The sequence below is a fragment of the Corallococcus sp. AS-1-6 genome, assembly GCF_020037015.1.
In the GTDB taxonomy this organism is placed as follows: domain Bacteria; phylum Myxococcota; class Myxococcia; order Myxococcales; family Myxococcaceae; genus Corallococcus.
Map to the genome: position 1 here is coordinate 1 of NZ_JAIQDE010000020.1, position 56598 is coordinate 56598.

Annotated in this window: 47 protein-coding genes and 1 tRNA gene (1 of these 48 only partly in view); 24 read left to right on the top strand and 24 right to left on the bottom strand. The window is 71.7% G+C overall.

Annotated features, from left to right (window positions below):
• Positions 1-765 precede the first annotated feature (765 nt).
• Positions 766-1434 carry an IS630 family transposase gene (locus K8612_RS24995; protein ID WP_223764140.1) on the bottom strand — a complete coding sequence of 223 codons (669 nt, stop codon included), beginning with the start codon at positions 1432-1434 and terminating at the stop codon, positions 766-768.
• 112 nt (positions 1435-1546) lie between these two features.
• Here K8612_RS24995 and K8612_RS25000 point away from each other — a divergent pair.
• A protein-coding gene (locus K8612_RS25000) for a transposase (protein ID WP_223764232.1) occupies positions 1547-3114 on the top strand; the annotation gives its coding sequence in 2 pieces (ribosomal slippage) (positions 1547-2504 and positions 2504-3114; 1569 coding nt in all).
• On the opposite strand, the gene K8612_RS39635 is transcribed toward K8612_RS25000, so the two are convergent.
• Both K8612_RS39635 and K8612_RS25010 read right to left on the bottom strand, forming a co-directional pair.
• The gene (locus K8612_RS39635; protein ID WP_373692135.1) at positions 3032-3625 is read right to left on the bottom strand and encodes a helix-turn-helix domain-containing protein; all 594 of its coding nucleotides are present in this window, start codon (positions 3623-3625) and stop codon (positions 3032-3034) included. The two genes, K8612_RS25000 and K8612_RS39635, sit on opposite strands and share 83 nt — an antisense overlap.
• Positions 3626-3767: 142 nt before the next feature.
• Positions 3768-3844 (bottom strand) — tRNA-Pro (locus K8612_RS25010).
• A gap of 253 nt (positions 3845-4097) precedes the next feature.
• Between K8612_RS25010 and K8612_RS25015 the strand changes: the two genes are divergently transcribed.
• The gene (locus K8612_RS25015) at positions 4098-4496 is read left to right on the top strand and encodes a two-component system response regulator (protein WP_223764142.1); all 399 of its coding nucleotides are present in this window, start codon (positions 4098-4100) and stop codon (positions 4494-4496) included.
• 1 nt (position 4497) lies between these two features.
• Here the strand turns inward: K8612_RS25015 and rpe are convergent, their stop codons facing one another.
• Positions 4498-5157, bottom strand: coding sequence for a ribulose-phosphate 3-epimerase (gene rpe, locus K8612_RS25020; RefSeq protein ID WP_223738911.1), 660 nt, complete (start codon positions 5155-5157; stop codon positions 4498-4500).
• Positions 5158-5331: 174 nt separating this feature from the next.
• On the opposite strand from rpe, the gene K8612_RS25025 reads away from it, so the two are divergent.
• Positions 5332-6840: an HD family phosphohydrolase gene (locus tag K8612_RS25025; RefSeq protein ID WP_223738910.1), complete on the top strand. Its 1509-nt coding sequence runs from the start codon at positions 5332-5334 to the stop codon at positions 6838-6840.
• Between the two features lie 9 nt (positions 6841-6849).
• Here the strand turns inward: K8612_RS25025 and pyk are convergent, their stop codons facing one another.
• The 4 genes from pyk to K8612_RS25045 all read right to left on the bottom strand — a co-directional run bounded on the left by pyk (position 6850) and on the right by K8612_RS25045 (position 11136).
• The gene (gene pyk, locus K8612_RS25030) at positions 6850-8280 is read right to left on the bottom strand and encodes a pyruvate kinase (protein ID WP_223738909.1); all 1431 of its coding nucleotides are present in this window, start codon (positions 8278-8280) and stop codon (positions 6850-6852) included.
• Positions 8281-8379: 99 nt separating this feature from the next.
• Positions 8380-9195, bottom strand: a complete 816-nt coding sequence (locus K8612_RS25035) for a hypothetical protein (protein ID WP_223764233.1) — start codon at positions 9193-9195, stop codon at positions 8380-8382.
• 152 nt (positions 9196-9347) lie between these two features.
• Positions 9348-10808: an NFACT RNA binding domain-containing protein gene (locus K8612_RS25040; RefSeq protein WP_223764143.1), complete on the bottom strand. Its 1461-nt coding sequence runs from the start codon at positions 10806-10808 to the stop codon at positions 9348-9350.
• A gap of 124 nt (positions 10809-10932) precedes the next feature.
• The gene (locus K8612_RS25045; RefSeq protein ID WP_014399699.1) at positions 10933-11136 is read right to left on the bottom strand and encodes a hypothetical protein; all 204 of its coding nucleotides are present in this window, start codon (positions 11134-11136) and stop codon (positions 10933-10935) included.
• Positions 11137-11483: 347 nt separating this feature from the next.
• Here K8612_RS25045 and K8612_RS25050 point away from each other — a divergent pair, with 347 nt between their 5' ends.
• Complete coding sequence (locus K8612_RS25050; RefSeq protein ID WP_223738907.1) at positions 11484-12800, top strand: glycoside hydrolase family 1 protein; 1317 nt, start codon at positions 11484-11486, stop codon at positions 12798-12800.
• Here the strand turns inward: K8612_RS25050 and dusB are convergent.
• Positions 12779-13792, bottom strand: a complete 1014-nt coding sequence (dusB, locus tag K8612_RS25055; RefSeq protein WP_223738906.1) for a tRNA dihydrouridine synthase DusB — start codon at positions 13790-13792, stop codon at positions 12779-12781. The two genes, K8612_RS25050 and dusB, sit on opposite strands and share 22 nt — an antisense overlap.
• 97 nt (positions 13793-13889) lie before the next feature.
• Between dusB and K8612_RS25060 the strand changes: the two genes are divergently transcribed.
• From K8612_RS25060 to K8612_RS25070, 3 genes are all read left to right on the top strand, one after another.
• Positions 13890-15317 carry a site-2 protease family protein gene (locus K8612_RS25060; RefSeq protein WP_223738905.1) on the top strand — a complete coding sequence of 476 codons (1428 nt, stop codon included), beginning with the start codon at positions 13890-13892 and terminating at the stop codon, positions 15315-15317.
• A gap of 116 nt (positions 15318-15433) precedes the next feature.
• On the top strand, positions 15434-16018 hold the full coding sequence (locus K8612_RS25065; RefSeq protein WP_223738904.1) for an RNA polymerase sigma factor: 585 nt from the start codon (positions 15434-15436) through the stop codon (positions 16016-16018).
• A complete protein-coding gene (locus K8612_RS25070; RefSeq protein WP_223764144.1) occupies positions 16015-16797 on the top strand; it encodes a DUF1109 domain-containing protein in 783 nt (260 codons plus the stop codon). Before K8612_RS25065 ends, K8612_RS25070 begins: the two co-directional genes overlap by 4 nt.
• An 11-nt stretch (positions 16798-16808) precedes the next feature.
• On the opposite strand, the gene K8612_RS25075 is transcribed toward K8612_RS25070, so the two are convergent.
• Positions 16809-17249: a peroxiredoxin gene (locus K8612_RS25075; protein ID WP_223738902.1), complete on the bottom strand. Its 441-nt coding sequence runs from the start codon at positions 17247-17249 to the stop codon at positions 16809-16811.
• Between the two features lie 177 nt (positions 17250-17426).
• On the opposite strand from K8612_RS25075, the gene K8612_RS25080 reads away from it, so the two are divergent.
• Both K8612_RS25080 and K8612_RS25085 read left to right on the top strand, forming a co-directional pair.
• A complete protein-coding gene (locus tag K8612_RS25080; RefSeq protein WP_370639887.1) occupies positions 17427-19538 on the top strand; it encodes a chloride channel protein in 2112 nt (703 codons plus the stop codon).
• Positions 19539-19617: 79 nt separating this feature from the next.
• Positions 19618-23178: a hypothetical protein gene (locus K8612_RS25085; RefSeq protein WP_223764145.1), complete on the top strand. Its 3561-nt coding sequence runs from the start codon at positions 19618-19620 to the stop codon at positions 23176-23178.
• Between the two features lie 131 nt (positions 23179-23309).
• Here the strand turns inward: K8612_RS25085 and K8612_RS25090 are convergent, their stop codons facing one another.
• The 3 genes from K8612_RS25090 to K8612_RS25100 form a co-directional block, all read right to left on the bottom strand.
• Positions 23310-24362, bottom strand: coding sequence for a glycosyltransferase (locus K8612_RS25090; protein ID WP_223764146.1), 1053 nt, complete (start codon positions 24360-24362; stop codon positions 23310-23312).
• Positions 24363-24573: 211 nt separating this feature from the next.
• On the bottom strand, positions 24574-25134 hold the full coding sequence (locus K8612_RS25095; RefSeq protein ID WP_223738899.1) for a peroxiredoxin: 561 nt from the start codon (positions 25132-25134) through the stop codon (positions 24574-24576).
• 56 nt (positions 25135-25190) lie between these two features.
• Positions 25191-26471 carry an amidohydrolase family protein gene (locus K8612_RS25100; protein ID WP_223739275.1) on the bottom strand — a complete coding sequence of 427 codons (1281 nt, stop codon included), beginning with the start codon at positions 26469-26471 and terminating at the stop codon, positions 25191-25193.
• Positions 26472-26796: 325 nt separating this feature from the next.
• Here K8612_RS25100 and K8612_RS25105 point away from each other — a divergent pair, with 325 nt between their 5' ends.
• From K8612_RS25105 to K8612_RS25115, 3 genes are read left to right on the top strand one after another with little or no spacing between them, the layout of a single operon-like run.
• Entirely contained in the window at positions 26797-28956 is a 2160-nt protein-coding gene (locus tag K8612_RS25105; protein ID WP_373692137.1) for a protein kinase, read from the top strand.
• An 11-nt stretch (positions 28957-28967) separates the two neighbouring features.
• Positions 28968-29984, top strand: coding sequence for a PHB depolymerase family esterase (locus K8612_RS25110; protein ID WP_223738898.1), 1017 nt, complete (start codon positions 28968-28970; stop codon positions 29982-29984).
• Positions 29914-30759 (top strand): carbohydrate deacetylase, encoded by an 846-nt coding sequence (locus K8612_RS25115; protein ID WP_223764147.1) that lies wholly within the window; start codon positions 29914-29916, stop codon positions 30757-30759. The genes K8612_RS25110 and K8612_RS25115 overlap by 71 nt, the downstream gene beginning before the upstream one ends.
• Here the strand turns inward: K8612_RS25115 and K8612_RS25120 are convergent.
• The gene (locus K8612_RS25120) at positions 30746-32650 is read right to left on the bottom strand and encodes an ATP-binding protein (RefSeq protein ID WP_223738896.1); all 1905 of its coding nucleotides are present in this window, start codon (positions 32648-32650) and stop codon (positions 30746-30748) included. The genes K8612_RS25115 and K8612_RS25120 overlap by 14 nt on opposite strands.
• Before the next feature lie 193 nt (positions 32651-32843).
• On the opposite strand from K8612_RS25120, the gene queF reads away from it, so the two are divergent.
• Entirely contained in the window at positions 32844-33209 is a 366-nt protein-coding gene (queF, locus tag K8612_RS25125) for a preQ(1) synthase (RefSeq protein WP_223764148.1), read from the top strand.
• Between the two features lie 13 nt (positions 33210-33222).
• On the opposite strand, the gene K8612_RS25130 is transcribed toward queF, so the two are convergent.
• Positions 33223-34236 carry a serine/threonine-protein kinase gene (locus K8612_RS25130; protein ID WP_370639892.1) on the bottom strand — a complete coding sequence of 338 codons (1014 nt, stop codon included), beginning with the start codon at positions 34234-34236 and terminating at the stop codon, positions 33223-33225.
• Between the two features lie 363 nt (positions 34237-34599).
• Here K8612_RS25130 and K8612_RS25135 point away from each other — a divergent pair, with 363 nt between their 5' ends.
• The 6 genes from K8612_RS25135 (at position 34600) to K8612_RS25160 (ending at position 40771) form a co-directional block, all read left to right on the top strand.
• Positions 34600-35187, top strand: coding sequence for a hypothetical protein (locus K8612_RS25135; RefSeq protein WP_223738892.1), 588 nt, complete (start codon positions 34600-34602; stop codon positions 35185-35187).
• A gap of 117 nt (positions 35188-35304) precedes the next feature.
• Positions 35305-36825 carry a Ppx/GppA phosphatase family protein gene (locus K8612_RS25140; RefSeq protein WP_223764149.1) on the top strand — a complete coding sequence of 507 codons (1521 nt, stop codon included), beginning with the start codon at positions 35305-35307 and terminating at the stop codon, positions 36823-36825.
• A gap of 162 nt (positions 36826-36987) precedes the next feature.
• Positions 36988-38211, top strand: a complete 1224-nt coding sequence (locus tag K8612_RS25145) for a zinc-dependent alcohol dehydrogenase (RefSeq protein WP_223738890.1) — start codon at positions 36988-36990, stop codon at positions 38209-38211.
• Positions 38212-38299: 88 nt separating this feature from the next.
• Positions 38300-38857 carry a helix-turn-helix domain-containing protein gene (locus K8612_RS25150; protein WP_223764150.1) on the top strand — a complete coding sequence of 186 codons (558 nt, stop codon included), beginning with the start codon at positions 38300-38302 and terminating at the stop codon, positions 38855-38857.
• A gap of 67 nt (positions 38858-38924) precedes the next feature.
• Entirely contained in the window at positions 38925-40418 is a 1494-nt protein-coding gene (locus K8612_RS25155) for a hypothetical protein (protein WP_223764151.1), read from the top strand.
• On the top strand, positions 40412-40771 hold the full coding sequence (locus K8612_RS25160) for a DUF2019 domain-containing protein (protein ID WP_223764152.1): 360 nt from the start codon (positions 40412-40414) through the stop codon (positions 40769-40771). The genes K8612_RS25155 and K8612_RS25160 overlap by 7 nt, the downstream gene beginning before the upstream one ends.
• Positions 40772-40786: 15 nt before the next feature.
• Here the strand turns inward: K8612_RS25160 and K8612_RS25165 are convergent, their stop codons facing one another.
• Positions 40787-41533, bottom strand: a complete 747-nt coding sequence (locus K8612_RS25165; RefSeq protein ID WP_223764153.1) for a hypothetical protein — start codon at positions 41531-41533, stop codon at positions 40787-40789.
• A 174-nt stretch (positions 41534-41707) separates the two neighbouring features.
• On the opposite strand from K8612_RS25165, the gene K8612_RS25170 reads away from it, so the two are divergent.
• The gene (locus tag K8612_RS25170; protein ID WP_223764154.1) at positions 41708-43198 is read left to right on the top strand and encodes a hypothetical protein; all 1491 of its coding nucleotides are present in this window, start codon (positions 41708-41710) and stop codon (positions 43196-43198) included.
• Positions 43199-43273: 75 nt separating this feature from the next.
• Here K8612_RS25170 and K8612_RS25175 read toward each other — a convergent pair whose 3' ends face one another.
• Positions 43274-43978 (bottom strand): hypothetical protein, encoded by a 705-nt coding sequence (locus K8612_RS25175; protein WP_223764155.1) that lies wholly within the window; start codon positions 43976-43978, stop codon positions 43274-43276.
• A gap of 251 nt (positions 43979-44229) precedes the next feature.
• Between K8612_RS25175 and K8612_RS25180 the strand changes: the two genes are divergently transcribed.
• Positions 44230-44760 carry a hypothetical protein gene (locus tag K8612_RS25180; RefSeq protein ID WP_223764156.1) on the top strand — a complete coding sequence of 177 codons (531 nt, stop codon included), beginning with the start codon at positions 44230-44232 and terminating at the stop codon, positions 44758-44760.
• A gap of 23 nt (positions 44761-44783) precedes the next feature.
• Here K8612_RS25180 and K8612_RS25185 read toward each other — a convergent pair whose 3' ends face one another.
• Complete coding sequence (locus tag K8612_RS25185; protein WP_223764157.1) at positions 44784-45386, bottom strand: 2OG-Fe(II) oxygenase; 603 nt, start codon at positions 45384-45386, stop codon at positions 44784-44786.
• A gap of 95 nt (positions 45387-45481) precedes the next feature.
• Here K8612_RS25185 and K8612_RS25190 point away from each other — a divergent pair, with 95 nt between their 5' ends.
• Complete coding sequence (locus tag K8612_RS25190; RefSeq protein ID WP_223764158.1) at positions 45482-46099, top strand: DUF4230 domain-containing protein; 618 nt, start codon at positions 45482-45484, stop codon at positions 46097-46099.
• A gap of 30 nt (positions 46100-46129) precedes the next feature.
• Here the strand turns inward: K8612_RS25190 and K8612_RS25195 are convergent, their stop codons facing one another.
• Together K8612_RS25195 and K8612_RS25200 are read right to left on the bottom strand one after the other, a co-directional pair.
• A complete protein-coding gene (locus K8612_RS25195; RefSeq protein WP_223764159.1) occupies positions 46130-47386 on the bottom strand; it encodes a tetratricopeptide repeat protein in 1257 nt (418 codons plus the stop codon).
• A 35-nt stretch (positions 47387-47421) separates the two neighbouring features.
• Positions 47422-49467: a response regulator gene (locus tag K8612_RS25200; RefSeq protein WP_223764160.1), complete on the bottom strand. Its 2046-nt coding sequence runs from the start codon at positions 49465-49467 to the stop codon at positions 47422-47424.
• 175 nt (positions 49468-49642) lie between these two features.
• On the opposite strand from K8612_RS25200, the gene K8612_RS25205 reads away from it, so the two are divergent.
• Positions 49643-50428 carry a DUF2270 domain-containing protein gene (locus tag K8612_RS25205; protein ID WP_223738877.1) on the top strand — a complete coding sequence of 262 codons (786 nt, stop codon included), beginning with the start codon at positions 49643-49645 and terminating at the stop codon, positions 50426-50428.
• Between the two features lies 1 nt (position 50429).
• Here K8612_RS25205 and K8612_RS25210 read toward each other — a convergent pair whose 3' ends face one another.
• Both K8612_RS25210 and K8612_RS25215 read right to left on the bottom strand, forming a co-directional pair.
• The gene (locus K8612_RS25210) at positions 50430-52346 is read right to left on the bottom strand and encodes a HEAT repeat domain-containing protein (RefSeq protein WP_223764161.1); all 1917 of its coding nucleotides are present in this window, start codon (positions 52344-52346) and stop codon (positions 50430-50432) included.
• 88 nt (positions 52347-52434) lie between these two features.
• Positions 52435-54618, bottom strand: coding sequence for a hypothetical protein (locus K8612_RS25215; protein WP_223738875.1), 2184 nt, complete (start codon positions 54616-54618; stop codon positions 52435-52437).
• Positions 54619-55007: 389 nt separating this feature from the next.
• Here K8612_RS25215 and K8612_RS25220 point away from each other — a divergent pair, with 389 nt between their 5' ends.
• Positions 55008-56015, top strand: a complete 1008-nt coding sequence (locus tag K8612_RS25220) for an isocitrate/isopropylmalate dehydrogenase family protein (RefSeq protein WP_223764162.1) — start codon at positions 55008-55010, stop codon at positions 56013-56015.
• 78 nt (positions 56016-56093) lie between these two features.
• Here the strand turns inward: K8612_RS25220 and K8612_RS25225 are convergent, their stop codons facing one another.
• Positions 56094-56471 (bottom strand): translation initiation factor, encoded by a 378-nt coding sequence (locus tag K8612_RS25225; protein ID WP_223738874.1) that lies wholly within the window; start codon positions 56469-56471, stop codon positions 56094-56096.
• A gap of 27 nt (positions 56472-56498) precedes the next feature.
• Positions 56499-56598, bottom strand: partial view of a vitamin K epoxide reductase family protein gene (locus K8612_RS25230; RefSeq protein WP_223764163.1) — the 3' portion only. Its footprint extends 1304 nt past the window's final position; the window shows 100 of its 1404 coding nt (coding positions 1305-1404); its start codon lies off the right edge, out of view; the stop codon is at positions 56499-56501.

The window sequence follows — 56598 nt, forward strand, 5'->3', positions numbered from 1 at the left end:
GCCTGCCTGCTCGGCTGCACCTATGTCTTTGATTCTGCTTTGCTTTTCGCCGCCGCGTTAAACGGACGCGGATGGGGGTGCCCCTGGTGGTTCAGGGAGTCCAAAGGGGGGTGATTGTCGCAGCCATCCCGCGAGCCTTCTTGGACGCGCCTGGCTCCTTTCTGCTCACGGTTTCCTTCGGTCCCGATGCGGTGGATCAAGATGCGTTCGACCTGTCGATTGGTTCAGAAGGTCCGCAGGGGCCCAAGGGCGACACGGGTCTGACGGGAGCGCAGGGAGCGCAGGGACCCAAGGGCGACACGGGCCTGACGGGAGCGCAGGGACCCAAGGGCGACACGGGCCTGACGGGAGCGCAGGGACCCAAGGGCGACACGGGCCTGACGGGAGCGCAGGGACCCGCTGGACTTACCAGTCTGGGAAGTTCCTTCGTGGGTCTGTGTCAAACGATATTATTCGCACCCTGCGTTTGCAAAGATAAATTCCCGAACGCTGGGGCGCGGTACATGGTTCTCCTATCAATGTCTGTTCCAGCGGCAACTCCGAATGGTGGGCCCGGCGGGAGCTGCGGTGTTATCGCCGATACGATCGGGACCTTGGATGTCGCAGCCCGTTGTTCTTCAAGCGGCTCAGGCCTCAGCCAAGCCAGCGCCGTTTTCGCATGTCTTAGATAGATTGAACCGATGTCACATCATTGCTCGCTCGACGCCGCGGGGCGCACCGCCCTGCTGTCCAGGGCGGCGACCATGAATGACAAGTGCCGGAGTCCTAATCCTTTGGCCGGGTGAAGTCTGTGGGCTGGTAATGGAACTTCGCTCGGGCCTTCGGTACGGTGAATTGCCAGCGAATCTGGAGCCGGTGGCGGTTGGCCCACTCCTGCCATGCCTGCGTTTCACAACGGAGCTTGTCGAGCGTGGGGATGCGCCGACGCCCCAAACACTGACGGGAGAGCAGAGAAATCTCCACCTCCGCCTGATTGAGCCAACTGCCGTGGACAGGCGTGTAGTGTGGAGTGAATCGACGCCAGAGCCGACGCCCTGCACGTACCCCGTACCGCACCTCCAACGCATGGCGGCTGTGGGTACTGAGATTGTCCAGCACCAGGTGAATGGTGTTCGCCTCCGGGTGTCTCTCGGCGATGTCCTGGAGGGCTTCGGCAAACGCCGGACTCTTTCTATTGGGCGTGGCCTTCACGAAATGCCACCCCACCTTGGGCTCCACCGCACAGAAGAGATTGGCCGTGCCACAGCGGAAGTAGGCGTAGTCCCGACGTGCCTCACGCCCAGGGCAGGCGGGTGATGCTGGGCGCACCCACTCCAGCAACTGCACGGGCCGCTCATCGAAGCAAACAACGGGTTCAGTGGGGCACAAGGGCCTCTGGTACAACTCCAGTACGTCTTCCATTCGCTCGGCGTACTGGGCGTCCAGCTTTGGCACGCACCACATTTTTTTCTACGCCGGCAAATATGGCCTGAGCCCCAGGTGTTGCCCCTCTGAGAGGAGGAGCACCATGGCGCGGACGACAGCTCGCCCGGTGGCCACCCGTGAGGTGAGAGTCGACAGCGCGCGGCGGCGCTGTGAGGCGTGTGGCACGCGGACGCGAGCGGATTGGCGCTCGCGCCGCTGTGTGACGACGCTGGCGGGTTGCGTGGGGCTCTCGGTGCAGGTGCGAGTGTGCCACCGGGAGGAGTGCCTGCTGAAGGGCGTGCCACTCAGGGCCGAGGGTGAGGGCCGCTGGGTGCTGCCCGAGCATGAGTTCGGCTTGGACGTCTTGGCCTTCATCGGAGCCCAGCGCTACCGGGAGCACCGCAGCGTGCCGGAGATTCACGCGCTGCTGCGCCAGAAGGGCGTCGCCGTCTCCGAGCGCACCTGCACCAACCTGCTCGACCGGTACGATGAACTCGTCAGCCTCCAGTTGCTGGATGCGGGGCGGCTGCATGCGACGCTCAAGCGCCAGGGCCGGGTGGTGCTTGCCATTGACGGCCTCGCTCCGGACATAGGGCATGAGGTGCTTTGGGTGGTGCGCGAATGCCTCTCGGGGCAGGTGTTGCTGGCGCGTCCCCTGCTGGCTGGCGGCGAGCAGGAACTCGTACCGCTGCTGGCGGAAGTGAAGCGTGCGCTGGGCCGGGTGCCCCTCGTCGGTGTGGTGTCGGATGGGCAGCGAAGCATTCGCAATGCCGTGGCGCATGCATTGCCTGGGGTGCCGCACCAACTCTGCCATTTCCATTACCTGCGGGAGGCGGCCCGGCCTCTGTACGAGGTGGACCGGCATGCGAAGAAGGAGCTGAAGAAGCGCGTGCGCGAGGTGCGCAAAGTCGAGCGGGCCGTGGAGGGCCGTGACGACGCGAGCGCTCGCGCCACGCGCGCCTACGCGGCCGCCGTCAGGAGCGCGCTCACCGACGACCACCGCCCTCCCCTCAAACCCTCCGGACTGCTGCTGCGCCGACGCCTGGGCGCCATTGAGAAGAGCCTGGAGCGGGTGGAAAAAGGGGGGCCTGCGTCCCGGAGTTGAGCCGCCTGCGGGCGGTGCTGCGCAAAGCACGCCGCGCCACCGCCTCCATGTGGCCCGCCCTCGCACGTGCCTACCGGTGGGTGGAGCGCACCGCGACCCTTCTCCAGAATGAGCCCGGATTGGATGCCGCGGGCGTGCGCCGCCGCCTGTCGGCCCTGCTGGCCGCCCTGGTGCGCTGGACGCGCCGCCGCCACCGGGGCCTGCTGCGCCAGGCCCTGGCCCATTTCCTCCTGGAAACGCGTCGCTACTGGAAGGGCCTTTTTCACTGCTACGACGTGTCATACCGGCCCCGCACCGATAATGCCTTGGAGCACCTCTTCGGCACCGGCCGCTACCATGAGCGGCGGACCTCGGGCCGCGTGCGTGGCAGCGCGAGCCTCGTCGTGCGCGGTGCAGTCCGGCTGCCGGCCATCGCCGCGGCCCAACTGCTGCCTGAGCTCGACGCCGCCCTCCTGGCGCCTGGGGACCTCGACGACTGGCGGCAGCTCCGCGCTCAACTCGAAGCCCGACGCGTCCCCCGCATCATGGGCCGACGCTTTCGCGACGACCCGGACGGCTACCTCCGAGGCGTCGAAGAGACGCTCGGGCCATATTTGCCGACGTAGTTTTTTTGAGCCTGAAGAGCGCTTGGCGCGCCGCCGAGACCGAGCGCGCGTCCTGCTTGTGCTCCAGCGTCAGCTGGGTGCGTCGCCAACCCGCGCCCATGCCGCTCAGGTAGCGGCGCACCTGCCTGGGGCCCAGGTGTACGCCATGCGCCTCAAGCGCTCGGGCCAATTGCGTGGCCGTCCATGCGCGCGGTAGCGCGAGGAGCGATTGGAGCGCGGCCTCGACAGACTGGCGATGCGGAACGTCCGGCTTTCTGCCCGGCAAGGCCGGAAAAAGCGCTTCGGGTCCCCTCTGCACGTAGGCGCGTAGCACCCGGCGCACCGTCGCAGCACTCCAGCCCAGGTGCACCCCAATGCGAGGGGCACTCCAACCTTCGGCGGCGAGCAGCACCATTTCCACCCGCTCGCGCTCCACCCAGCCCGCGTCAGCGGACCGCGCTATCTCGCGCAGCCGCCGACGCTCATCCTCGGACACCTGCAGCAACGGTCCCATGCCGCAGGCGTACAACATTCATGTCCGGGGGCTTAGCGCCCCATGCACCTGAGCCCGGTGGCCAGGCCGATGGCCATCCAACCGCTGGAGGGGCCGAAGCAAGAGGTGCTGAAATGAAAACGGGCTGGAAGCCTTTCGGCCTCCAGCCCGCTTCGTCGTTTGGTCGGGGAGACAGGATTTGAACCTGCGACCCCTTGGTCCCGAACCAAGTGCTCTACCAGGCTGAGCCACTCCCCGATATCCGGTGCTGCGCCAGGAACTGCCCTCGGGCCCGGCGAAGCGTGGGCGGATCTATCCGAGCCGCTTCCTTCAGTCAACGGACTCTTTTGCCTCCCCCTTCCCCCACCCCTCCCAACCCCCTCGCTCCCCCGATTGTTGTCCTACCTACCCTTCAGGACGGGACAATGTTCACCCTCTTCACAAGATCCGGGCCTTCCTGTACTTCCAAGATGTTGCACGGTGTTCCCCCCCTGTCCCCCCACAGAGGACCATGACTGCTCCCACTGTCCTCATCTCGGATGATGAGCCCCTGGTCGTGTCCGCGCTCGCCCGGGAGGCCAAGCGCTCCGGCCTCGTCTGCGTGTCCGATACCACCTCCGAACATGTGCTGGAGCTGGCCCGCAAACACCGGCCCGCGGTCATCATCCTGGACATCAACCAGAACCAGGACGGACGGGACCTGCTCGCGCAACTGAAGAAGGACCCCGTCACCCGCGACAGCAAGGTCATCATGCTCAGCGGCGTGGAGGATCAGTTCACCCGCCACGTGTGCTTCGAGCTGGGCGCCGACGACTACGAAGTGAAGCCGTGCGACCCCACCTTCATGACCCGCATCGCCCGCATGGCCGCCGCCGCCGTGCGCCCCCCCGCTTCCCCCGAAGCCGCCTGACTCACGACGGCCGCAGCGACCGGATGGCCTGCGCGTAGTCCTTCGCGCCAAACACGTAGCTGCCCGCCACCAGCACCGTCGCCCCCGCGGCCACCACGCGCTTCGCCGTCTCGGCGTTGATGCCGCCGTCCACCTCGATGTCCACGTCCTTCAGCCCCCGCGCGTCCAACATCGCGCGCAGCCGGCGGACCTTCTCCACCGAGGGCTCGATGAACGTCTGCCCCCCGAACCCCGGGTTCACGCTCATCAGGAGCACCATGTCCACGTCCCCCAGCACATCCTCGATCGCCGACAGCGGCGTGCCCGGGTTCAACACCACCGCCGGCTTCGCCCCCGCGTGACGGATGTGCTGCAACGTGCGGTGCAGGTGGGGGCTCGCCTCCTGGTGCACCGTCAGCACGTCCGCCCCCGCCTTCACGAACGCGTCCACGTACTTCTCCGGCTCCACGATCATCAGGTGCACGTCCAGCGGCTTCGTCGCCACCCGCTTGATGGCCTCCACGATGACCGGCCCCAACGTGATGTTGGGCACGAACCTGCCATCCATGACATCCACGTGAATCCAGTCCGCGCCGGCGGCCTCGATGGCGCGGACCTCCTCACCCAGGCGGCTGAAATCAGAGGAGAGCAGCGACGGAGCGATGCGGACAGGGCGGGTCATGGCGGCGCTTCATAACCGCTTCCGTCAGCCCCTGGAACCTTCGCCCGGCAGGACAGGGGGCTTGCGGACAGAGGTGGACCTGGCAGGTGGGGGGGCCCGGGCGGCCGGGACAGCCTGCGTGCTACAACCCGGTGCGCCCGCGGCCATCCGCCGCATCCCACGGAGCCCGCCCCGGTGCTTCCACAGTCCGTGCCCGCCTCCCCCAACCTGTCCCGCCGGCTCGCGAAGCTGACGTCCATCCTGGATGTCGCCAAGGCGATGAGCGCCGAGCGGGACCTGGACCTGCTGCTGCCCCTCATCCTCTATGAGGCCACCAAGGTCGTGGAGTCGGACCGCTGCTCGCTCTTCATCCTCGACCGCGAGCGCGAGGAGCTCTGGAGCAAGGTGGCCCAGGGGTCCAAGAATGAAATCCGGCTCCCCATGGGCAGCGGCATCGCCGGCCAGGTCGCCCACACCGGCGCCGTCATCAACATCCCCGACGCCTACGCCGACCCCCGCTTCAATAGCAGCTTCGACGTCTCCAGCGGCTACCGCACCCACACCATCCTCTGCGTCCCCATGCGCGACGCCAACGGAGAGGTGACGGGCGTCATCCAGGCCCTCAACAAGCGCGGCGGCCAGGTGTTCGACGAGGAGGACGAGGAGCTGCTGCTCGCCCTGGGCGCCCAGGCCGCCGGCGCCATCGAGAACGCCCTCCTCCACGAGGAGATCAACCGCCTCTTCGAGGGCTTCGTCTCCGCGTCCGTGGTCGCCATCGAGGCGCGCGACCCCACCACCGCCGGCCACTCCGGCCGCGTCGCGGACCTCACCGTGTCCCTGGCCCAGGCGCTGGAGCACCAGGCCACCGGCCCCTATGCCCAGACGCGCTTCACCGCCGTGGAGCTGCAGGAGCTGCGGTACGCGTCGCTCCTGCACGACTTCGGCAAGGTGGGCGTGCGCGAGAACGTGCTCGTCAAGGCGGAGAAGCTGTACCCGCATGAGCTGGAGGCGCTGCGCGCCCGCTTCCAACTGGCTCGCAAGGACCTGCAGTTGCAGAGCTCCCGGCGCAGGCTCGCCGCCGTGGAGGCCCGCGGACTGTCCGCCCTGCCCTCCATCCATCAGGAGGAGGACGCGCGGCTGGGCCAGGAGCTGGCCCAGTTGGACGAGGTGATGGGCTTTTTGCTCACCTGCAACAAGCCCACGGTGCTGGCGCAGGGCAACTTCGAGCGGCTGCTGGAGCTGGGCACGCTCACGTACACCGACGCGCACGACCACGGGCAGCCGCTGCTGCTGCCCCACGAAATCCAATCCCTCTCCATCACCCGCGGCACGCTCTCCCCGGAGGAGCGCCGCGAAATCGAGAGCCACGTCGAGCACACGTACCGCTTCCTGTCCCAGATTCCGTGGACCCGCGCGCTGCGCCGCGTGCCGGAGATTGCGTACGCGCACCACGAGAAGCTGGATGGCACGGGCTACCCTCGCGCCGTCCCGGAGATTCCAGTGCAGTCCCGGATGATGTCCATCTGCGACATCTACGACGCGCTCACCGCGAGCGACCGGCCCTACAAGAAGGCCGTGCCGCACGCGCTCGCGCTGGACATCCTCAAGAAGGAGGCGGGGTCCGGACAGCTCGACAGGGACCTCTTCACCATCTTCGTCGAGGCGGAGATTCCCCGCCGGGCCCTCAAGAAGAGCCCGGCGTAGGGCGCTGCATCAGGCGCTGATGGTGTGCAGCCGGAGGCTGTTGATCTTCCCCGGCTGGCCCACCGGCGCGCCGAACACCACCACGATGCGGTCGCCCCTGCGCGCCAGCCCGCGCGACACCAGCTCCTCCTCCACGCGGCGGAGCATGGTCTCCGTCTCCAGGATGGGCTCCAGCACGCGCGGCACCACGCCCCAGAGCAGCGACAGGCGGCGGCGCACCTCCTGGTTCGGGCTGAACGCGACGATGGGCACCGTGGGCCGGTAGTGCGCGAGCAGGCGCGCCGTCACGCCGGACAGCGTGAAGGCCGCGATGAGCGTGGCGCCGCTGGCCTTGGCCGCCTCGCACGCCACGCGCGCGATGACGTCCGGGAAGTGCAGCGGCAGGCCCAGCGGGGCCTCAATCACGCGCGGCTGGAGCTGCGCGCGGGCGGAGGACTCGGCCGCCAGGATGATGCGCTCCATCATCTGCACGGAGTCCAGGGGGAACTTGCCGCTCGCCGTCTCGCCGGAGAGCATCAGCGCGTCCGCGCCGTCGTACACGGCGTTGGCCACGTCGCTGGCCTCCGCGCGCGTGGGGCGCGGGTTGTCGATCATCGAGTTGAGCATCTGCGTGGCCACGATGACGGGCAGGCCGCGCAGGTTGGAGCGCCGGATGATGTCCTTCTGGACGGCGGGCACCTCCTCCGGGGGAATCTCCACGCCCAGGTCGCCGCGGGCCACCATCACGCCGTCCGTCTTGTCGAGGATGGCGTCCAGGCGCGCGATGGCCTCCGGCTTCTCCAGCTTGGAGATGATGGGCACCGTGCGGCCCACCTCCGCCATGGCCTGGCGCGCGGAGTCCAGGTCGGACGGCTGACGCACGAAGGACAGCGCGATGTAGTCCACGCCCGCCTTGAGGCCGAAGATGAGGTCCTCGCGGTCCTTGGGCGTGAGCGCGTCCGCGCGCACCGCCACGCCGGGCAGGTTGATGCCCTTGTTGTTCTTCAGCGTGCCGCCGTGGACGACTTCCGTCTTGATGAGCTGCTTCTTGTCCGTCTCCACGACGCGCAGCTCCAGCAGGCCGTCATCCAGCAGGATGCGGTCGCCGGGGTTCACGTCCGCCGCCAGGTGCGGGTACGTGGTGGACACGATTTCGTCCGTGCCCTTCACCGTCTCGTCGGTGGTGATGTGGAAGGTGCCGCCCGGCTTCAGCTCCGTGCTGCCGGTGACGAAGCGACCGGTGCGAATCTTGGGACCCTGCAGGTCGCCCAGGATGCCCACCGCCTTGCGCACCTTCAGCGAGGCCGCGCGCAGCATGTCGATGTTCGCCTGATGCTGCTCGTGGCTGCCGTGGGAGAAGTTGAGCCGGGCCACGTCCATGCCGGCCTCCAGCAGCGCTTCCAACATCTCCGGGGTCTGACTGGCGGGGCCGAGGGTGCAGACAATCTTTGCTCGTCGCATATGAGGCCGAACATCCGGCCCCACAGCGTTTCGGTCAAGACATCCCCGAATGAGACCGAGCAGGTAAACCAGTAAATGTCCAGGCCGCTCGGCGTGCGCTCAACCGCGCAGCAGCGTGCCCAGGTTCTCGCGCTCCCAACGCAGCGCGGCGGCGTAGTGCGGGTACGTGCGCTCGCGCTCGCGGAAGGCGCGCGGGTGGTGCACGCGGCGCCCGGTGCGATTGCTGCTGGGGAACAACTGGTGGAGCATCTCGTGGAAGACGATGAACTCCACGAAGAAGGCGGGCACGTCCGGCTTGTCCAGCGCGGGGTGGATCCGGATTTCGCGCGTCTGGTGGTCGTAGACGCCCAGGCGGATGGACTTGCGGCGGCGGCGCGGGGGCATGCGGCCCCAGCCGATGCGGGCCTGGATGGCGTTCTGGAAGTAGGCCTCGTTGACGCCGTTGTAGAGCGCGCGCAGGTCGAAGCAGCGGCCCAGCGGGTTCAACTCCGCGTCGGATTCCCGGCGGAGCTGACGGATGAGCGGCTGCTGGCCCCGGATGTACTCGTCCAGGAGGGCGCCCGCGGCGCGGTGCCCGCGGCCCGCGTAGTCCGCCACCGCGCGCACGACGACCTCCGGCGCGTCCAGGAACATGTGGTGCAGCCGCAGTTGGAGCACCTGCGAGCCGCGGCGGAAGGACACCATTGTGGAGCGGTTGTCCGTCACGGCCAGGCGCACCGGCATGCCCAGGTTCGCGCTCAGCCGCCACGCGAGCGACTCCGCGCGCGACCAGAGCTCCTCACGCGACGCGGTGAGGACGCGCGGCGCCTCCTCCGCGACGCGGTTGCGCGGCGGCAGGGGCGCGGGTCCCTCCGGCGCGCGCTGCGCGGGAGTGGCGGCGCGTTCCGCGGACGAGCCACGCGGGAACAGGGACATCTGGCGGAAGGCTTCGGGCGTCACGCGGGGGGCATCGTACCCGGCACTTCCCGAACCTCAAGGCCAGGGGCTGGATGCCCGTCCGCCGGTCGACCTGGCCCACACGCCCCGCGTGGCACCCCGGGTTGAATCCGTCCCACGGGCATCGCCCTTCAGGACAGGACGCCCGGGTCTCCGTGGCGCGACTTGAGCAGCCGCTCCAGCCGCTCCGGCTCCATGCGCACCACGAAGGTCTTCTCCCGGGCATAGGTCACCTGCCCGGGGGCCGCACCCTTCTGCTTGCGCACGAACTTCACCGGCATGTAGCTGACCTCGCCGCGCGGTTCGCCCTTGGCGCCCGAGTGGTGCAGCGCGAGGTGCGCCGCGTCCAGCAGCACCTCCTGCGCCACCTCCGCGTTCTTCTCCAGCGGCACCACCACGTGGCTGCCCGGCAGGCCGCGCGCGTGCAGCCACAGGTGCCACGGGCGGGCCACCTTGAAGGTGAGCTGGTCGTTGTCCTCCGAGCCGCGCCCCACCCAGATGCGCGCGCCGCCGTGGCCCACGTACTCCTTGAAGGGGAGGCCCCCCTTCGGGCCCTCCTCCCCCTGGGTCACCTGGAGCACCTCCGCCTGCGCGAGCAGCGCGGCGTCATCCATGGCCTCAATCTGCGTGAGCGCCGTCCGCGCGTGGGCGACCTCTCGCGCCAACTCCGCCTCGCGGTGGCGGGCCTGCTCCACGCCGCGCAGGAGCCGCCGGTACTGGTGGAAGTGCCAGTCCGCCTCCTCCTTCGGGGTGCGCTTCGGGTCCAGCTTCACCTGGACCTCCTCCACGCCCGTCTCCGTATAGGCGGTGAGCGTCACCTGGGACGCGCCGCGCTTGAGCCGGTGCAGGTTCTGCGCGAGCAGCTCGCCCACCTCGCGGTGCTTCTCCGCCTCCGGGCCGCGCTGGGCCTCCGCGCGCACCTTCTCCAGCGTGCGCGAGGAGCGCTTCAGCCGCGCCCGGTATGGCTGCGCGAGCCGGCGGCGGATGGCGTCCGCGCGGCTGGTGCGGTCCTTCTGTCCGAGCACCCGCTCGGCGGCCTGCAGCCTGGGCAGCGCGTCGCCTTCCCTCGGCTCCAGCCGCGAGGGCTGCGCGCGGCCCTTCGCCAGCGCCTCCGCGGAGACGGGCTCCGGGGGCGACCACTGCGCTCCGGGATAGAGGTTGCGCCTGGGGCCTAAGCCCTCACCGGAGAGCATCAGGACGCGGTGGTTGTCGCTGAGGAGCAGCAGGCCTCCGGGCGCGCCCACCTCCAGCACCAACCGGCGGCGCACGTCCTCGCGCTCGAACTCCAGGACGATGGCGCGGCTCTCCTCCAGATAGCGCGCGGCCTGAAGCTTGAAGCCGGTGAGCTCCTGGCGCAGCCAGCGCTGGAAGGGGGCGGGCTCGCCCGGCGTGGGGAAGCGCTCCTCCGCGACGGACAGGCGCGACAGCTCGCCTTCGGCGCAGAGACACAGCACGACCGATCTGCCGGGGACGCGCAGCTCCAGGTAGGCCAGGCGGGGCAGCGGGCACCACGCCTTCTGGGCCACCGCGCCCACCAGCCGGGCCGCGGCCTCCGCCACGACCTCCTCGAACTCCACCGGACGCAGCGACATGGCCCCTCCCGGGCGGACACGGAGGGGGACTTCAAACCCCTGGCCCGCAAAAGAAAAACGGCCCGGCGGGTTTCGCCGAGCCGTTCACCGGACGTCAACCGACGTCCGAAATGACGCCGTTACTTCAGGCTTCCGGGGTCGCCGGGGCCGCAGCGGCCTTGCTGGCGCTCTTGCGGGTCGTCTTGCGGGCGGACTTCTTCGCGGCGGCCTTCTTCGCCGGGGCCTTCTTGGCCGTACCGCGCTTGGCGGCAGGGGCCTTGCGGGCGGTCTTCTTCGTCGCGGTCTTCTTCGACGCGGCCTTCTTCGCGGTCTTCTTCTTCGCGGCCATCGGAATCCTCCGTTCAGTGTTGAGGCCCGCGAGGACGCGAGCCCTGCACCCACTTCGAACTGAACGTGAGTGCTTGAAATGAATGGTACGGGCGACATGCCAGTGTGTCAACGCATGGTGATGTATTGCAGTGCGCGGCGAGGCCGATTTTTGGCCTCCGGGCGCTTCGAACCGTTGGTGGCGGTCATTTCGGGGGTCCGGCGCGTCGCGTGCGGGGCCGAATTTCCGGCTCCGGACGCATTTCGAGGGTCCGCGCTACAGGTCTGGGTGTCCGCTGCCGTGCATCTGGCGCGCGCGCATCGCGTCGCTTCCCGTCGTGGAGGCGGCGGCCTACGGTGCCCGCCCGCATGAGCTCCGCCGCGCTGACCTTCCCCGCGTCCTTCACCTTTGGCGTCGCCACGTCCGCGTACCAGGTGGAGGGCGGCATCGAGAACGACTGGGCCCAGTGGGAGCGGCAGGGGAAGTTGAAGGAGCCCCACGCAAGGTGCGGCATCGCGGTGGACCACTGGCGGCGCTACGCGGAGGACTACGCCCTGGCGAAGGCGGTGGGGGCCACGGCGTTCCGGCTGTCGCTGGAGTGGGCGCGCATCGAGCCCGAGCGCGGCCGGTTCGATGGCGCGGCGCTGGAGGGCTACCGCGAGCGGCTGCTCCAGATGCGCGCGATGGGCCTGCGGCCCGTGGTGACGCTCCATCACTTCACCCACCCCACGTGGTTCCACGCGTCCACGCCCTGGCACCTTCCGGAGAGCCTGGAGGCCTTCCGCCAGTACGTGCGCCGGTGCGCGCCCCTGTTGGAGGGGCTGGACGCGCTCGTCATCTCCTTCAACGAACCGATGGTCCTCTTGTTGGGCGGCTACCTCCAGGGGCTGATGCCGCCGGGCATCGCGGACGGGGCGAAGACGATGGCCGCGCTCGGCAACATGGTGCGCGCGCACGTCATCGCGCGGGAGGAGCTGGGCCAGCGCCTGGGCCGGGTGGAGCTGGGCATCTCCCAGAACATGCTCGCGTTCGCGCCGGACCGCTGGTGGCATCCCCTGGACCGCTCGCTGGTGCGGCTGGCGGCGCCCGCCTACAACCACGCGTTCCACGAGGCGCTGTCCTCCGGCCACCTGCGCGTGTTCATGCCGGGCGTGGCGTCCACGGACGTGCGCATCGAGGGGGCGCGCGACTCCGTGGAGTTCGTGGGCGTCAACTACTACACGCGCGCGCACCTGCGCTTCATGCCGCGCCCACCCTTCATCGACTTCAAGTACCGCGACCCGGACGGGCGCGGGCTCACCGACATCGGGTGGGAGCAGCGGCCCGAGGGCTTCCTCCAGCTCCTCCAGGAGGTGAAGCGCTACGGCAAGCCGGTGTGGGTTACCGAGAACGGCATCGACGACCGCCAGGGCACGGTGCGGCCGGAGTACCTGCACGCGCACCTGCGTCAGGTGCTGGCCGCGCGCGAGGCGGGCGTGGACGTGCAGGGCTACCTTTATTGGAGCCTGCTGGACAACTTCGAGTGGCTGGAGGGTTGGGGCCCGCGCTTCGGCCTCTACCACGTGGACTTCGACACGCTGGAGCGCCGCCCCACCCCGGCCTGCGACTACTTCCGCGCGGTGGCCACCGGGCGCGTGCTGGTGCCGCCGGGCCCTGGCGCCGCTCAGCCCAGCGCCGCGCGGTAGTCCACCTCCGGCTCCTCCAGGGGGGCCGTGGGGTCCGTGTCCGCGCCCGCGAAGAAGCGGCGCACGCTGTCCTCCACCGCCTCCGGCGAGTCCAGCCCGTTCACCTCCGAGCGGAAGTGCGCCGCGCCCTTGAGGCCATGGGCGTACCAGGCCAGGTGGCGGCGGAAGGAGCGCACCGCCCCCAAGGCGTCCCCGACGAACTCCGCGTGGGCGCGGGCGTGCTCCAGCACCAGCTCGCAGCGCTCCTCCGGCGTGGCGGGCGGGCCGCCCTGGAGCTCACGGAAGAGCCACGGGTTGCCCAGGGCGCCCCGGCCAATCATCACGAAGTCGCAGCCGGTGCTGTCCAGCATGCGGTGGGCGTCCGCCACCGTCTTCACGTCCCCGTTGCCCATGATGGGCAGCTCCGGGAAGTGGCGCTTCAGGTCCGCGATGTGGGCCCAGTTCGCCTGCCCCGAGTAGCCCTGCTCGCGCGTGCGCGGGTGCAGCGCGAGCCCCGCGCACCCGGCCTCCTGCAGCGACTCCGCCACCTTCAGGTAGTTGAGCGTGCGCGCGTCCCAGCCCGAGCGGATTTTGCAGGTGACGGGCAGGCCGGTGGCCTCGCGGATGGCGCGGACGATGGCGGCGGCGCGGGGCACGTCGCACAAGAGGCCGCTGCCGGCGCCGTTGCGCACCACCTTCTTCACCGGGCAGCCCATGTTGATGTCGATGACCTGCGCGCCCGCGGCCTTGCCCACCTGCGCGGCCTGGGCCATGGCCTCCGGCTCGCCGCCGAAAATCTGGAGCGAGTAGGGTTTCTCCACGGCCGGGTCGTACCGCAGGTACTTGAGGGTGCGCTGGTTCTGGCGCATCAGCCCCTGGGCGCTGACCAGCTCCGTGGGGCAGAGGGCCGCGCCCAGGCGGAAGGCGATGACGCGGAAGGGACGCTCGCTCACGCCGGCCATGGGCGCGAGGATGTAGGGGTTGGGGAGCGTGTAGGGACCCAGCTTCAGCATGGCGTGAGGACACCCTATACCTGGAAGGCGAGCAGAAGCGCGCGGGCCATGAGAACGACCCTGCGCGAGTGGGGGCCAACGATTAAGGTCCCCCTCCATGTTCCGTTTTCGGCTCGGGAGCGTCCCCGTCCACGTCCACACGAGTCACCTGCTCTTCTCCGCGGTGTTCGCCTACCAGTCCCTGCCCCTGCCGGGGCGGCACTCGGGTGCCGGGTGGCTGGGGGACCAGTTGGCCGACGCCGCGGCGCCCGGACACATGGGCGCGGTGGCGACCTACGTGCTGGCCTGGATGTTCATCGTCTTCGTGTCCGTGCTCGTCCATGAGCTGGGGCACGCGGTGGCCTTCCGCTTCTTTGGATACCGGCCGAGCGTGGAGCTGGTGTTCATGGGCGGCGTGACGCGGCCCAACGCGGACGCGCCCCTGCCCTGGCACAAGGAGGTGGTGAGCAGCTTCGCGGGGCCGCTGGCGGGCCTGGCGCTGGGCGTCCTGTGCTGGGCGGTGCTGATGCAGGTGCGGGGCCGCTCGGAGATGGCGGACTTCTTCCTGAGCAACTTCTTCTTCGCCAACATGGTGTGGGCGGTGCTGAACCTGCTGCCGGTGCCGCCCCTGGACGGCGGGCACATCAGCACGGCGCTGGCGACGCGGATGTTCGGGCGGCGGGGCTTCATCGTGTCGCACGTGCTGGCGCTGGGCCTGTGCGTGGGGCTGGTGCTGCTCAGCATCAAGAGCGGGGCCCTCATCATGGGCGTCCTCTTCGCCATGTTCGGCTTCCAGTCGTTCCGCGTGCTGTCGGACATGATGCGCGCGCGCAACGAGGCGAAGGAGGAGGAGGGCCCCAGCGCCCAGGCCCTGCGCGAGGCGCAGCAGGCGCTGCGCGAGGACCGGCTGGACGACGCGTGGCGGCAGGGCAACCGGGTGCTGGAGACGGAGGGGCTGTCCCCGAACCTCACCAGCCGGACCCATTACCTGCTGGGCTGGGTGGCGCTGAAGCAGGGCCACGGGCGGCCCGCGCTGGACCACTTCTCCCAGGTGCAGGGCCAGCCGGTGGAGATGCACGCGGTGGCGGCGGCGTTCTCCCTGGTGGGGGATGACGCCCGGGCGGTGGGCTACTGGAAGCAGGCGTGGGGCGAGTCGCAGGACCGCACCGTGATGCACGAGTACGCGGGCGCGCTCATCCGGCTGGGCCAGGTGAACGAGGCGCTGCGGCTGCCCGGCGTGGACGCGGCGTCCGCGTTCCGGTGCGCGGAGCGGGCGCTGTTCATCCGGGGCGCCTACTCGGAGGCCGCGGCGGTGAGCGAGGCGGCGCTCCGCCACGTGCCGGACCCGGGCATCGCGTACGACGCGGCCTGCGCCTTCGCGCGCGCGGGCAACGTGGCGGACGCGGTGCGGCTGCTCCAGCGGGCCGAAGGGCTGGGCTTCCGGGACGCGGCCTACGCCGCCTCCGACGAGGACCTGGCGCACCTGCATGGGCACCCCGCCTTCGAGGAGTGGCTGGCGAGGATGCGGCCGGCCGCCTCATCCTGACGGGAGGCGACTTTCTCCCGCCCGGCGCCCTCGGGGGCCGTAGAGTCCGCGTCCGTCCCGTGAGCCCTTCGTCCCCTCCCTTGAAACCTGGCGCCGCGCCCGTGCGTACCGGAGACATGCCGACGTCTCCGGGCGCTTCCGGGGGGGCCTCCGGCGACTCGGACGAGGTGTTGATGGAGCGGTTCTGCCAGGGCGACGCGCAGGCGTTCGACGCGCTCTTCCAGCGCTACGCGCGCCCCGTGCAGGGCTACCTGGCGCGCCTCACCGGCAGCCCCGCCACCGCCGAGGACCTGGCCCAGCTCACCTTCCTGTCCCTGGTGCGCGCGCGGGGCCGCTATCAGGCCGGCTCGCGCGTCCGGCCCTGGCTGTACGCCATCGCCACCAACGCCGCGCGGGACCACGCTCGCCGCCACCGCCGCCCGGAGGACCTCACGCCGGAGGGGGAGCTGCCCCTCACCGCCGTGGCGGACACGCCGGAGCCGCGCGACGCGGGCCTGGAGCGCGCGGTGCAACGCGCCCTGGCGCAGCTCCCCGAAGGCCAGCGGCTGCCCATCCTCATGCACCGCTTCGAGGGCATGGGCTTCGCTGAAATCGCCGAGGCCCTGGGCCTCACCGAGAGCGCGGTGAAGGTCCGCGCCCACCGGGGCTACGCGCGCCTGCGCGAGCTGCTCGCGCCCCTTCAGCAGGAGACCTCCCGATGACGCCCGAGTGCGAACGCGTCCTGGACCGGATGGACGGCCCGCTGCCGCCGGACCTGGCGTCACACGCGGCCGGGTGCGCGGACTGCCGGGCCCTGCTGGAGGGCTTCCAGGTGCTGGCGCCTCCCGCCTCCCCTCCCCCCGCCGTGCCCATCGACGAGGCCCGGCTCGAACAGACGCGGCGCCAGTCGCTGACGGAGCTGGCGGCGCACCCGCGGCCCACGCCGTGGTGGAGGGAGGTGGCGGTGCTGCTCGCCACCTATCTGGGCATGGGCGTGGTGGGGCTGCTGTGGGTGGGCCGGAACGGGATGCTGCTCAACAGCGCGTCGCCGCTGGCGGTGGCGCTCGTGGCGCTGCTCATCGTCGTGAGCGTGGGCGGCGGAGCGATGGTGGCCCTGGCGCCGGGGCAGCGCGCGTGGCCCTTCACGCTCGTGGCCGTGGGCGCGCTCGCCGTGGCGCTGGCGCAGTTGAGCGGGCGCTCGGGCGTCCAGGTGCGGCCGTTCCTCGCGGGCACCCTGGGGTGCCTGGGCGCGGAGGTGATGCTGTCGGTGGTGCCGCTGGCCCTGGCGCTCGTCCTCCTGTGCCGCTCCGCCTTCCAGCCGGTGCGGGCGCTGGCGGCGGGGCTGTCCTCCGCGGGGGTGAGCCTGCTGGTCCTTCACGTGCACTGCCCGGACGGCAGCGCGGGCCACCTGATGCTGGGGCACGTGCTGCCGTGGTTCGCGCTGGCGGGCGTGGCGGTGTTCATCCGCTCGCGCCTGCCGTCCCGCTCGTTCGCGCCCTGAGCGCGGGCGCCCTACTGGAGCCGCGACAGCGCTTCCTGGGGGAAGGCCCGCGCGTCCACCTTGGCGTGCCACTCCTTGATGCGGCCGTCCGGCCCGATGACGACGCCCACCCGGCGCGCGTTGGGGGCCGAGGCGTCATCCGCGGCCCCATAGGCCAGCCCCACCTTGCGATCCACGTCGCAGAGCAGCGGGAAGTTGAAGCCGAACTTCTGGGAGAAGGCCTGGTTCTCCTCCGGCGTGTCGAAGCTGATGCCCAGGATGGCGGTGCCCTTCGCCTCGTACTGGGTCTTGTGATCGCGGAAGGAGCAGCCCTCCGCGGTGCATCCCGGGGTGTCCGCCTTCGGGTAGAACCAGAGCACCACGTTCTTGCCCCGGTAGTCCGACAGCCGGTGCGTCTTCCCCGTCGAGTCCTGCACGGTGAACTCCGGGGCCACGTCTCCCTGCTTGAGCATGTGCGATGCCTCCTTCATGGGGTGGAAACCGGGGGCGTCGTAGCACGCTCCGGGGGCAGGGGGCCGGGCACCGCTCGGGTGATGTGTGGAGTGGAGTGCAGGCGGACGGCGCCGGGGCGAGGGCGTCATCAAGATGCTTGAAACACACCGGGCTCCTCCGTTTAGTAGGTGCACCAAATGAACACCTCCGACGAACCTCCGCCTGCCGAAACGCAGCGGATGGCCGCGCTCACGCTCTGGGCGCGACAGAGCCTCTCCCGTCTCATCTACTTCCTGCTGGGCGCGTCCAACCGCATCCGCCTGCCGACCCCCTCGGTGCTGCCCATCGCGGGCGCGGTGGTCGGGCTCTACAGCGGGCTGGCCGCGGGCATCTTCTCCAACCTCATTGGCGTAATGAGCGGCATCACGTTCAGCGCCGCGGAGCTGGCGGCGACGTTCAAGCCGCAGCGGCTGCGCACGTTGATGGAGTCGCTCTCCTCCGCGCGCTGGCACCTGGAGTACGCGCTGGTGGGCGTGCCGCTGGCGCTGGGCGCGCTCCTTTTGGCGCGGGTGATCGAGCCCGGCGGCCCTCGCGACGAGGTGAAGCGCCGCCTGCGCCTGCTGGCGCTGCTGACGCTGGGCGCGCTGTCGCTCTACTACCCGCTGGTGGGCCTGGCGGCCGTGAACGCCGTGTTCGGCCACGCGCACAACCTGCCCGCGGTGCTGCCGCACCTGCCCTGGTGGCTGATGCTGCTCGCGCCCACGGTGGGCGGCCTGGCGGTGGGGCGGCTGTTGCGGGACCGGCCGGAGACGCACGGCCACGGCCTTCCGGAGGTGGTGCGCGCGGTGAAGAGCGGCGCGAACGTGGTGCCGGCGGACCGCGGGTTGCTCAAGCTCATCGCGTCCGCCATCACCATTGGCAGCGGCGGCTCCGCGGGCCGCGAGGGCCCCATCGTCTATGGCGGCGCGGCGTTCGCGTCCAGCGTGGGGCGCGTGCTGGGCTTCAGCCGCAGGGAGCTGTCCATCCTGTTGGCGTGCGGCGCGGGCGCGGGCATCTCCGCGTCCTTCAACGCCCCCATCGCGGGCGCGGTGTTCGCGATGGAGATCATCTTGCGCGAGTTCGAGCTGCGGGTGTTCTCCCCCATCATCCTGGCGAGCGTGGCGGGCACGCTGGTGAGCCGCGGCGTGCTGGACGAAGCGCCCATGCTCAACCGGGTGAACTACGAGCTGGTCAGCGGCTCGGAGGTCTTCGCCTACGCGGCGCTGGGCATCGGGTGCGGGCTGCTCGCGTTCGCGTTCGTGAAGCTGCTGCACGGGGTGGAGCACTTCTTCCACGGCGGCATGGGCGGGAAGCTGTCCCCGTGGCTGGGGAAGAAGCCGCTGCCGGTGCGCGCCGCGCTGGGCGGCCTGTGCACGGGCGTGCTCGCGTTCCTGAGCCCCACGGTGTGGGGCAGCGGGCACGACTACATCAACCTGGCGGCGGCGGGCCAACTGCCCTTCCTCTTCCTGGTGACGGCGTGCGTGCTGAAGCTCGTGGCCACGTCGCTCACGATTGGTTCAGGCGGGTCCGGCGGCACGTTCTTCCCGGCGGCGCTGATTGGCGCCATGGCGGGCGGCGCGTTCGGCACGCTGGTGCACTACTTCTTCCCGCACGCCACGGGCCCCAGCGGCGCGTACGCCATCGTGGGCATGGGCGGCGCGGTGGCGGCGCTCACGCGCGGTCCGCTCACCGGCATGATGATGCTGTACGAGCTGAGCGGCAGCCACGAGATCATCCTGCCGCTGATGGTGACGTGCACCATCGCGTCCGCGGTGTGCCACTTCCTCACGGAGCGCACGGCGCCCAAGGTGCAGAGCGACGAGGACCTGCTGGCGGCCACGCACGTGCGGGCCCTGATGACGGAGGTCCCCGCGGTGTCCGCGGGCACGCCGCTGCGCGCGCTGACGGACCAGTTGCTCACGTCCGAGGCCGGCACGCTGCCGGTGCTGGACACGGAGGGCAACCTCTACGGCACGGTGCAGGTGGAGCAGCTTCGCGAGGTGTGGCGCGACGAGTCCATGTACCCGCTGCTCGTGGCCAGCGACCTGGCGCGCAAGCTGCCCGCGCTGGCGCCGGACTCGGACCTGGCGCATGCGCTCCAGGTGATGGACCACGAGGACGTGGACGCGCTGCCGGTGGCGCCCGTGCTGGGGCTCTCCCCGTGCGGACTCATCACCCGCGCCGCCGTCCGGCGCTTCCTCTTCGCGCAGCACACGCGCGCGCACTCGACGGGCAACTACCCCGTCACTCCCTCGGAGGCGGCGCACTGAGCATCGGCCGCGCCTGGGGGGAGGCCCCGGGCGGGGTGGGTCTGTCAGGAAAGCCGGGGAGCGGGCATCCTTGGGCGCCATGTCCGACCCCGCCCTGTCCGCCCTGCGCGCCGAGCTGAACTCCACCTTCCACGATGCCCGGGTGCGGCGGCTGGTGGAGCTGGGGCGCAAGGCCCGGACGGACCCGGCGGCGCAGGCGGTGCTGGACGCGCTGTCCCGGGGTGACGCCTTCGAGCGGCGGCTGGCCCTGGCGGCCCAGTTCACGCGCCGGGATGGCGCGGCGGTGCTCCAGGCCACGGCGGACGCGTCCTTCCGCGTTCGCGCGCTGGCCTTCGAGCTGGTGTCGCTGGCCTGTGACGACGCCCAGGCGCTGGAGGCGCTGCGCATGGCGCACGGGATGCGCCGCGAGCAGGCCCTCATCCACCAGTTGCGCAAGCGCAAGCGGCACGCCGTCATCGACGCGTTCCTGGACGGGCTGGCGGAGAAGGGCGAGCACGTCACCTTCGCGGACACGGTGCCCCTCGCGTCCGAGCCGGCCCTGCGCCGGCATGTGGCGCGGGCCCTGGAGCGGCCCAGCCAGCGGTTCTGGGCGCGGCTGGCCCGGCATGCGCCGGCCGTGCTGGGCGAGGTCCTGCGGGAGCAACTGAGCGCTGTCACGGGCGAGCCGGACCCCGTCACGCGGCAGCACCTGGCGTGGGGCCTGGGGTGGCTGGCGGAGCGGGCGCCCGACATGGCGGAGACGCTGCTGGCGCTGCTGCTGGAGCGGGGCATCCCGCCGGATGAGCACGCCGTGCGGACGCTGGTGAAGCAGCGCCCCCTGCGCATGGTGGCGCTGCTGCGCCAACGCTCCCCGGCGATCCTCCCGCACCTGCTGTTCGCCAGGTCCCTGGCGTCACTGGACGCCGGGTCCCTGACGTGGATCGTCCAGCGCGACCCGACGCTGCTGGGCCGCGCGGAGGACGTGCTGAAGGAGCTGCCGGAGCCGCTGCACGCGACGCTCACCGAGGCCTGGGCCGCGTCCGTGGAGCGGGCCCCCGCGTGGGGCACGCCGCTCATCGCCCGCATCGCGGACCCGGCGCTGCGTGAGGCGGTCCACGCGCGCTGGACCGTGGGCGCTCGCACCCGGGACGGCGTCATCGCGCCGGAGTATGTGCGGCACCTGCCGGTGGAGCTGCGCGAGCGGGAGGCGCGCCGTCACCTGGACGAGGTGGTGGCGCTGGGCACGCGCGCCGAGGCGCGGTTCGCCTATGCGCGCTTCCTGCCCTGGGACGAAGCGCTGGGCGCGCTGCGGGGCGCGCTGGGGCACCCGGACGCGGCGATGCGCGGAGTGGCGCTGGGCGCGCTGCTGGCACTGCCCGGCCTGCGCCCGGACGAGCCCGCGGCGGTGGCCCCCGCGCTGGCGCTGGTGCTGGCCCGGAAGAACGAACAGGACCCCGTGCGCGGGGTGATGCTCCAGGCGCTGGCCGAGTGGCCCCGCCGGATGTGGCGCGCCGAGCACACCGAGGCCCTGGGGCGGATGCTGCGCGACGCGCTGGACGCGGCGGACCTGTCCATGGGCACGGCGCAATCCGCGGAGCGGCTGCTGGTGCGGGCCTTCGGCGCGGACCCGGCGTGGGGCGCGCGGTGGCTGGGCACCTTCCTCAAGGAGCGCGGGCGCATCCAGGACGGCGGGCTGGGCCACCGGTTGACGGACGACGAGGTGCGCCGGGCCGCGCCGTACCTGCTGGCGCTGGCGAAGAGCTGGGCGGAGCGCGAGCGCGGCGGTCCCCTGCTCCAGCTCGCGGCGAGCCTGGGCAAGCGCGCGGCGCTGGTGCCCGGCCTGTCGGACTGGCTCGTCTCCGTGCGCGACACGGCGCCGGACAACCGGCTGTCGCTGGCGCTGACCGCGTGGCTGTCTCGGGAGGACCGGCCGCGCTTCGAGTCGACGCTCGCGGCCACCCTGCGGCGCTGGCGGGACCGGGGCTGGGACGAGGAGGTGGTGGCGCTGGCGGCGGCCGAGAAGCGTTCGCTTCCGCTGCACCGGGAGCTGGTGGAGGAGCTGGAGCGGGTGGCGCTGCGGCTGGGCAAGCCGTCCGGGAACGCGCTCTGGGTGCTGCGCCACCGCGCGGTGAAGGACTTCGACCGGATGCTGCCCGCGCTGCTCAAGCGGGACGAGAGCGCCATCGCCATCCCGGTGGTGCGCGAGTTCCTGCACCGGCGGCGGCAGGACCTGCTGGGTCCGTACCTGGACGCGCCGGTCATCACCGGCCAGTTCGCCACGGGGGTGACGCACTGGATCTTGCCGTTCGACTCGGGGTTCTTCCGGTGGACGGTGGCGCAGAACCGGGCGTATTCGCGCGCGCTCGCCAGGCTGTGCGAGGACATGGAGCGGGACACGCCGTCGGTGCTGGCGGCGGTGACGCGGATGGCGGCGCTGGACTGGGCGCCCATGGACGCGCTGCTCGCGCTGGCGGACGACAAGCGGCCCGCGGTGCAGGAGCGGGCCCTGCGGGTGATGGCCCGGTGTGACCAGGGCCAGGGCGTGCCCACGCTGTTGGCGGCCCTGGAAGACTCGCGCGCGCGCATCGCCATCTACGGCCTGCGCCGCGCGTTCAACGGCATGCCCGTCACGCGGGTGCTGTCGCTCTTGGCGGAGGTGCCGCTGACCCGGGTCACGGTGGCCAAGGAGGTGGTGCGCCTCCTGGGCGAGCTGCGCTCGGACGAGGGCTATGCGCGGCTGCTGGAGCTGGACGCGAAGCCGCTGCACCGCGACGTGCGCATCGCGCTGTTGCGCGCGCTGTGGGACCACCTGGACCGCGAGCCCACGTGGGCGGTGTTCGAGCGCGCCGTCACCGGCGAGGACGCCATCATGGCGTCGCGCGTGGGGGACATCCCGGCGGACCGGCTGACGGAGGCGCTGGACGCCCGGCTGTCCGCGCTGCTCGCGAAGGTGCTGGCGCGGCCGGAGCCGGATGCGCGCATTGACCTGCTGCGGCGCGCGGCCTGGCTGTCCGTGAAGGACCGCGAGCGGGTGTTCCTGTCCGCCTGTGGCGCGCGGCTGGCGTCGCCCTTTGACGACGAGGTGCGCGCGGCGATGGGCGCGCTGGTGTACCGGGCCGACGAGCGCGACGTGGAGCTGTTCGAGCGGATGCTGGAGGCGGTGGCCCAGGATCGGCGCGCGCTGAGCGTGGCGATGGACGCGCTGCTCCAGCCCCGGGACCGGATGCGGCCCGTGCCCCTGAGCGCGGTGCAGGGGCTGGTGACGGGGCTCCTCACGAGGGACCCGTGTCTGGCGACGCTGCGCGTGCGCTGCGCGGCGGTGGCCCTGGCGCCGCCGGCCTTCGCGAGCCACCTGGACACGATGGGACAGGAGGGGTGGCTCCACGCGGACGCGCTGATGGCGGCCCAGGTGGCGGTGTCGAACCTCCCGGTGGAGACGATGGAGGACGTGGGCGGGCGCCTGGCGCGGAGCCCCAGTCCGGAGGCGCGGCGCGTGGGCCTGCACTGCCTGGTGCGCGACGCGGGGGACGGACGCGGCTGGACGGAGGAGCGGCTGACGGCGCTCGCCATGTTCCAGCGCGATGAGTCCCCGCTCGTGGCCGGGGCCGCGCAGTTCGTGTTCCCGCCCCGGGAGATGGTGAAGGCCCCAGAAGAGGCGTAGGCCCCCCCGGACGCGAAGGTGGGCCACGTCCCGCCCGACACAGGCGTCAAAAACCTGTCCGACTGTCGGACAGGTTTGTGCGGTGCGCCGCCGGCGGGGCGGCACCGTCCGTCATCCCGGGTTCCGGACGCTCAGTTCAGCGAGCGCACCGGTGCCAGCCATGGGGCTCCGCGCTCCGCTTCGCTCGCGTATTGCTCCAGTTGCAGCGCCCGGTGGGCCACGGTGTGTTCGGCCAGGACCCTGGCCCGGGCTCGCATTCCCAGTTGGCGCCGGTCCGCTTCCGGCATCGCTAGCAGGTAGCGCAGCACGTCCTGCTCCGTGCGGGCGACCATCACCTCCTCACCCAGCGCGAAGACGTCCTCCAGCCCTGGCCAGGGATCACTGATGAGCGCCGCTCCACGGGCCGCTGCTTCGAACAGGCTCGCCCCTGGCGTGTGCTCGGCCTGGGAGAGGACCAGCGTGAAGCGCTGCGCGCCCAGGAAGGACTCGTGCTCCTGGTGGAGCGGAGCCGCGTGCCTCGCCACGTTGGCGGGCCAGGCGGCATCCACCGCTGACAGCGTTCCCGCGAGGACGAAGCGCCCCTGGGGCCAGCCGCGCGCGGCGCCCAACAACCATTGCGTCAGGAGCCCCCGCCGCTCCGGCGACGCCGGCCCCGCGTACCCCAGGTCCCAGCGCGTCCGCCCGCTGCCGGGCGCGAAGTGCTCCGCATCCACGCCCGGCAGGAACACGCGCGCGCGGGCCACGCCCCACTCTCGCTCCAACTGACGGGGCACCGGCCCCCCACTCGAGCAGAGATAGAGCCGGTAGCCCGTGAACAGGTCCGGCGTCATGCAGGCCGGGTCCTCCCGAAGGGCGTGCCGCGCCAACGTCCGGGGCGTGTCCCGGTCCCAGAAGACCGTGAGCCCCCTCGCCGTGTTCGTGAGCCAGCGGCTTACGTCCGCGACCTGTGCCACGTCCGCGTCCACCAGCACCAGGTCCGCGCGGCGCACCCTCGAATGGAAGCGCGCGTGGAGGTCCGCCAGGTCCAGATACGACGCCTCTCCGCGCTCACCGGGCGCCGTGCGCTCCAGGAAGAGGACCGTGTGTCCTCGCCTCCGGAGCGCCTGCGCGAGCTGCCTCGGGGCCGTGGCCGCCTGTGCGTCGGCGGGGGCCCGGCACGCGGGGCCCAGGAAGACGATGTCCATCCACTCGGGCCTCCTCACGCCCCCAGCCCGGCGGACGGAGGACGCCCCGCGCACGGCATGCCCCAGGGCTATCGCTCCGCGCCCGGGGCGGACAAGCAAGCAGGCCTCGTGCCGCGTGAACTCCTCAACGGCACGGCCTGCGTCCAGCCCACACGTGCCATGGGGACGTCCGCGAGTGGACCGTGCCCCTGCCCTGGAAGCCAGAGCGCGGCTACTTCGTCGCGGGCGCGGCCTGCGTCGGAGGCGTGTTGCCCGCCGGGGCGGAGGCGGGCTTCGCGGCGCCGCCCTTGCGCAGGGGACACGCCGCGATGGCGCCCGAGACGTCGATGGCGTCCTTGCCCTCGCTCACCTTGAGCACCTTGCGGTCATCCCCCACGACGAACGTGTAGCGCTTGGACACCGTCACCACCGGCATCTTCACGTCGTACGCGCCCACCACCTTGCCGTCCGGATCCGGGATGAACACGAAGGGCGCCTTGAGCTCCGTCTTGAAGCGCGCCAGCGTCTCCGCGTCGTCCGTGGAGAAGGCCAGCACCTGGCCCTGCGCCTGCTCGATGTCCTTGTAGCGGTCGCGGTACGCGGTCAGCTCCTTCGTGCAGCCGCTGGTGAACGCCTTGGGGAAGAAGGCCACGATGACCGGCCCCTTCTTCACCATCTCCGACAGCGTGTAGGTCGTCCCCGCGGTGTCCTTCACCGTGAAGTCCGGGGCGGTGTCACCCACCTGGGGAATCGCTGCGCTGAGCCATCCGACGACGAGCAGGGAGTTGAGCATGCCCGGGACTTAACGGGCCCCGGGCACCGCGACAAGCTCCCCCCAGGCTCCAGGCTCTACGACGACGCCATGCGGGCCCACACGGCGGCGGCGGCCTCGCGCGACTGCTCGGCCACCACCGTGGGGTTCACCGACAGCGGCCTTCGCGCCCAGACGCGCCACACGCCGTCCACCATCACCGCCTCCACATGGCGGCTGCCCAGCCCGTGCACCACGTGCCACGCCAGCGTCTCCGCGGTGAGCGGCGTGGGCGACAGGTAGTCCATCACCAGCAGGTCTGCGAGCGCGCCCTCGCGCATGGGGCCGATGGCCGCCTCGAACACCTGCGACGCCAGCCGGTGTCCGTTGGCCAGGTAGCGCAGCACGTCGATGGGCTGCCCCGCCTCGCGCGAGCGCAGGTACGCCGCCTGCGCCTCCGCGAACAGGTCCGGCGACGTGCCGTCCGTCCCCAGCGACGCGCGCGCCCCGAACTTCAGCGCGGGCGCGTAGCCCACCTCCTGGCCCTGGTTCGAGCGCGGCGTGTGCAGGAACCACGTCCCCGTGGCCAGCACCTGCGCCAGGTCCGCCCACGCCAGGTGGCCCGCGTGCGCCGCCATGGCGCGGGGCGACAGCAGGTTGCTGGTCAGCAGCCGCGTCACCGGCGGGTTGCCGTGGCGCTCGGTGGACAGCCGCTCGTCCAGCGGATCCTCCGCGAGCGGGAAGTGCAGCCCGGTGCCGGTGGTGTTGAGCGCCTCGCCCAGGCCCTGGAGCGCGTCGTCGCCCAGCGTGAAGCAGGGGCCCGCGCCCACCTGCCCGCGGAAGCGGCCCCGGGCCTTGCGCGCGAAGCTGACCGTCTCCTCCAGCCCCTCCTCGCGGCCCACCGCGCCCATGCGGTCCGTCACCGCGTAGGACAGCACGCCACGCACGCCCACCTCATGGAGGCCGCGCGCCGAGCGCAAGAGCGACCCCGTCACGGCCTTGGGCGAGGCGTGCAGGTCGAACAGGGTGGTGGTGCCGCACTGGATGGACTCCAGGCCGCCCGCCGTGGCGGCCACCTGCACCGCGTCCAGGTCCAGCGCGTTCTCGAAGGGCCAGCGCACCTGCTCCAGCAGGGCCTGGTAGGACGTGGGCGCCGGACTGACCAGGCCGCGCGACAGCACCGTCGCCAGCCGGTGGTGGGTGTTGACGAGCCCCGGGAAGACGAGCTTGCCGGACAGCGCGACCACCTCGTCGTCGGGGCCGGGCGAAAGGTCCTCGGCCCGCGCCACGATGCGCTCACCTTCAATGCGCAGGTCCACCCGCTCCACGGACGCGGGTTCCAGCTCGACGACGAAACCACCCTTGAGGACGGTGCCCAACATCCCTCCCTGCATCCGCGACGAGTCGCGAGGTTCGTGAAGGCGGCCCCCTCCCCTTAGGGGTCACGCGTGAGGCGGCGGAGGTTAGCACTCCCGGCCCGTCCTCCGTCACCGGCTCCACACATCCCTGCACCCACACCCATCGTCCCGGCCGGTCCAATACGGGGGGCGTGCGCGGGGGGACCGGGGCCAGGCAGGCAGGCGGCGCGTCATGACGTTGGGCGCCGGGGGCGCGGGCCCGTAGACTGCCGCCACCTTGGTGTCGGAACCCGGCGTTTCCTGGGCAGGCCGCTACCGCCTGAGCGCGCGCATCGCGACGGGCGGCATGGCGGAGGTGTATCTGGCGCGCGCCATCAGCCTGGACGGGCAGCGCGGCCCGGCCGTGGCGGTGAAGCGGCTGATGCCGCACCTGGCCGGGGACCGGCGCATCGTGCAGATGTTCCTCAACGAGGCGCGCATCACCGCGCAGGTGCGCCACCCGAACGTGGTGTCCATCCTGGAGCTGGGCATGGAGGGCGGGGAGCCCTTCATCGCCATGGAGCTGTTGGAGGGGCGCTCGTTCGCGGAGGTGCGGCAGGAGGCCGCCGAGCGCGGCCAGCGCGTGCCGCTGGGCATCACCCTGCGCGTGCTGGTGGACGCGTGCCGGGGCCTGGACGCCGCGCACCGCGCCGTGGACGAGGCGGGCCGGCCGCTGAAAATCGTCCACCGCGACTTCACGCCGGACAACATCCACGTCGGGGCGAACGGCGCGGTGAAGGTCATCGACTTCGGCATCGCGAAGGCGGACGCGCTGGGGTCGGGGACGGAGCCCGGGACGCTGAAGGGGAAGTTCTTCTACATGTCGCCGGAGATGATCGCCGGCCGCAGCGTGGACCACCGCGCGGACCTGTTCGCCGCGGGGGTGATGCTCTACGAGCAACTGTGCGGCCGGCGGCCCTTCACCGGCATGTCCACCGAGGAGGTGCTCACGCGCATCTCCGAGGGAAGGCCGAAGCCCCCCACCGCGTTCGACCCGTCCGTGCCGCAGGCGCTGGAGGCGGTGTGTCTCAAGGCGCTCGCGAAGGACCCGGAGGCGCGCTTCGACAGCCTGCAGACGTTCATCGCCGCCATCGAGCGGCTGGGCGGGCCCGCGGAGGTCGCCGCGCCCGCGCAGGTGGCCGCGTACCTGGACACGCTGTTTCCGCCGGACCGCGACCCCAAGCGGCTGGCGCTGCGCAACGCGAGGCTCGCGGACCCCTCCAGCTCGGGCGCGGAGGGGGCCCCCACCATGGACGTGCTCCCGCCGTTCGGCGTGCAGGGCATCCCGTCCTGGCCCGTGCCGCCGCCGGTCGCCGCTCCGCCGGCCTCACGTCCCCTTCCGCCCCTGGGCACCCACACCGTGTCGATTCGCGGCGCGACCCGGCCCGTGACGGCGGAGATTCCGGTCTCGACCCCGGGCTCCCCGGCGGAGGGCGCCGCCGGACTCCAGGCTCCGGCGCCGGGTGGGAGCCAGGCGCGCGGTGACGCTCCGGCAGGGGCTCGCGAGCCGGCGTCGCGTGGCGCGCCCCGGTCGCGGCGGGCCCTGGCCATCGTCGCGGGCGTGCTCGCGCTGGGCGGACTGGGCGCGGGGGCCATGTGGCACCTGCGGCGCCCGGACCTGCCGCCCCCCGCGAGGCTCGCCGCCGCCGAAGCCGCCACCACGGCGGAGGCGAAGGTGTCCGCGCTGGAGGGGCTGGGCAAGGACGTGCGCGCCACGGCCAGGGAGCTGGCTCGCGCGGGCACGCTGCTGCTCGACGCGGGCGCCCACTCGCAGGCGCTGGCGCTGGCGGAGGCCTACACCTCGCGCTTCCCGAAGGAGGCGGAGGCGCACCTGCTCGCCGCGCGCGCCGCCACCGAGCTGCGCATGGGCAAGCGCGCGGAGCGCGCCATCGACGAGGCCACCGCCCTGGCCCCCAAGGACGTCCGCGCGCCGCTGGCCCTGGCCGACCTGCGGGCCCGCCAGGGTGACGTGCCGGGGGCGCTGACCGCGCTCGCGAAGGCGTACGCGCAGGCGCCGGGCTCCGCCCAGGTCGCGCCCCGCTACGGCCAGCTCCTGTCCCAGGGAGGCCGGCTGGACGAGGCCGCCACCGTGCTGTCCGCCTGGACGCGCCAGCACGACGACGCCGAGTCCCTGGCGGAGCTGGGCTTCGTGCGCTTCCGCCAGGAGAAGCTGGACGACGCCACCGCCCTGCTCAAGCGCGCGCAGCGCAAGGCCCCCACGCTCGCGGTGGCCCACTCCTACCTGGGGGCCGTCCTCTTCCGGCAGGGCGACCTGCGCGGCGCCGAGCGCGAATACCGGGAGGCCGAGCGGCTGGCCCCGGACGACCCCCGCGCCCTCACCGCGCGTTGCCAACTCCACGTCCACGAAGGCGATGCCGCCGGGGTGGCCGAGGTGAAACGTACGCTGGCGGAAAGGTTCCCGGACCGGGCGGTGGCGCTCGCGGCGGAGTGCGGAGCGGGGAACTAACTTCCACCACCATGCGCCTTCGCTTGCTCGCCCTCGCCGCGTCCAGCCTGCTGCTGACCGCCACCGCGTGCGGTGCCACGGACGACTCCGGCACGCCGCCCGACGACGAAACGGAGCTTCCGGACACGTCGGCCGGGGACGTGGCTCCCCCGGACCGCACGGCCTGTTCGGGCCTGACCGTGACGCCCGGCACCTACGACTGGACCGTCGAGCACGGCGGCCGCACCCGCGCCTTCCGCGTCCACGTCCCCACCGGCTACGACGCCACGAAGCCCACGCCCGTCGTCCTCAGCTTCCACGGCTTCGGCTCCACCGAGCAGGAGCAGGAGCTGCTGACCGGCTTCTCCTCGCTGGCCGACGCGGAGGGCTTCATCGCGGTGTACCCGCGCGGCCTGAGCTTCCAGGAGGTCTACGGCCGGGGAGACGCGGACACCCGGGGCTGGAACGGCGAGGCCTGCTGTGGCCCGGCGCAGCTCGCCAACGTGGACGACGTGGGCTTCGTGGACGCGCTGCTCGCGGACCTGGACACCCGCGTGTGCACGGACCCGCGCCGCGTCTTCGCCAACGGCTTCTCCAATGGGGGGTTCTTCTCCTACCGGCTGGCCTGTGAGCGCGCCCAGCGCATCGCCGCCATCGCGCCCGTGTCGGGCATGGAGGGCGTGACGGACTGCCGCCCGTCGCGTCCGGTCCCCGTGCTCCACTTCCACGGCAGCGCCGACGAGACCATCTTCTACGACGGCGGCAGCAACGTCCCCGGCGGCAAGCCCTACCCGTCCGCCCCGGAGTCCGTGCGCCGCTTCGCGGAGCTCAACGGCTGCGCCGGTCCTCAGCAGCAGACGTATCAGCAGGGCAACAGCACCTGCGTGGCGTATACGGGCTGCCAGCCGGAGAGCGCCACCGCGAGCCTGTGCACCGTCACCGGCGGCAAGCATGCGTGGCCCGGCCAGCCCCTCTACAATGGCGGCACGACGGACCTGGACGCGTCCCTCCAGATGTGGCGCTTCTTCCAGGCGCGTCCCCGCCCCTGAAGGAGGCCGCGTCACGCCGCCCCGCGCGCTCATCATCAACGCCGATGACCTGGGCTACGACCCGGGCATCACCCGGGGCATCCTCCAGGCGATGCGCGAGGGCGTCGTCTCCTCCGCCACCCTGCTGGTGAACGCACCGGACTCCGAGTCCGCCGCGAGGCAGGCCCGGGGACTCGCCATCGGGTTGCACCTGAACCTGGACCGGGGCGCCCCCGTGGCCCCCGGCTTCCCGAGCGGGTGGCGCACCGTGGACGGAGGCCTCGACGGCGGCCGCGTGGGCGGGCTCCCCGCGGACGTGGTGGAGGCGGAGGCGCTCGCGCAGTTGGAGCGGCTGGAGCGGCTGCTGGGCCAGGCCGCCACGCACCTGGACGTGCACAAGCACCTGCACCGGCACCCCCAGGTCCTGGAGGGACTGTCGCGCGTCGCGAGGCGCGCGGGCCTCCCGGTGCGCTCCATCGACGCGGACATGCGCGGCGCGCTGAGGGCCCGAGGGGTGGCCACGAACGACCACTTCATGGGCGAGTCCGGCGCGACGGCATACTGGACGCCAGAGCGCTTCGCCCAGGCCGTGGCGGCGCTGCCTGGCGAAGGCGTCACGGAGTGGATGTGCCACCCCGGCCAACTGCCCGAGCTCGTCACCACGCGCTACGCCGCGCAGCGCGAGGTGGAGCGGGCCACCTTCGTGGACGCCCGCTCGCGCGAGGCTCTGGAACAGGCGGGAGTCCGTCCCTCGGACTACCGCGTCCTGAGCGAGGACCGACTCACGCGGGCGTGACGAGCGGGAGCTCCGACTCCACCGGCGTCAGCGTCCGGCGCGCCTCGCGCGTCAGCACGGTGCGCACGCCCGCGAGCAGTTCCTCCGGGCGGTACGGCCGGGGACACAGCGCGGCGTTCTCCTGCGCCCACCACGGCCGCGCATCCCCCGCCAGCAGGATGGGCACCGGCCGCGCGCGGGGCAGCGTGGCGAAGGTCTCCAGGAAGCTGCCCACCGCGGACTGCGTGGCGCTCGTGGACAGGACGATGAGGTCCACCGGCAGGTGCGTCGCCTTGCGCAGGGCCTCCGCGCCGCTCTGCACGGTGAAGACCTCGAAGCCCTCCGCCCGCAGGGTGCGCTCCGCCGTGGCCTCCTGGTTCGAGTCCTCGTCCAACACCAGCACGCGCCGGGGCAGCCTCCGCACCTCGTGCGCGGGCATGCGCGGCAGGTCCAGGAGGAACGTGGAGCCCTCGCCCTCGCGGCTGCGCAGCGCCAGCGCGCCGCCGTGCATCTTCACGATGGAGTGGCTGATGAACAGGCCCAGCCCCAACCCGCCGAAGTTGCGGTGCGACACGTTGCGCGCCCGGTAGAAGCGCTGGAACACCAGCGCCTGGTCCGCGCCCGGAATCCCGATGCCGTGGTCCTGCACCTGGATGCGCGCCGACTCCGCCGTGCGCCCCACCCGCACCGCGATGGGCGCCCCGGCCGGGCTGTACTTGTGCGCGTTCTCCAGCAGGTTCACAAGCACCTGCTCCAGCCTGTCCCTATCGCCCAGCACCCAGACGCCGTCGTGCGGCACGTCCACCGTGAAGGGGCGCTCGAAGGCGTGGCGGAAGTGGTCCACCACCTCCGCCACCAACTGCCCCACCTCCAGCGGCGACGACTCCAGCGCCAGCCGGCCCAGCTCCAGGCGGCTCGCGTCCAGCAGGTCCTCCACCAGCCCCGCCAGCCGGTCCACCTGCCGCTTCGACTTGAGCACGCTCGCGAGCGCCACCGGCTGCCCCGCGGCGATGCGGCGCTCCATGGAGTACAGGCCCAGCTTCAGCGGCGTGAGCGGCGTCTTCAGCTCGTGCGACGCGATGGACATGAACTCCTCGCGCACGCGCAGGGCGGACTGGGCTTCGCGCAAGAGCCGCGCGTTCTCCACCGCCACCGCCAGTTGGCTGGCCGCCGCGCTCCACATCTCCAGCTCGCGCACGGAGAAGGACGCGCCCTGCTCCTTGTAGATGAGCAGCAGGCCCACCGTGCGGCGCGGCGCGCACAACGGCACCGCCGCGAACACGGAGCCCACCGCGTCGCCGTAGCCGCGCTGGATGCCCAACTGCGGCTGGCGCAGGGCCAGGGCCTGACGGTAGGGGTCCTCGGACGGGTCGAACGCGTCCTGGGGCGCGTCCAGGCCCTCCAGGTCCGACACCGCCATGCGCTTGAGCGTCGCGTCGTCCTCCTCGTAGAGGAACACCTCCGCGCGCCGCACCTGCGCGCACCGCACCAGCGACACCACGGCGGCCGAGCAGACGCGGTCCACCTCCAGCGACTCCCCCACCGCGCGGGCAATCTCCCGCACGGCCTGTGAAAACGCCCCCTCGTCGTCCACGCCGGACGGCTCCACCACCAGCCACGCCCCGGCCGAGCCGTCCGTGTGGGTGGGCTTCACCTGCACACGCACCTGCCGGAGCGTGCGGGTGATGACATGGCCGGAGTGGGCCCGGTGCTCGCGGATGGCACGCTCCAGGGCGTCCAGGCTGCGGCCGGGCTCCAGGGCCTCCAGCAGGGTGCTGCCCGGGGAGAGCGTCACGCCCGTCTTGGCCGCGAAGCCCGCCTCGCACCATTGGACGCGCAGGTCGGGCCCCACGCGCAGCAGCGCTTGGGGCAGGCACGAGAGGACATCCTCGACGTCGTTGGGTGGCAGCATGGAAGGGGGCGAAGCAGGGGTCGCCGGAGGGAGATAGGAATCCCCGAGCATGATCGCCAACCACCCCCGGACGTTCTCCTGTCCCCGGGGGTCGCGGCACGTTGGGACCCGAACAGAGCCCGGGCCGGGCAGCCGGGGAGGCGACGTCGTGGAGGGCGGTGACACGCGCCGAACGTGTGCTAGACGACAGCGCATGCCCTCTCAGCCGTCCAAGGAAATCCAGACCTTCCCCAACCCCGCCGCCGATCGCGACTACGAGATCGCCTTCGACGTGCCGGAGTTCACCTGCCTGTGCCCGCTCACGGGCCAGCCGGACTTCGCGCGCTTCACCATCAAGTACGTGCCGGATCAGCTCTGCGTGGAGCTCAAGAGCCTGAAGCTGTACATGTGGTCCTACCGCAACGAGGGCGCCTTCCACGAGAAGGTGACCAACACCATCGCGGACGACATCATCAAGGCCATCCAGCCGCGCAAGCTCACCGTGGTGGGCGACTTCTTCGTGCGCGGCGGCATCGGGACCATCGTCACCGTCACGCACGACAAGAAGAAGCAGGCCTGAAGCCCCGCGCCGCTCAGCGGGTGAGCTGCTCCAGCAGCGGCGCCCACTGGGACTGGGACAGGTAGAGGCCGGTGCCCGCCGCGGCGATGCCGGCGGTGAGCGCGGCCAGCACCCACTTGAGCCTGCCGGGCGCACGCGCGGGCTTCTTCGTGGCGAAGACGTCCAGCACGCCCAGCTCCTGCTGGGTGAGGTGGGCCAGGGCCTCCGTCTCCGTGAGCTTCTCGCGGTAGCGCAGGAAGGCCACGAGCAGCGCGGGGTGGGACACGCGCACCTCGTGGGCGAGGAACAGGTCCAGCTCGCGGCGCATGGCCGCGGCGTCCGGGAAGCGGGCCTCCGGCTTCACCGACAGCGCGCGCTTCACGATGCGCGCGAGCGGTGGCGGCACGTGCGGGGCCACCTTCTGGAGGGGGATGAACTTGCCGTCGCGGATGCGGGCGAACACCTCGCCGGCCGTCTTGCCCACGAAGGGGCGGGTGCCGGAGAGGGCCTCGTAGAGGAGCACGCCCAGGGAGAAGATGTCGGTCCGCGCGTCGATGGGCGCGCCCGTCACCTGCTCCGGGGACATGTACGACGGCGTGCCCACGGCCATGCCCTGCTGGGTGAGGGCCTCCAGGCTCACGTCCTTGGCGATGCCGAAGTCCATGAGCTTCACCTCACCGGACTTGGTGAGCATGACGTTCGCGGGCTTCAGGTCGCGGTGGATGATGCGGCGGAAGTGCGCGTGGTCGAGCGCGCTGGCGATGCGCGCGCCGATGACGGCGGCGACGTCCGGGGGCAGCGGGCCGTCCTTGATGAGGCCGTGGAGGGTGGGGCCGTCCACGTACTCCATGACCATGAAGAGGCTGTCGTTCTTCTCCACCAGGTCATAGAGCGTGACGATGTTCTGGTGGCGGAAGGCGGCGAGCGCCAGCGCCTCGCGGCGGAAGCGGGACAGGGCCTCCTGGTCGCGCTGGCCTTCGGGGAGCAGCTCCTTGATGGCGACCTCGCGCTGGAGCAGCTCATGCAGGCCGCGATACACGAGCGCCATGCCGCCCCGGCCCAGCTCGCCGAGCACGCGGCAGGCGCCAATCTTGCGGTGACGGATCCTCTCACTCTTCTCTGCGGCGGCGACGGTCACGGGTCGCAGGGTATCGATTCACGTCTCATGCGTCGATGGGCCCTCCCTGGCGGGGCGCAGTCGCACAGGTGTGATGGAAAGGCGCGGTGTCGCTGTCTCGCGCCAGGGGGCCTACCCGGGGCACGGGGACTGACGGGAGGCGGACAGGGGACTGCGACGCGGGACGCATGGAGGGCCTGCCTCACGGAGCGCTCCGCCTCCCGTTCCCCTCCGCCCTGCACCGCCCCGCGGGCGTTCCCATGCTTCTTCCATTCAACGTGCCTGGAGGACGCCATGACGGAACGGGACGCATACATCCAGAAGCTGGAGGCCGAGCAGCGCGAGGCGACCGCTCGCTTCCGTGAAATCGAAGCCCAGGCGGACCTGGCCGACAGCGAGGACTCCCTCGATGTCCTCACCGGCGCCCAGGCCTTCGGCGACGACGTCAACCGTGAGCTCCAGGCGCTCCGCCGCGCGGACGAGCGCGACTGGGAGCGCGTCAAGGCCGGCGCGGAGAAGGCCCGCGGGCGCTTCCGTGAGCACCTGGACCGGGCCAGCAGCCGGTGGGAAGCGCTCCGCGAAGGCTACCGCCGCCAGCGCGAGGCCGAGCTGAAGGCGCTGGGCGCGCAGATGGACGGGTGGATCGCCGCCCACCAGCGCACCCGGGCCGAGGACTCGCTGCTCACGCGCGAGGAGCTCGACTTCATCACGCGCGGCCTGAAGACCTCCGGCGAGCTGCTCAAGAACCTGCGCCACGCGCACGGACATGCCTGGAAGACGGCCCGCGATCAGTACGAGGCCAACTGGCGCGAGCTGCAGGAGCGCTCCCGCCACATCCGCGCCGAGGGCGCCACCGCCCCCGAAGGCGCCTCCCCGCCCTGATAGGTCATCTTCACCAACGCCACACGGCTGTCACACGGCTACGCTAGGAACCGCCCCCACCCGGAGGGACACGGCCCGGAAGGACCGTGCCCCTCCAGGCGTTTCGTCCGCGAGCCCATGGCCCCTCCCGCACGCCCCTCCCCGACCCCCGTCCTCGCCGCCATCGATGTGGGCACCAACGCCGTGCGCCTGGAGCTGGCCCGCCCGGACGCCGAGGGCTCGCTCGAGACCCTCCACCAGGAGCGCGACCCCATCCGCCCCGGCGAGGGCGTCTTCACCACCGGCGAGATGCCCCCGGAGACGGCCGACCGGCTCCTGTCCACCCTGCGCCGCTACGCCGCGCTCTGCCGCCGCCACAAGGCCCAGGTGCGCGCCGTCGCCACCAGCGCGCTGCGCGAGGCCCGCAACCAGCAGGACATCGTGCGCCGCGTGCACGAGGAGGCCGGCCTGGAGCTGGAGGTCGTCAGCGGCAAGGAGGAGGCCCGCCTCATCTGCCTGGGCGTGCTGCACAGGAAGCCCTCCAACACCCGCTCGCTCCTCGTGGACATCGGCGGTGGCAGCACGGAGGTCGCCATCGCCACCGGAGAGAAGCCCGACGAGCTCTGGAGCCTCTCCCTGGGCTCCGTGCGCCTCACGGAGGTGTTCGACACCGCGCGCGCCGTGACGCCCAAGCAACTGCGGCTGATGCGCGGCTTCGTGGAGGAGGTCCTCCACAAGACGCTCCCGGAGAAGCTCCCCGCCCTGCCCCGCGTGGCGCTGGGCTCGTCCGGGACCATTGGCGCCGTGGTGGGCTTCGCCGCCGCGGACAACGGAGGCAACGCCACCGTGCGACAGCTCACCCAGACCGTGGAGACCCTGGCGAAGATGCCGCCGGAGCGCCGCCGCAAGCGCTTCGACCCGCGCCGCGCGGACATCATCGTCTCCGGCGCCGTCATCCTGGAGGGCGTCGCGCGACACCTGGGCGTGGAGTCCGTCAGCGTCGTCAACCGCGGCCTGCGCGACGGCCTGCTGGTGGACCTGCTCTACCGCCAGGACGAGACGCGCGAAGACAGCAGCCTCGCGGACGCGGCGCTCGCCATGGGCCAGCGCTTCCGCTTCGACGAGAAGCACGCCCGCCAGGTGGCGCGCATGTCGCTGGCCCTCTTCGACGGCCTGGCCTCGCTGCACCAGTTGCCCCTGTCCGTGCGCACGCACCTGGAGGTCGCCGCGCTCCTGCACGACATCGGCACGGCGGTCAGCTACGAGCGCCACCACCGCCACACGTACTACCTCATCCACAACGCGGACCTGCCGGGCCTGGCGGACCGCGAGCGGGAGATCATCGCGCGCGTCGCCCGCTACCACCGGCGCTCCCAGCCGGAGCTGTCCCACTCCGGCATGGCCGGGCTCACCCCGTCCGAAGCGCGGCGCGTGCGCAAGCTGGCCACGCTGTTGCGCCTGGCGAACGCGCTGGACCACAGCCACCACCAGCCCATCCGCGACTTCAAGGTGACGGACGGCCGCGAGGTGGTGACGCTGCACCTGCACGCCCGCCACCCGCTCGACCTGGAGCTGTGGAACGCCGAGCGCGAGGTCGCGGCCTTCCGCAAGGTGTTCGGCAAGCGGCTCGCATTCCAGGTCCACTCGGCCGGGCGCTAGGGGCGGCCTCCCCGCCCGCCCTCCTGCGGAGGGAGCGCTGCGCCTGTCCTGCCCCGCTCCACCGCCGTGGCCAGAGTCCAGACGAACGGGTCCCGTGCGCCTTCGTGACAGCGCCGTGGGCCTTCACGTCTTTCGAGGCCCTGGCGGGGCAAGGAGCGGAACATGAAGGCAGTCGTTTTCCATGGCATCGGGGACATCCGGCTGGACGACGTCGCGGAGCCGAAGCTGAAGGAGCCCACGGACGCCATCATCCGGCTGACCGCCAGCGCCATCTGCGGCACGGACCTGCACATGATCCGCGGCACCATGCCCGGCATGAAGCCCGGCACCATCCTCGGCCACGAAGGCGTGGGCGTCATCGAGGAGCTGGGCAAGGACGTGCGCAACTTCAATGTGGGTGACCGCGTGGTCATCTGCTCCACCATCGGGTGCGGCAACTGCTCGTACTGCCGCGCGGGCTACTATGCCCAGTGCAACGACGCGAACCCCCATGGCCCCGACGCGGGCACGGCCTTCTTCGGCGGCCCGGAGATGACAGGCCCCTTCGACGGCATGCAGGCGGAGAAGGCGCGCATCCCGCACGCGGCGGTCACCATGGTGAAGGTGCCCGAGGGCGTCACCGACGACCAGGCCATCCTGGTCTCCGACATCTTCCCCACGGGCTACTTCGGCGCGGAGATGGCGGAGATCAAACCGGGTGACACCGTGGCGGTGTTCGGCTGCGGCCCGGTGGGCCTGTTCGCCATCGTGAGCGCGAAGCTGTTGGGCGCGGGGCGCATCTTCGCCATCGACTGCCACGAGGACCGGCTGGCGCTCGCGAAGGCCCAGGGCGCGGAGGTCATCCACTTCGAGGAGGAGGACCCGGTGGAGACGCTCAAGCGCTTCACCGGCGGCATCGGCGTGGACCGCGCCATCGACGCGGTGGGCGTGGACGCGCAGCACGCGCACCTCGGCCCGGCCGCCAGGAAGGCCAGGGCGGAGAAGCCCGAGTTCAAGCGCGAGGTGGAGCAGGTCGCGCCCAAGCAGAACCCGGACGGAGACAACTGGGTGCCCGGCGACGCGCCGTCGCAGGCCGCGCAGTGGGCGGTGCAGGCGCTGGCCAAGGCGGGCACGCTGTCCATCATTGGCGTGTACCCGCAGACGATGAACGCGTTCCCCATTGGCGAGGCGATGAACAAGAACCTCACCCTGCGTATGGGCAACTGCAACCACCGCAAGTACATCCCCAAGCTGCTGGAGCTGGTGCGCTCCGGCGCGGTGGACCCCACGGCCATCCTGAGCCACGTGAAGTCCATGGCCTCCGCCATCGACGCGTACCGCAACTTCGACCTGCGCAAGCCGGGCTGGGTGAAGGTGGAGCTGGAGCCGGGCGCCACGCTCCAGTGACGCGTCACGCGTCCGAAACAGCGGGGCGATAGCGGAGGAGATCCGACGAGATGGCATGAGCGCCAATGCGTTGGCAGAATGCCAGCGCATGAGCGATGAGGACCTTCCCGGCAGGCTGGCACGCAACCTGCGGACGCTGCGGGAGACGCGAGGGGCCACGCAGGTGCAGTTGGCGAAGTTGGCGGGCGTGCCCCGGGCCACCTGGGCGCATCTGGAGTCCGGCGCGGCGAACCCCACGCTGTCGGTGCTGCACCGGGTGGCGGGGGCGCTCCAGGTGTCCCTGGAGGAGCTGCTGGCCCGGCCCAAGGCGAGCGCCCGGCACTACCGGAAAGACAGCCTGCCCATGAAGCAGCGAGGCGCGGCCTTCCTGCGCAAGCTGCTGCCGGATCCGCTGCCGGGCATGGAGTTCGACCGGATGGAGCTGCCACCCAAGGCGCGCATCACCGGCGTGCCCCACACGCCGGGCACGCGCGAGTACCTGGCCTGTGAGTCCGGCACGATCGCGCTGGTGGCCAGCGGCGAGCGGTTCATCCTCGAAGCCGGCGACGTCGTCGTCTTCCGGGGAGACCAGAAGCACTCCTACGAGAACCCCGGCGCGCGTACGGCGGTGGGATACTCCGTCGTGCTGCTCGCGCCGTCGCTGTGAGCGTGTCGGACCGGGGTGGAAGCATTCGGGGCGTTCCCCATCCAGATGGGCTCCCCGGAGAGAGCTGATGCGCGTGAGTGTCGTGGCGCTGTTCGTGGCCCTGCTGCTGGTGGGCTGCGCGGGCGTGGAGACCTCCTCCACCCGAGGGAGTTCACGAACCTTCCGCCAGAGCGCTCCACGGGCATCGGACGCGTCCGACGAGGAGCAGGGCGGTCAACGACTCCACCGGCGTCAACCCCTCCGCGTACCGGCAGGGACGGTCATCCTCGCACCCGCCGGGAAGGTTTCGCGGGAGGCCCTGGAGATGGGCCTGCTGGACGTGGACGCCTTCGAGCAGTTGCTGGTCCGTGCCGGACTGGAGGACGTGGACGCGCTGCCCCTGCGCCGCAATCCCTTCACGCCGGACGACGCGGTGGAGGTGCTGGGCCGGCTGATGGAGGAGCCGGTGACGCTCGGCACCTTCCCGCCGCGCATGGTGGCGGGGTTCCTGCTGCGGGAAGTGTTGGAGCGCGGCGAGGTCTCCCGCGAGGAGCTGGCGCGGCGGGTGAATCGCTTCGCCCGCGAGCAGGTGGCGGTGCTTCGGCCGGATGGATACCTCGCGTGGGCGCTCACCGGGCGCACACAGCAGAAGGTCGCGCCCATCGTGTGGAGGAACGGCGCCTTCCGCGCGGGCAGCTTCGAACTGGGACGTTTCTACAGCGGCAGGGGCGGAGTCTTTCGTCCAGTCGATGCGCAACTGCACGCGTCGGACCCAAGGCCGCTGGCCGAGGTGTACGACGACGCGGACGTCGTCAGCCGCTCGCTGGACGGCGCGGAGGACGCCTTCGTGGAGCTGTACCACGCACTGGGACAGGTCCTCTCTCGCCCCGCCGACAGCCTCGCGGGACTGCGCAACCTCCCCGCGGGCGTCGTGGCACTCATCGCGTCGTCGCCCGGGTACTGGGAGCGCTTCCAGTACATGACGGCCGGCGAGCAGATCCGCGAGACGGCCCGGCTGACGACGAGCGTCGTTGCCATCTGGGGCGCGGCGGCGACCACGACGCGGACACTGAAGGGGCTGGCGTCAGGGATTGATGCCACGGTGCCCGTGCTGTCGCTGTCGGCGGAGGGGGCGCTGGTGCTGGAGCGCATCTCGGTCCCGGTGGGACGCACGGCGGCGGTGTTGAGCAGCGCTCCCGGTGCGGCCATCATCCTCCAGCGTGTCGAGGACTCAAGCCCAGGTGACTCACCCTCAAGCGGGCCCAAGGGCTACGCGTCCTTCAAGTCGTTCAAGCGGGCCATGGGGCCAGCGGGGAATGGAAAGGAGTGGCACCACATCGTGGAGCAGACGGATGGAAACGTGGCGCGCTTCGGGCCCCAGGCGCTCCACAACACGGAGAACGTCATCCCGCTCGACAAGGCACTTCATGGCTCGGTGAGTGCGTTCTATTCGTCGCACCAGTATCGGATCACAGGCTCGACGTCGCTGACCGTCCGGCAGTGGCTGAGCACCCAATCATTCGAAGCCCAAAGTGCATTCGGGCTGCGCGCCATCGAGAACATTCGGAGCGGACTATGGTAGCGAAAGACCTTGAGAAGCTCGTCGCGAAGTTCGAGCAGCATGCGGCGGCGCAAACAGAAGCCATCATGCGAGGCGACGCGAAAGCCGCGAACAAGCATGCGAAGGAGTCCATTGCAGCATTCAATCGGCTGAGAACCCACGGAGACGTGGGACGGGACGCACTCGCAACCCTCTTCACCCATCCACGCATGGATGTTCGAACGGCAGCCGCGGCACTGCTCCTGCGGCATCGCACCGCTGAAGCCAAGGCCGTGCTGGAGGAGGCAGCGAAGGGAAAAGGGCTGATCCCCTTCGAAGCGCAGGAGGCCCTGAAGCGCTGGGAAGAAGGGACCTGGGCTCTGGACCCCGCTTGAGCCAGCCCCCCCCCGCTACGCCCCACCGCCCTGCCACGTCAGCATCCCCATCACGCCCACGTCGCGGGCTCCTCCCGCGTGGAGCCTCCAGGGCACCGCCACTCCGAACTCCAGGGACTTCAGCGGGCGCGCCAACAGCCCCGGTGACAGGAGCAAGGTGGACGTTCCGTCCTCGTCCCTCCACCCGGCCTCCACCATGGGCCGCAGCGGCCCCAGGGCCAGCACCGCTCCGGCCGCGAAGTCCGGATGCAGCTCGCTTCCCAGGCCGCGCACCCCGGGCAGCTCCTCCGCCTTCAACTGGAGGTTGAAGCCCACCGGCCCCACGTCCTGATACGCCAGCAGGTAGGGCTCGAAGCCCGGGCGGAAGCGGTCGTCCGTGAGGTCTCGCGTGGCCTCCAGGTCCATGCCCAGGCTCAACGTGAAGCCCCGCCGTCTGTCATTGACCAGCGCCAGGGCGATGCCCGCCTCCGCCGTGTCCAACCCTCGCGGATCCTCCGGCGTCGTCAGCGCCACCTTCGCTTCCAACTGCACGCGGTCGCTCAGGCCGTACTCGCCGCGCACCGGCAGCTCGAAGCGCGTCTCCCCGTCCTGACGCGTCCACTCCAGCCCCGTGCCCAGCTCCACCTGCCCCCGCTGCTGAGGCGGCGCTCCATCTCCCAGAAAGAACTCCTGCACCCGCCCCTGCACCCCCTCCTCCGCCAACGCGGGCACCGAGAAGAGGCCCAGCAGTCCCACCGTGACGAGCCGCCGTCCGTTCGCCATGCCCCCATGCTGGACACGGCCCTCAGCCTCCGGGGCCCCTCCGCCGTGCGCCCCACCGCCCGGCTGCCCGCCCGCTTCGGGAACAATCCGTGACGCTGGGCCTCCGCGTGGAGGCTTGCATCACCGTGCGTGAGGGTGGCAAGCCTGCGCTCCCTCTTCTTCGAGACCGACCCCATGCCCCTCCCCTCCGCTCGACACACCGTGGCCCTGCTGGCGCTGGGCCTCACCGCCTGTGGCGGCAAGGACGTGCGCCCCGTCACCGACCCCTGCGTGGAGAGCACCGCCGCCGACCCGGCCAGCGGGACGTGCGCGCCCCTGCGGTTGCAGTGCGAGAAGGACCTGAGCGGCTTCAAGACGGACCGCTACGTCTGGCGCGACCGCGACTGTCACGTGCGCTCCGTGTCGCTCGTGCGCAACGACGCGGCGGACCCCGCGGGCTGGAACGGCGGCTACATCCGCCGCTACACCTACGAGGTCGCCGGCGCCGAGCGCGTCTGCGACGGCCAGAGCCCGCAGGTGCCCGGCTGGGGCATGGTGACCAGCCACCTGAAGGAAGGCCAGACGTGGGGCGCCTGGACGCAGGACGTGCGCGGCACCGGCCGCTTCGTCTTCAAGGGCGCGCACCACGCGCTGCACGAACTGAAGTGGCCCCTGTCGCTGGACGGCCGCGTGGTGCAGGTGACCGTGCAGTACCTCTTCGCCACCGGCCGCGACCACCCGCTGTACGCCATCACCCACGACGCGTCCGGCTTCCCCGCGAACCAGATTGAAGCCGACGTGCGCTCGCCCTACGGCGACCTGGCCTTCGACGGCAACGCCAACACGGACATCGCCGGACTGGGCTGGGGTGACCGCTACCGCTTCGTCACGCTGGCCTCCCCCGTGACGATGAACACCGGCTGGGACTACCGCGAACCCAACGTCGTCCCCTACACGCGCATGTGGACCGCCGCCCCGGACGCGGAGATGGGCGCCGTGCAGACCCAGACGTGGGAGCAGAAGCCCGCGGGCGGCTACTGGCTGTATCCGGAGTGGGGCACGCGCCACGCCGAGGGCCCCATGCCCGTGGACTACAACTGGCCCTACCAGCTCAACCAGTACGAGCTGCCCGCCGTCACGAACTCCCACCGGCTCGCGTGGGGCAGCAACTTCGGCGCGGTGGGCCTCTCGCGGTACCCGCGCCTGGGTGACGACGGCGTGATGCTCTCCGGCCACCCCTACCAGAGCTACTCCGTCTTCATGGTGCTGGGCACGCACACGGCCAACCCCGTGCTGTCGCTCGCGTCGGAGGTGGAGGCCTGGCAGGGCGTGAAGCTCACCGCCTCCGAGGGCACCGTGCGCACGCGCGGGCCGGGCGGCGTGGGCCGGACCGACTCCGTCACCTACGACGTCCCCGGCTACAACCCCGTCTACGCCACGTGGGAGGTGGACGCCGCCTCCAACCGCGTGACGCTGGCGTTCGACACCTCGGGGCGCACGCTCGCGCGCCCCATGCTGGTGGTGCACGGCTACACCGCCACCACCGCGCCGAAGACGGTCACCCTGGAGGGCCAGCCGCTCGCCGCGGACACGGACTACTTCGCGTCCGTGGACGTGGAGGGCCAGGCGCTCTGGCTCACGCTCCAGCGCGACCTGAAGGGCACCGCCACCCTGAAGGTGCAGTAGCCCCTCGCGCGGGACGGGCCCCTGGCACCCTCGCGAGTGCCCGGGGCCTCCCCTTCAGCGCTTCACGCCGGAGCGTCAGTCCGCGTCGCCGCTGCCGCCGTAGCCCTGCGGGGCCTGCGAGCGCAGCCGCTGCCACTCGGCGCGGGCGTCCTGCTCCACGCGCTTCTGCTCGCCCAGGCGGCGCCGGGCGTCCTCCACCTCGCGCTTGGCCTCCGCGACGGCGGCCAGGTAGTTCGCCTCGGACATGTCCCTGGCGCGCACGTCACCGCTGCGCTCCAGCGCCTTGTACTGGGCCAGGTTGAGCTCCGCGTCCGCCACCTTCAGCTCGGCGTCGCGCAGGTCCTTCTCCACCTTGGCGGTGTCCGTCTTGCGCTCGTGCCAGGCCACCTCGGCGTCCGCGGCGGCGCGTCCCGCCTCCGCGCCCTGGAGCTTGGACTGCGCCTGCGCGATGGGGGCCTGCTGACCGGTGGCCTGGGCGGCCTTCACCGCGGCCCGCTCCGCCTCCATGCGGCTTTCGGCGGCGTCGCCGTTGCGGCGGGCCACCTCCGTGGCGCGCTCGGCGTCGCGCACCGCCACCTCGGCGCGCGTCACGTTGTCGGCGGCCTTGGTGCGGGCCAACTGCGCGTCACGCACCTCGCCCAGTTGGTCCTCGGGGACACGCGCCATCATCGCGTCGTCCACGCGAGCCGCCTTGGAGCTGCCGCACCCGGCGGTGAACGCCATGGTCGCCCCCACCGCCAGTCCCATCACCCAATGACGCTTCGTCCTGTTCTGGAACATGCTCTCAATCCCCCGTACGAGATGACTGGGGAAGAACCTAGACACGCCCCCGTCACGCGACAGGTGCCACGGACGCCGCCGTTCCCCCTGGAATCCGCCCGCGTCCGGGCCGGCCGGGGAGCAGGCAGGCTCCGGCCCCTCACCGCTCCGCGCCGTTGCGGTCCGGCACTTTCGTCACGGGGCATGTCCCAACCCGGACGGGGTGCGTGTCTCAAGGTCGCGCGAACGACGCGCTACCAGGGAGGGACCACATGAAGCGAACCGGCTGGGGATTCGTGCTGGGGACGGGCTGCGCGATGTTGATCGCGGCCTGCGGCGCCGGCACCGAGGACGTCGAGGACCTCGAGGGCACGGAGTCCGTGAAGATGAGCATCTCGCTGGCGGGGGACGCGTGCGGCGTCACCTCGGCCGCGGCGACCGTGAGCGCGCCGGACCTTCCGCCCGCGTATCCCCAATCCCTCTCCGTGGGGAACGGCTACATCGAGGGCTACCTGAGCAACATCCCCGTCGGGCCCCGGCGCGTCGTGGAGGTGCGGGCCTACAACCGCGCGGGGCTGGAGGTGTACGCCGGCAGCACGGCCGTGGACGTGTACTCGGGCTCCGTGGCGTACGCGCAGCTCCAACTGAAGCGCAACCCGCAGAACTGCCCGGGCACCGGGACGGGCGACATCTACATCATCGGTACGCTGGAGGGCACCGGTCCGTCCTACGACGGAGGCCCGGGCCCGACCTACGATGCGGGGCCCATCTACGACGCGGGCAGCGCGTTCGACGCGGGTTAGAACGCCCGGAGGCGCCGTGGCGCTCAGATGCCCCGGCCGTAGAACCACGCGGTGAGGGCCAGGCGGGTGGCGTGGGCGGGCAGCACCTCGTGCTCCAGCCGCTCGCTCAGGAACACCACCAGGCGGTCCAGCACCGGCGCCACCTCCACGGGAGCGCCGGTGTCATCCGGGAACAGGCGCAGCACGCCGCCGTGCTCCGGCCTCCAATCCGCGTTCGCGTACCAGATGGCGGTGAGCCGGCGGTTGGACTGTCCGGGGAACGCATCGCGGTGGCGGGCGTAGTGGGCACCGCCGCCGGGATAGCAGGCGAGCTGCAAATCGAAGCGCCCCAGCCCCAGGTACGCGCCCACGGACACGGCCTCTCCCAGTGACTGGAAGCGGTGCCACAGGGCTTCGAGTTCGGGGGCGGCGCCGGGCAAGACCCATTCAATGTGGTCGCCGCGCACGGATGTATCGAGCGCGTGGGCCGCGCCGCGCCGGATGCCCGCGGGCTTCAGCATCCCGGCCTCTACTCGCGCGAGCGCCGCGGCCCGTGCCGCCAGCGCTCGCGCTTCGCCAAGGAAGGCATCCCGCACGAAGAATCCCTGGGAACCCAGGGCCTCCGCCTCCACGTCCGTCAGCTCCATCCTGCGTGACTCCTTCGCGAGTCCCTGTCCGGAAGCCCGCGTCCGACACGCTGCACCAGGACGCCCCCGGTGCGGAAGCGGGTAGACTTTCCCCCATGGCGAAGAACGTCACGCGAGCCCTCTCCCTCCTCGCCGCGGTCGCGCTCGGCGCGCTGGGGGCCTGGGTGCTGCTGCGCCCCACGTCTCCCCGGCTGCCGGACACGGCGGCGGTCGTGGAGCAGATGCGGGAGGTGGCCCGGCTGGAGACGCTGGACGTGTCCCTCTACAAGAAGGTCACGTTCACGCCGGAGCCGCAGGCCACGGACGCGCTGTGGAAGGACGTGCTGCTCTGGGCCAGCTACACGCTCCAGAACCCGCACGGGCGCGCCATCGTGTTCGCGGACGCGCACCTGGGGTTCGACTTCCAGCGCTTCGACGCCAGCCACCTGCGCGCCGTGGGCACGCGCGTGGACGTGCTCCTGCCGCCGCTCCAGGTCACGGTGGCCCTGCGGCCCGGGGAGACGGAAGTCATCGACTCCAACCTGGACAGCGCGCAGACGGCGCAACTGCTGGAGAAGGCGCGGCTGGCGTTCGAGCGGGAGGTGCGGCAGGACCGGCGCCTCCAGGAGAAGGCGCGTCAGTCCGCGGAGCGCTCGCTGCGGGGCCTGCTGCTCACGCTGGGCTTCCGTGAGGTGCGCTTCGTGGAGACCCTCCCGGTGGGGAGCGCGGGATGACGGAACGCCTGGAGCTGATTCAAGGAGACATCACGCGCTCCGCAGCACATCCCCATCCAGCACGAACACACCTGGAACCCCGTCCGGCGCATGCCCCAGCGCCGCGAGCCTCCGCACCGACTCACCGTCCGACTCACGGCACAGGAGCGCCACCTCGCGCCGGCCCAGGCTCACGCGCAGGGGGCCTCCGCCCGTGGCGGCCTCCAGCCTGCGGCGCTGGGCCTTCGTGAGCAGCCGCGCGCCGTCGTGCCCGTCGCCGCCCGCCACCGCCCAGATGCCTGAGAACGCCTCCGCCAGCCGCACCTCGCCCTGGTCGATGACGACGGGCCGCACGTCCGCGGGCCTGAGCTCCAGGTGGTGCCACGCCGCCGCGTCCACCGCTTCGAGCGTGAGCCCCGCATCCTTCAGCGCGGAGGCCGGCAGGTAGCGCACGAACTCCGCGTCCTCCAGCACGTAGAAGACCTCCAGCCCCGCAGGCCCCGGACGGAACAGCGCGCCCTGGGTCCCCGCCACGAACCCTGAAGGCCGCAGCACCGGGCGCAGCGCCTCCAATGACACCCCCGTGGGCCCCACCCCCGAGGACAACCCACCCAGCCTCGACGCCAGCGCCTCCACGTGCGCGGTGAGCCCCTGCGCGCCCGGTGCCTCCTGATACGCGGCATACAGCGAGCCCACGTCCACGCGGCCCACGCCCCCCGAGGCCAGCTTCACCAGCAGGTCTCGCCCCTGACGCCGGAAGCCCACGCCCGCGCGGCCCAGCGCGGCGGTGAGCGCGGCGGTGAACTCCGGACGCAGCACCTGCTCCTCCGGCGCGGGCGGCGGAGGCAGGTCCGCGGCCTCCAGCTCCGCGCGCAAGAGCTTCGCCTCCGCGTCGAAGGGGTCCCGCTCCACGGCCTCCGCCACGTAGGCGCGGGCGCGCGCACCCTCGCCCTGCCGCAGCGCGAGCACGGCCAGCACCTTGAGGGCCTCCGGGTCGCCGGGGCTCAGGACCAGGGCCTCCCGCAGCTCGGCCTCCGCCTCCCGGTGCCGCTCCAATCCCAGCAACGCGCGCGCGAGCCCCAGGCGCACCTGGAGGTCCTTGGGGAAGTCCCGCCGCAGGGCCTGCATCAACGGCAGGGCTTCGCGCTCCGCGTCCGCGTTGACCAGCGCATGCGCCACGGTGAGGCGCAGCGTGGGGCCGGGCGCGCGCGCGGCCTCGTCACGCAGCGCCTCCAGCTCCGCGCCGCTGAGCACTTCACCCGCCTCCACCTTGCGGCGCAGGCGCTCCAGTTCCGCCGGGGAAATCACGCGCGGACTCTACTCCCTCCGGAGCTCCAGCCCCGTCAATGCGTCACGTCGTGCGGCCCCTCCTGCTCGGCCGTCTCCTCCTCGCCCCGGCTCTGGGAGAGGAAGTCATCCAGCGCGCCCACGTCGATGGGCTTGCGGAACACGGCATCCACCTGCGCCAGGCTCGCGCGGTTCTGCCCCCGCACGTCCATGCCGGTGACGATGGCCAGCAAGGCGTGGGGCGTGCGCCGCCGCAGCTCTCGCGCCAGCTCCCAGCCCGTCATCTCCGGCATCACCGCGTCCAGCAGCGCGGCGTCGTAGGGGCGCTTCTCCCAGATGCGCAGGGCCACGTCCGGGCTGTGCGCCACCTGCACCTCGTAGCCCTCCTCGCCCAGGACCTCGGCCATCATCCGCGCGTTGTCCAGGTCGTCGTCCACCACCAGCACGCGGCGCGCGCGCCCGGGCATGCGCGGCAGGCGTCCCGGCGCCTGCGCTCGCGGCGGCTCGGCGGACACGGGCGCCCCCGCCGCGACGTCGCGGAAGCGCGGCAGCCGCACGATGAAGTTCGCGCCCGAGCCGTCCCGCCGGTTCTCCACCGTCAGCTCTCCGCCCCAGCGCTGCACCTGCGTGCGCGCCACCGCCAGGAACAGCGAGAACTGCGGCGCCCCCGGGTCCCGGCGCAGCGGGTCGAACAGGCCCGCCAGTTCGTCCTGCGCGTAGGGCCGCCCCCCGTCCTCGATGCGCAGGTCCAGCCAGTCCTCCCCGGCGGGACGGGAGCGGACCACCAGCGTGCCGCCCTCCTCCATCCGGTCGCGCGCGGACAGCATCAGGTTGACGATGAGCTCGCGGAAGAAGCCCGCGTCCGCCTTCACGCCCCACGGGAAGCCCAGGTCCAGCTCCGTGTGCACCGGGTGCTGGCGCTGCTCCAGCTCTCCTCGCGCCAGCTCCAGCGCCTCGCGCACCGTCTGGTCCACCGGCACGTTGCCCAGGCGCTCCTCGGTGCGCTGCACGCTGAACTCCTGCAGCCGCGCCACCAGCTCGCCGATGTTGCGCACCGTCTTGTCCAGCGCCTCGACGTGCTCGGGTTTGTATTCGCGTTGCAGCAGCGTGATGCGCAGCCGCAGCACGTTGAGGAAGTTGTTGAGCGCGTGCGCGGCGCCGCTTGCCAGTTGTCCCAGCGCCTGCTGCCGGGTGCGCCGCAGGAGCTGTCCCTGGAGCCTGCGCACCTCGTCGTGCGCGTTCTCCAGGGCCTTGGTCTTCACCGCGGCCTCGGTGCGGTCGCTGAAGGTCTGGATGACGCCCGCCAGGACCTGGTCCTCCTCCCACACCGGCGTGGCGCTCATCTCCAGCGTGGCGTCCCCGCCGCCGGGGCGCTCCACCTGCATCATCACGCCGCGCACCGGCGCCTTCTCGCGCAGCGCGCGCAGGAAGGGCATGTCCTGCACCTTGAAGGGCTCCCCCGTGGGGTGCCTCGCGTTGACCTGGGTGAGCACGGGCCCCAGCGAGCTGGCGGCCCTCGCGCCCACCACCGCGCGCATGGGCACGCCCATCAGGCGGCTCACCGGCGGCGAGGCGAAGGACACCATGCCGTCCGTCTCCGCCAGCAGGATGCCCACCTCCACGTGGTTGAGCACCGACTCCATCACCGCCGCCTCGCGGAAGCGCACCTCCTCCGTCTTGAGCACGCGCGCGTAGGAGGCCTGCGCGGACGCGTCCGCCTCCCACACCAGCTCCGACACCAGCTCCGCCACGTCCGCGTGGATGACGCCCCCGTTGCGGCGCGCATAGACGTAGAGCAGCACCTCCTGGAGCGACTTGAACTCGCGGGTCAGGTCCTCCGGGTCGAAGTTCTGGTCGTACCGGAAGGCCCCGTGCGAACGCACCACCTCCGGCCACAGCCGCACCGCGTCCTCGCCCCGGTCCTCGAGCAGCCGGGCAAGCTCATCCAACAGATGGCGCAGCGGCGCGCGCAGGTCCCGGCCGGGGACCTCCACCTCGTACGTCTCCGCGCGCAGGCGCTTGGACCAAAGGCGCGTGATGCGCTCGCCCTCGTCCGAGAGCAGCCCTGACAGCGCGGTGATGGCGGTATCGGAAGAAGGCACGCTCAAGGGCGCACGATGCGCACGCCCCGGGCGCCCGGCCACCCGCCCCCCGTCACCTCCCGGTGCGGCAATGTCAGACGTCCCACAGCGGGCGCCCGCGTCACGGGCCCCGAGCGCCCGCCTGCCCGGCCGCCCTGGCGGCGGCGAGCGGTCGTCCCCACCTTTCCAGGCACGGATGAGCACGAAGGAGCACAGGAAGAACGACCTGGAGCAGCCGGAGGTCTCCCAGCAGGCCATGGCGCAGCTCTTCCGTGGCGAGCTCAGCCGCTCGGACACGTGGCGCACGCGGCTGGACACGACGACGAACTGGGCGCTCACCACGACGGCGGCGGTCATCTCCTTCGGCTTCGCGTCGCCGGAGAGCTCGCACGTCACGTTCCTGGTGGGCATCTGGATGGTGGTGTCCTTCCTGCTCATCGAGGCGCGGCGCTACCGCTACTACGACTTGTGGAACCGCCGCGTGCGCCTGCTGGAGGACGGCTGGTGGGCGCCGATGCTGCGGCGCGAGCCGGTGGACCCGGACGCGCTGCGGGAGCTGGCGGTGGAGATGTCCCGGCCGCAGATCCAACTGTCGCTGGTGTCCGCCATCGCGACGCGGCTCAACCGCGCGTACGGGCCCATCCTCATCGTCCTGATGGTGACCTGGTTCTTCAAGGTCTACAGCCACCCGCGACCGCCGCGCGACTTCCTGGACTTCGTGGACCGCGCGCACGTGGCCTGGATTCCAGGCCCGGTGGTGATGGCCGCGCTGCTGTTCCTCACCCTGGCGGCGGCGTACCTCTTCACCGCGTCCTTCTTCATCCGCTCGCCGCTGGGGGAGCTGCGCACCCGGCCGCGTGGACGCAGGGCCGCGCTCTGGGAGTCCTTCTACCGGCCCTACGCCATCCAGCGCCGCAGGCGCCCGCGTTCCCCGGGCGGCCGCGCCAGCACGCCGCGCCCGCCCGCCCCGTTCGAGCACTGACTCAGCCGCCGAGCTGCGCGCCCACCTGCGCCATCAGCGCCATCACCCGGGCGCGCGTGGGGGCCTGCAGGTCCGGCCGCACCGCGATGGCCTGGAGCATCTGGAACACGGGCGTGCCCCCCTCCAGGTGCTGGGCCGCGACCGCCAGCAGCGCGGGCTCCTCGCCGGGCGCCAGCCCTCCGGCGACCACCCAGGCCCGCAGGTGCTCCAGGGCGTTCGCGTCCAGGGTGCGCGTGTTCAGCGCGTCCAGCAGCGCCCGCTGCACGCCCCGGTCCTTCTCCGTCTCCAGCGCGTCCAACAGCAGCCGCGTGGCCAGCTCCTGCGGGGCGCCGCGCAGCGCATCCGCCGCCGCGGCCCGCACGTCCGGGGACTCCGCGCGCAGGTGCGGCGACGCCACGTCCACCACCCGCTCCGCCCGCGTGCCGCCCAGCGCGCGCAGCGCGTGCGCCCGCGCCTCGTCCCCCGGCGCCTGGGACACGGCGGTCTCCAGCGTCCGCACCGCGGCGCGCGCCTCCGCCGACTCCGGGGCCAGGTGAGACGACCAGACGCCCAGCGCGTACGACGTCGCCCGCTCCACCGGGACGTCGTGCTCCTCGCGGGCGCGCTCCAGCAGGCGGTGGATCATCACGCCCGTCTCCGGCTCCGGCTTCGTCAGGAACCCCGCGCGCTGCACCATCATCACGTACGCGCCCGCGTGCTCCCGGGCCTCCGGCGACTGGAGGAGCGTGCGCAGCGTGGCCTGCGCCTGCGCGTGGCCCGCGCCCACCAGCAGGTCCAGCATCAGCTCGCGCATGGCGGGCTTCGTGCCCGGCTTCAGGAACAGGCGCGCCAGCTCCTGGCAGCGCTTCGGCTCCAGCGTCAGCGCCGCGATGGCCCGCCGCGCGAACACGTCCAGCCCCGCGATGGCGTCCGGGCCGCTGGCGTTCTCCAGCGTCTCCAGCAGCTCCTCCACCGTCATCCCGTCCGCCTGGCCGCGCAGCGCCGCCGTCTCCGGATCCATCTCGAAGGCGATCTGCGACGGCGTGCGCACCACCATCTTCTGTTCGTCCGGCGCCGGCAGGGGCTGCATCTCCCGCGACTGGTAGGTCAGCCGCAGGCGCAGCCGCTTGGACAGGAGCACGCGCCCGTCCGTGCCCAGCGCGTCCAGCACCTCGTCCTGGGTGATGGCGACGAGGCGCCCTTCCGCGTCGCGGTCGAAGGTCGTGAGCGAGCCCAGCTCCTGCTTCGCCACCGTCGCCGCGCCCGCCGCGCGCAGGCTCTGGTAGCGCGTCCTGCGGCGCGTCAGCCGCGAGGTGTCCCCGGGCTCGAAGGCGAACGCCGACGCCACGTCGCCCGTCTGCGTGGACTCGGTGGCGGTCCAGGACGCTTCGTCGCGCAGCTCGGAGGGGAACAGCTCCGCCGCCAGCGTCTGCGCGAACTGGCGGAACAGCGGGGGCTCCGCCTCGGAGAAGCGCACCGCCTGGAGCGCGCCGCGCGCATCCAGTTCCAACCACGCGCTGGCGGTGTCCGGCAGGTGGGCCTGGAGCGCCGCCGCGTCCGGCAGCAGCGCCTGTCCGGCGAGGACCGCTTCGTGCCGCGCCAGCCGGCGCAGCGTCAGGCGCAGCCGGGTGCCCGTCGCGCGCGTCTCCAACGCCTGGAGCGTCAGCTCGCCGTCCAGGTGCAGCACGCCCTCCAGCTCCTGGGCCTTCGCGTCCGGCGCCGGCATGGGCAGCGCCACGCGCGTCAGGTCATCCCAGACGAGGTGGAAGGTGTGCGCCTCGCCCACGCGCCAGCGGAACAGCGGCAGCCGGTGGGAGGACTCGGAGGCCTGCACCGTCGCGGCGGACGGAGAAGACCCGGACAGCCAGAAGGGCAACGCTCCCAGGCACACCAGGGCACCCAGGCCGGCCACGCCACGAACGAGGGTCGAGCGACGCATGAAACACTCCGCGAAGGAAAAGTCGAAGAAGGTGGGGAACCACGCCCCGGGGCCGTGGAAGGCGGCCCCGGGGGTCATGCGAGCGCGGCTAGTAGAGCTGCGCGAGCGGCAGGTAATGCTGGTCGTTGAAGAGCTGCGCGCTGGTGCCGATGCCCGGCCACGACACGATGGGAAACTCCCCCTTCAGGAAGCCCAGCTCCGCGAACAGGGAGAGCCGGCCGTCCAGGGAGCGCAGCGTGAAGTTCAGGCTGGTGCCCAGTGACAGGAACAGCGTGTTGGGGTTCGTCGGGTGCGTCGGCGAGCTCAGCGCCACGCCGATGCGGCCCTGGAGCGGCAGCTCGAAGCGCACGAGGGTCAGCGTGCCGCGGACGCCAATCTGGAGGCCCGGGATGCCGATGGCCAGCGACACGAAGCCGTTGGCGGACGCATAGGGCCCGATGTTGCCCAGCAGGTCCAGCGTGATGAGGTTGAGCGTGCAGTCACGGCCCAGGGCGCCGCCCATCGACGCGACGATGCCCACCTCCACGGACAGGCCTCCGCTCACCGTCACGGGGATGAACCACACCATGAACGTGGCGCTCCCCTTGGCCGCGTCCTTGTCCACGAAGGGCTTGCGCTCCACGAAGGTGAAGCGCGCCGGGTAGGACTGGTCGAACGTGAAGATGGGGTTGCCCAGCACGCGCGCGCTCAGCTCCACCCGGATGGCGGAGGGCTGCGTGGACGCGCGGCCCGTCAGGTAGGCGACCTCCGTGCGCGTCGGGCTGAACACGTTCGCGTAGAGCCCCAGCTCGCTGAAGATGGCGGCGTTGGTGTCGCACCAGTTGCCGTTGAACGCGGAGCCGGGCGTGGACATCTCCCAGCCCGCGCGCAGCGAATAGCCACCGCCGAAGTTGTTGTCACCCGAGTAGCCGCCCGCGGAGAAGTCCATCCCCTGGCGCTTGGTCATGGTGACCGGGTTCGTGGGCGGCTGCTGCTTCGCCGCCTGCTCCGCCAGGTACGCCGCCAGGGCCTTGACGTAGGAGCTCACCAGCTCCGGGTTGAGCGTGTAGTCCTTCAGGTCCAGGCCCTTGATCTTCAGCCGGTCCGCGTTGCGGATGAAGCTCTCCGCGCCGAAGTCGTTGCCGGTGACGGCGAGGCACTGGCGCAGGTCCGCCTCCCGGCGGGGCACCATGACCGCGTCCACCATGGCCTTGTAGCGGCGGGGGCTCCAGTCACACACCGTCGTCTTGTCGGCGACGAGGCAGCCCTCGGCGTCCGCCTTCGCCAGCGTCTCCTCCAGGGCCTTGTCCAGGTCGTAGAGACGCTCGGCGGTCTTCTCGTCCAGCTCCACGGTGCTGAAGTCGCGGCTGCGCAGCGCCTCCGCCTCGCGCTGCCAGGCGGCATAGACGGCGTTGCGCTGGTCCAGCAGGGCGGAGAAGGCCTCCTGGCGCTGCTGCGACTCGTTGAGCACGTCGTCGGCGACATTGCTCAGCGCCTTGCTCATGGACTGGTGCCACGCGTCCGAAGGCAGCACCGCCTGGCGGGCCTCGGCGTTGTTCGCCTTCCAGGCCGCCTCGGAGGTGAACTCATAGGCCTTGGTGTTCTTGGGGTACGGCCCCGGCACGAAGCGGAAGTACGCGTTCTTCTCCACGCGCGTCTTGCCGTCCCAGACAGGCGCCAGCTTCTTCCCGTCCTTGCTGTACAGCGTGCGCTCCGCGATGCCCCCGGAGCCGTAGGCCGCGGTGAACAGCGCGCGGAAGTCATCGCCGAAGCGGCCCGCGCCCTGCTCGAAGCGGCTGTAGTCGTAGTGCTTCTCGTGCACGTACTCCTGGCACGAGCGCTCCAGCACGCCGTTGGCGTCCCACTCCTGGCGCTGCTTGTCGTACGCCTGCTCCACCTTGGTGAGGTTCTTGTAGCCCTTGCGCGCCAGCACCTGGCCGCGCTGCACCTGGCCCACGATGGACTCATCCGAACCGGAGAAGAGCGTGTTGGTGACGGCGTTGGGCTGCACGGCCACCGTCTCCACGCCGCCGCCCATGCTGTCGGGCACCAGCGCGGTGCGCTTGGGCGCGGACGTGTAGCGGGCCTTCCACTCCGACTCCATCAGGCCCTGACAATAGGCGTCGTTCTCCTGGCCGCACGCGGACGCGCGGTAGTCCACGTTGGAGCACTCGGTCAGCGTGGGCTGGGGGCAGGTGGCCGCCAGCGCCTGGGGCGCCGCCAGCGACAGGGTGGACAGCATGGCCCAGCGCACGGGGCGCGGCAGCCGGACGGGGGTTCTGCGCAAGCTCATGGACAGCCTCATCGGGGTGCGCACGGGCCAGCACGGCCCGGACGCCGCGGCCCATGAGCACGATGCGTGCCGGGCCTCTTCACCCCGCGCCTCAGGGGGAAGCGCGCGAGCCGTGAGGCCCCCCAGACCACAAACGGCAAGAACCGCCGTTGCCCCGCGGGCAACGACAGACGCCGCGGCCTGGCGCCTCGATACACGTTCGGCACATGTGTCGGGCGAGCCCTTGCGCCGGGGCCCGCCCCCTGCCGTCACGCCCCGGGCGGCTCCCCCACGGTCCCCCGCCGGGCGGCCGGACGGACCACCCGGGCTGATGGGGGCCATGCCCGGGGGTGAATTCCGGCCGCTTTCGCCCTTCCGGCCCTCCCGGATTTGTGGTGTGAACCGCCCCCATGGCGAACACGCGCACTGTGACGGTCATCAACGGCGACGGCATTGGTCCCGAGGTCTCCGCGGCCACCATCCGCGTCCTGGAAGCCCTCAAGGTCCCCCTGGAGTTCGAGTTCAAGGACGCGGGCACGGAAGTGGTGGCCAGGTTCGGCACCAACCTGCCCCACGAGACGGTGGAGGCCGTGCTGCGCAGCGGCGTGGCGCTCAAGGGCCCCACCGGCACCGTCGTGGGCGGCGGCCTGCCTTCCGCGAACGTGGGCCTGCGCAAGCGGCTGGACCTGTACTCGTCCCTGCGCCCGGTGAAGAGCGTCCCCAACGTCAAGACGCGCTACGAGAACGTCGACCTGGTGGTCGTGCGTGAGAACACCGAGGACCTCTACGCGGGCCTGGAGCACATCGTGGTGCCGGGCGTCGTGGAGGCCATCAAGGTCATCACGGAGAAGGCGTCCACGCGCATCGCCCGCTTCGCCTTCGAGTACGCGAAGAAGAACGGCCGCAAGAAGGTGTCCGCCATCCACAAGGCGAACATCATGAAGCTGTCGGACGGCCTCTTCCTGGACTGCTGCCGCAAGGTGAGCCGCGAGTTCCCGGAGGTCGCCTACGACGAGGTCATCGTCGACAACCTCTGCATGCAGTTGGTGAAGGACCCGACCCGCTTCGACGTGATGGTGCTGGAGAACCTGTACGGCGACATCGTCAGCGACCTGTGCGCGGGCCTGGTGGGCGGCCTGGGCATGGTGCCGGGCGCCAACATCGGCGAGCGCACCGCCGTCTTCGAGGCCGTGCACGGCACCGCCCCGGACATCGCGGGCAAGGGCATCGCGAACCCCACCGCGCTGATGATGTCCGCGGTCATGATGCTGGAGTGGCTGGACCTGCGGGAAGCGTCCCAGCGCATGGCCAACGCCATCCAGAAGGTCTACGGCGGCGAGTCCAAGGTGCGCACCGGCGACCTGGGTGGCAGCGCCACCACGCGCGAGTTCACCGACGCCATCATCGCCGCGCTGTAGTCCTCAACGCGCGGAAGGCGGCACCGCGACACAAGCCAGGGGGCGGGAGGATTTCTCCTCCGCCCCCTTCGTGCTTCTTCAGCCGACGATGACCTTGCGCACGCCCCGCGCCTCCAGGAGCGCGGGCAGCCGTTCGCGCTGGTCACCCTGCAGCACCAGCGCGTCCTCCTCCACCACGCCCCCGCAGCCCAGGCCGCCCTTGAGCGCCTTGAGCCAGGTGTCGAGCTGGGCGGCGGGCAGCCCCAACTGCTCCACCACCGTCACCTCCTTGCCGCCCCGGCCCTTGCGCTCCATGCGCACCACGGCGCGCGCGGGCCCCTTGGGCTCGGGCTTCTCGCGAGGCGCGGGCGGAGGAGGCCCCACCGGCAGCGCCTCCCGCTGCGCGGACAGGGCGGCGAAGGGGTTGTTGAAGGGCCCCGGCGGCGGGGCCTCGTCCTTCTTGTCGCGCTTGCCCATGGCGTCCCGTGCGCTCCTGGTGTCCCTCTACGGGTGGGCGTGGCCCTCGTGGCCGGGGGCGCCGGTGCCACGCGAGCGCGGAGGCGGCAGGGCGCTGAAGCCGGGGGCGTCCGGGTTTCCGCCCGAC

What these genes read in the sequence shown, in the direction of transcription:
- K8612_RS25210 (WP_223764161.1), bottom strand. Translation starts at nt 52,346, where the DNA reads ATGCGTCGCTCGACCCTCGTTCGTGGCGTGGCCGGCCTGGGTGCCCTG.
- K8612_RS25150 (WP_223764150.1), top strand. Translation starts at nt 38,300, where the DNA reads ATGAGCGATGAGGACCTTCCCGGCAGGCTGGCACGCAACCTGCGGACG.
- K8612_RS25170 (WP_223764154.1), top strand. Translation starts at nt 41,708, where the DNA reads ATGCCCCTCCCCTCCGCTCGACACACCGTGGCCCTGCTGGCGCTGGGC.
- K8612_RS25110 (WP_223738898.1), top strand. Translation starts at nt 28,968, where the DNA reads ATGCGCCTTCGCTTGCTCGCCCTCGCCGCGTCCAGCCTGCTGCTGACC.
- pyk (WP_223738909.1), bottom strand. Translation starts at nt 8,280, where the DNA reads ATGCGACGAGCAAAGATTGTCTGCACCCTCGGCCCCGCCAGTCAGACC.
- K8612_RS25065 (WP_223738904.1), top strand. Translation starts at nt 15,434, where the DNA reads ATGCCGACGTCTCCGGGCGCTTCCGGGGGGGCCTCCGGCGACTCGGAC.
- K8612_RS25090 (WP_223764146.1), bottom strand. Translation starts at nt 24,362, where the DNA reads ATGGACATCGTCTTCCTGGGCCCCGCGTGCCGGGCCCCCGCCGACGCA.
- K8612_RS25115 (WP_223764147.1), top strand. Translation starts at nt 29,914, where the DNA reads ATGGCGGCACGACGGACCTGGACGCGTCCCTCCAGATGTGGCGCTTCT.
- K8612_RS25145 (WP_223738890.1), top strand. Translation starts at nt 36,988, where the DNA reads ATGAAGGCAGTCGTTTTCCATGGCATCGGGGACATCCGGCTGGACGAC.
- K8612_RS25105 (WP_373692137.1), top strand. Translation starts at nt 26,797, where the DNA reads ATGGCGGAGGTGTATCTGGCGCGCGCCATCAGCCTGGACGGGCAGCGC.
- K8612_RS25135 (WP_223738892.1), top strand. Translation starts at nt 34,600, where the DNA reads ATGACGGAACGGGACGCATACATCCAGAAGCTGGAGGCCGAGCAGCGC.
- K8612_RS25015 (WP_223764142.1), top strand. Translation starts at nt 4,098, where the DNA reads ATGACTGCTCCCACTGTCCTCATCTCGGATGATGAGCCCCTGGTCGTG.
- K8612_RS25080 (WP_370639887.1), top strand. Translation starts at nt 17,427, where the DNA reads ATGAACACCTCCGACGAACCTCCGCCTGCCGAAACGCAGCGGATGGCC.
- K8612_RS25035 (WP_223764233.1), bottom strand. Translation starts at nt 9,195, where the DNA reads ATGTCCCTGTTCCCGCGTGGCTCGTCCGCGGAACGCGCCGCCACTCCC.
- K8612_RS25050 (WP_223738907.1), top strand. Translation starts at nt 11,484, where the DNA reads ATGAGCTCCGCCGCGCTGACCTTCCCCGCGTCCTTCACCTTTGGCGTC.
- K8612_RS25175 (WP_223764155.1), bottom strand. Translation starts at nt 43,978, where the DNA reads ATGTTCCAGAACAGGACGAAGCGTCATTGGGTGATGGGACTGGCGGTG.
- K8612_RS25120 (WP_223738896.1), bottom strand. Translation starts at nt 32,650, where the DNA reads ATGCTGCCACCCAACGACGTCGAGGATGTCCTCTCGTGCCTGCCCCAA.
- K8612_RS25165 (WP_223764153.1), bottom strand. Translation starts at nt 41,533, where the DNA reads ATGGCGAACGGACGGCGGCTCGTCACGGTGGGACTGCTGGGCCTCTTC.
- K8612_RS25225 (WP_223738874.1), bottom strand. Translation starts at nt 56,471, where the DNA reads ATGGGCAAGCGCGACAAGAAGGACGAGGCCCCGCCGCCGGGGCCCTTC.
- K8612_RS25220 (WP_223764162.1), top strand. Translation starts at nt 55,008, where the DNA reads ATGGCGAACACGCGCACTGTGACGGTCATCAACGGCGACGGCATTGGT.
- K8612_RS25185 (WP_223764157.1), bottom strand. Translation starts at nt 45,386, where the DNA reads ATGGAGCTGACGGACGTGGAGGCGGAGGCCCTGGGTTCCCAGGGATTC.
- K8612_RS25130 (WP_370639892.1), bottom strand. Translation starts at nt 34,236, where the DNA reads ATGGCGCTCGTGTATCGCGGCCTGCATGAGCTGCTCCAGCGCGAGGTC.
- K8612_RS25140 (WP_223764149.1), top strand. Translation starts at nt 35,305, where the DNA reads ATGGCCCCTCCCGCACGCCCCTCCCCGACCCCCGTCCTCGCCGCCATC.
- dusB (WP_223738906.1), bottom strand. Translation starts at nt 13,792, where the DNA reads ATGCTGAAGCTGGGTCCCTACACGCTCCCCAACCCCTACATCCTCGCG.
- K8612_RS25095 (WP_223738899.1), bottom strand. Translation starts at nt 25,134, where the DNA reads ATGCTCAACTCCCTGCTCGTCGTCGGATGGCTCAGCGCAGCGATTCCC.
- queF (WP_223764148.1), top strand. Translation starts at nt 32,844, where the DNA reads ATGCCCTCTCAGCCGTCCAAGGAAATCCAGACCTTCCCCAACCCCGCC.
- K8612_RS25180 (WP_223764156.1), top strand. Translation starts at nt 44,230, where the DNA reads ATGAAGCGAACCGGCTGGGGATTCGTGCTGGGGACGGGCTGCGCGATG.
- K8612_RS25070 (WP_223764144.1), top strand. Translation starts at nt 16,015, where the DNA reads ATGACGCCCGAGTGCGAACGCGTCCTGGACCGGATGGACGGCCCGCTG.
- rpe (WP_223738911.1), bottom strand. Translation starts at nt 5,157, where the DNA reads ATGACCCGCCCTGTCCGCATCGCTCCGTCGCTGCTCTCCTCTGATTTC.
- K8612_RS25045 (WP_014399699.1), bottom strand. Translation starts at nt 11,136, where the DNA reads ATGGCCGCGAAGAAGAAGACCGCGAAGAAGGCCGCGTCGAAGAAGACC.
- K8612_RS39635 (WP_373692135.1), bottom strand. Translation starts at nt 3,625, where the DNA reads ATGTTGTACGCCTGCGGCATGGGACCGTTGCTGCAGGTGTCCGAGGAT.
- K8612_RS25155 (WP_223764151.1), top strand. Translation starts at nt 38,925, where the DNA reads ATGCGCGTGAGTGTCGTGGCGCTGTTCGTGGCCCTGCTGCTGGTGGGC.
- K8612_RS25040 (WP_223764143.1), bottom strand. Translation starts at nt 10,808, where the DNA reads ATGTCGCTGCGTCCGGTGGAGTTCGAGGAGGTCGTGGCGGAGGCCGCG.
- K8612_RS25205 (WP_223738877.1), top strand. Translation starts at nt 49,643, where the DNA reads ATGAGCACGAAGGAGCACAGGAAGAACGACCTGGAGCAGCCGGAGGTC.
- K8612_RS25160 (WP_223764152.1), top strand. Translation starts at nt 40,412, where the DNA reads ATGGTAGCGAAAGACCTTGAGAAGCTCGTCGCGAAGTTCGAGCAGCAT.
- K8612_RS25190 (WP_223764158.1), top strand. Translation starts at nt 45,482, where the DNA reads ATGGCGAAGAACGTCACGCGAGCCCTCTCCCTCCTCGCCGCGGTCGCG.
- K8612_RS25085 (WP_223764145.1), top strand. Translation starts at nt 19,618, where the DNA reads ATGTCCGACCCCGCCCTGTCCGCCCTGCGCGCCGAGCTGAACTCCACC.
- K8612_RS25075 (WP_223738902.1), bottom strand. Translation starts at nt 17,249, where the DNA reads ATGCTCAAGCAGGGAGACGTGGCCCCGGAGTTCACCGTGCAGGACTCG.
- K8612_RS25215 (WP_223738875.1), bottom strand. Translation starts at nt 54,618, where the DNA reads ATGAGCTTGCGCAGAACCCCCGTCCGGCTGCCGCGCCCCGTGCGCTGG.
- K8612_RS25060 (WP_223738905.1), top strand. Translation starts at nt 13,890, where the DNA reads ATGTTCCGTTTTCGGCTCGGGAGCGTCCCCGTCCACGTCCACACGAGT.